The sequence below is a fragment of the Nitrosomonadales bacterium genome, from assembly GCA_016716325.1.
Taxonomy (GTDB): Bacteria; Pseudomonadota; Gammaproteobacteria; order Burkholderiales; family Gallionellaceae; genus Gallionella.
Genome location: JADJWO010000001.1, coordinates 1,661,896 through 1,719,566, shown reverse-complemented (window position 1 = coordinate 1,719,566; position 57,671 = coordinate 1,661,896). Strand labels below are relative to the sequence as shown.

General features: G+C 58.5%; 53 protein-coding genes, 1 pseudogene and 1 riboswitch (2 of these 55 only partly in view). Of the genes and pseudogenes, 11 read left to right on the top strand and 43 right to left on the bottom strand.

Annotated features, from left to right (window positions below):
- The 32 genes from rfbD to IPM27_08070 form a co-directional block, all read right to left on the bottom strand.
- Positions 1-480 carry the 5' portion of a dTDP-4-dehydrorhamnose reductase gene (gene rfbD, locus IPM27_08225; protein MBK9161537.1) on the bottom strand. 423 nt of this gene lie to the left of the window's left edge, so the window shows 480 of its 903 coding nt (coding positions 1-480); the start codon lies at positions 478-480; its stop codon lies off the left edge, out of view.
- Positions 480-1,604, bottom strand: coding sequence for a dTDP-glucose 4,6-dehydratase (rfbB, locus tag IPM27_08220; protein ID MBK9161536.1), 1,125 nt, complete (start codon positions 1,602-1,604; stop codon positions 480-482). The genes rfbD and rfbB overlap by 1 nt, the downstream gene beginning before the upstream one ends.
- A gap of 196 nt (positions 1,605-1,800) precedes the next feature.
- On the bottom strand, positions 1,801-2,778 hold the full coding sequence (locus IPM27_08215; GenBank protein ID MBK9161535.1) for an SDR family oxidoreductase: 978 nt from the start codon (positions 2,776-2,778) through the stop codon (positions 1,801-1,803).
- A 48-nt stretch (positions 2,779-2,826) separates the two neighbouring features.
- Positions 2,827-5,733, bottom strand: coding sequence for a hypothetical protein (locus IPM27_08210; GenBank protein MBK9161534.1), 2,907 nt, complete (start codon positions 5,731-5,733; stop codon positions 2,827-2,829).
- Between the two features lie 105 nt (positions 5,734-5,838).
- Positions 5,839-7,032, bottom strand: coding sequence for a glycosyltransferase (locus IPM27_08205; GenBank protein ID MBK9161533.1), 1,194 nt, complete (start codon positions 7,030-7,032; stop codon positions 5,839-5,841).
- A gap of 65 nt (positions 7,033-7,097) precedes the next feature.
- Positions 7,098-8,039 carry an NAD-dependent epimerase/dehydratase family protein gene (locus IPM27_08200; protein MBK9161532.1) on the bottom strand — a complete coding sequence of 314 codons (942 nt, stop codon included), beginning with the start codon at positions 8,037-8,039 and terminating at the stop codon, positions 7,098-7,100.
- A 91-nt stretch (positions 8,040-8,130) separates the two neighbouring features.
- Positions 8,131-8,913, bottom strand: a complete 783-nt coding sequence (locus tag IPM27_08195) for a glycosyltransferase (protein ID MBK9161531.1) — start codon at positions 8,911-8,913, stop codon at positions 8,131-8,133.
- Between the two features lie 30 nt (positions 8,914-8,943).
- Positions 8,944-9,879, bottom strand: coding sequence for an SDR family oxidoreductase (locus tag IPM27_08190; GenBank protein ID MBK9161530.1), 936 nt, complete (start codon positions 9,877-9,879; stop codon positions 8,944-8,946).
- Positions 9,880-9,929: 50 nt separating this feature from the next.
- A complete protein-coding gene (locus tag IPM27_08185; GenBank protein ID MBK9161529.1) occupies positions 9,930-10,730 on the bottom strand; it encodes a class I SAM-dependent methyltransferase in 801 nt (266 codons plus the stop codon).
- 32 nt (positions 10,731-10,762) lie between these two features.
- Positions 10,763-11,533 carry an SDR family oxidoreductase gene (locus IPM27_08180; protein ID MBK9161528.1) on the bottom strand — a complete coding sequence of 257 codons (771 nt, stop codon included), beginning with the start codon at positions 11,531-11,533 and terminating at the stop codon, positions 10,763-10,765.
- 64 nt (positions 11,534-11,597) lie between these two features.
- Positions 11,598-12,587, bottom strand: a complete 990-nt coding sequence (locus IPM27_08175) for a glycosyltransferase (GenBank protein ID MBK9161527.1) — start codon at positions 12,585-12,587, stop codon at positions 11,598-11,600.
- On the bottom strand, positions 12,584-13,720 hold the full coding sequence (locus IPM27_08170; GenBank protein MBK9161526.1) for an NAD-dependent epimerase/dehydratase family protein: 1,137 nt from the start codon (positions 13,718-13,720) through the stop codon (positions 12,584-12,586). Before IPM27_08170 ends, IPM27_08175 begins: the two co-directional genes overlap by 4 nt.
- 43 nt (positions 13,721-13,763) lie before the next feature.
- A complete protein-coding gene (locus IPM27_08165; GenBank protein ID MBK9161525.1) occupies positions 13,764-15,752 on the bottom strand; it encodes a radical SAM protein in 1,989 nt (662 codons plus the stop codon).
- 156 nt (positions 15,753-15,908) lie between these two features.
- A complete protein-coding gene (locus IPM27_08160) occupies positions 15,909-16,871 on the bottom strand; it encodes a sulfotransferase (GenBank protein ID MBK9161524.1) in 963 nt (320 codons plus the stop codon).
- Positions 16,872-16,983: 112 nt separating this feature from the next.
- Positions 16,984-17,571, bottom strand: a complete 588-nt coding sequence (locus IPM27_08155; protein MBK9161523.1) for an acyltransferase — start codon at positions 17,569-17,571, stop codon at positions 16,984-16,986.
- A complete protein-coding gene (locus IPM27_08150) occupies positions 17,568-18,158 on the bottom strand; it encodes a CatB-related O-acetyltransferase (GenBank protein ID MBK9161522.1) in 591 nt (196 codons plus the stop codon). Before IPM27_08150 ends, IPM27_08155 begins: the two co-directional genes overlap by 4 nt.
- Before the next feature lie 68 nt (positions 18,159-18,226).
- Complete coding sequence (locus IPM27_08145) at positions 18,227-20,053, bottom strand: hypothetical protein (protein ID MBK9161521.1); 1,827 nt, start codon at positions 20,051-20,053, stop codon at positions 18,227-18,229.
- The gene (locus IPM27_08140; GenBank protein MBK9161520.1) at positions 20,040-21,587 is read right to left on the bottom strand and encodes a lipopolysaccharide biosynthesis protein; all 1,548 of its coding nucleotides are present in this window, start codon (positions 21,585-21,587) and stop codon (positions 20,040-20,042) included. The genes IPM27_08145 and IPM27_08140 overlap by 14 nt, the downstream gene beginning before the upstream one ends.
- Before the next feature lie 46 nt (positions 21,588-21,633).
- Complete coding sequence (locus IPM27_08135; GenBank protein MBK9161519.1) at positions 21,634-22,191, bottom strand: acyltransferase; 558 nt, start codon at positions 22,189-22,191, stop codon at positions 21,634-21,636.
- On the bottom strand, positions 22,191-22,916 hold the full coding sequence (locus IPM27_08130) for an acylneuraminate cytidylyltransferase family protein (GenBank protein MBK9161518.1): 726 nt from the start codon (positions 22,914-22,916) through the stop codon (positions 22,191-22,193). Before IPM27_08130 ends, IPM27_08135 begins: the two co-directional genes overlap by 1 nt.
- Complete coding sequence (locus tag IPM27_08125; protein MBK9161517.1) at positions 22,901-23,812, bottom strand: Gfo/Idh/MocA family oxidoreductase; 912 nt, start codon at positions 23,810-23,812, stop codon at positions 22,901-22,903. The genes IPM27_08130 and IPM27_08125 overlap by 16 nt, the downstream gene beginning before the upstream one ends.
- Entirely contained in the window at positions 23,809-24,858 is a 1,050-nt protein-coding gene (locus IPM27_08120) for a nucleotidyltransferase family protein (protein MBK9161516.1), read from the bottom strand. Before IPM27_08120 ends, IPM27_08125 begins: the two co-directional genes overlap by 4 nt.
- A complete protein-coding gene (locus tag IPM27_08115) occupies positions 24,855-25,499 on the bottom strand; it encodes an acetyltransferase (GenBank protein ID MBK9161515.1) in 645 nt (214 codons plus the stop codon). The genes IPM27_08120 and IPM27_08115 overlap by 4 nt, the downstream gene beginning before the upstream one ends.
- A gap of 2 nt (positions 25,500-25,501) precedes the next feature.
- Positions 25,502-26,593 (bottom strand): N-acetylneuraminate synthase, encoded by a 1,092-nt coding sequence (gene neuB / locus IPM27_08110; GenBank protein MBK9161514.1) that lies wholly within the window; start codon positions 26,591-26,593, stop codon positions 25,502-25,504.
- Between the two features lie 8 nt (positions 26,594-26,601).
- Positions 26,602-27,255 carry a PIG-L family deacetylase gene (locus IPM27_08105; protein ID MBK9161513.1) on the bottom strand — a complete coding sequence of 218 codons (654 nt, stop codon included), beginning with the start codon at positions 27,253-27,255 and terminating at the stop codon, positions 26,602-26,604.
- Positions 27,256-27,273: 18 nt separating this feature from the next.
- The gene (neuC, locus tag IPM27_08100) at positions 27,274-28,434 is read right to left on the bottom strand and encodes a UDP-N-acetylglucosamine 2-epimerase (hydrolyzing) (GenBank protein MBK9161512.1); all 1,161 of its coding nucleotides are present in this window, start codon (positions 28,432-28,434) and stop codon (positions 27,274-27,276) included.
- A gap of 5 nt (positions 28,435-28,439) precedes the next feature.
- On the bottom strand, positions 28,440-29,084 hold the full coding sequence (locus IPM27_08095; protein MBK9161511.1) for a class I SAM-dependent methyltransferase: 645 nt from the start codon (positions 29,082-29,084) through the stop codon (positions 28,440-28,442).
- Positions 29,081-30,157: a DegT/DnrJ/EryC1/StrS aminotransferase family protein gene (locus IPM27_08090; GenBank protein ID MBK9161510.1), complete on the bottom strand. Its 1,077-nt coding sequence runs from the start codon at positions 30,155-30,157 to the stop codon at positions 29,081-29,083. Before IPM27_08090 ends, IPM27_08095 begins: the two co-directional genes overlap by 4 nt.
- Positions 30,154-30,843, bottom strand: a complete 690-nt coding sequence (locus tag IPM27_08085) for a WbqC family protein (GenBank protein MBK9161509.1) — start codon at positions 30,841-30,843, stop codon at positions 30,154-30,156. The genes IPM27_08090 and IPM27_08085 overlap by 4 nt, the downstream gene beginning before the upstream one ends.
- Positions 30,840-32,036 carry a LegC family aminotransferase gene (locus IPM27_08080; protein MBK9161508.1) on the bottom strand — a complete coding sequence of 399 codons (1,197 nt, stop codon included), beginning with the start codon at positions 32,034-32,036 and terminating at the stop codon, positions 30,840-30,842. Before IPM27_08080 ends, IPM27_08085 begins: the two co-directional genes overlap by 4 nt.
- Positions 32,037-32,060: 24 nt before the next feature.
- A complete protein-coding gene (locus tag IPM27_08075) occupies positions 32,061-33,074 on the bottom strand; it encodes an SDR family oxidoreductase (protein MBK9161507.1) in 1,014 nt (337 codons plus the stop codon).
- 12 nt (positions 33,075-33,086) lie between these two features.
- Positions 33,087-33,443, bottom strand: coding sequence for a MarR family EPS-associated transcriptional regulator (locus tag IPM27_08070; GenBank protein MBK9161506.1), 357 nt, complete (start codon positions 33,441-33,443; stop codon positions 33,087-33,089).
- Between the two features lie 12 nt (positions 33,444-33,455).
- Here IPM27_08070 and IPM27_08065 point away from each other — a divergent pair, with 12 nt between their 5' ends.
- Complete coding sequence (locus IPM27_08065; GenBank protein MBK9161505.1) at positions 33,456-33,608, top strand: hypothetical protein; 153 nt, start codon at positions 33,456-33,458, stop codon at positions 33,606-33,608.
- On the opposite strand, the gene IPM27_08060 is transcribed toward IPM27_08065, so the two are convergent.
- From IPM27_08060 to IPM27_08045, 4 genes are all read right to left on the bottom strand, one after another.
- Positions 33,592-34,008 (bottom strand): DUF86 domain-containing protein, encoded by a 417-nt coding sequence (locus IPM27_08060; GenBank protein MBK9161504.1) that lies wholly within the window; start codon positions 34,006-34,008, stop codon positions 33,592-33,594. The two genes, IPM27_08065 and IPM27_08060, sit on opposite strands and share 17 nt — an antisense overlap.
- Positions 33,993-34,388 (bottom strand): nucleotidyltransferase domain-containing protein, encoded by a 396-nt coding sequence (locus tag IPM27_08055; protein ID MBK9161503.1) that lies wholly within the window; start codon positions 34,386-34,388, stop codon positions 33,993-33,995. The genes IPM27_08060 and IPM27_08055 overlap by 16 nt, the downstream gene beginning before the upstream one ends.
- Positions 34,389-34,390: 2 nt before the next feature.
- Positions 34,391-35,713, bottom strand: coding sequence for a TolC family outer membrane protein (locus IPM27_08050; GenBank protein MBK9161502.1), 1,323 nt, complete (start codon positions 35,711-35,713; stop codon positions 34,391-34,393).
- Between the two features lie 77 nt (positions 35,714-35,790).
- Entirely contained in the window at positions 35,791-36,447 is a 657-nt protein-coding gene (locus IPM27_08045) for a protein-L-isoaspartate O-methyltransferase (GenBank protein ID MBK9161501.1), read from the bottom strand.
- Positions 36,448-36,611: 164 nt separating this feature from the next.
- On the opposite strand from IPM27_08045, the gene IPM27_08040 reads away from it, so the two are divergent.
- From IPM27_08040 to IPM27_08020, 5 genes are all read left to right on the top strand, one after another.
- On the top strand, positions 36,612-37,580 hold the full coding sequence (locus IPM27_08040; GenBank protein MBK9161500.1) for an efflux RND transporter periplasmic adaptor subunit: 969 nt from the start codon (positions 36,612-36,614) through the stop codon (positions 37,578-37,580).
- 14 nt (positions 37,581-37,594) lie between these two features.
- Positions 37,595-40,663 (top strand): efflux RND transporter permease subunit, encoded by a 3,069-nt coding sequence (locus IPM27_08035; protein MBK9161499.1) that lies wholly within the window; start codon positions 37,595-37,597, stop codon positions 40,661-40,663.
- A gap of 135 nt (positions 40,664-40,798) precedes the next feature.
- Positions 40,799-42,031, top strand: coding sequence for a 1-acyl-sn-glycerol-3-phosphate acyltransferase (locus IPM27_08030; protein MBK9161498.1), 1,233 nt, complete (start codon positions 40,799-40,801; stop codon positions 42,029-42,031).
- The gene (locus IPM27_08025; GenBank protein MBK9161497.1) at positions 42,024-42,890 is read left to right on the top strand and encodes a phosphatase PAP2 family protein; all 867 of its coding nucleotides are present in this window, start codon (positions 42,024-42,026) and stop codon (positions 42,888-42,890) included. Before IPM27_08030 ends, IPM27_08025 begins: the two co-directional genes overlap by 8 nt.
- Entirely contained in the window at positions 42,887-45,406 is a 2,520-nt protein-coding gene (locus IPM27_08020) for a phosphoenolpyruvate synthase (GenBank protein ID MBK9161496.1), read from the top strand. The genes IPM27_08025 and IPM27_08020 overlap by 4 nt, the downstream gene beginning before the upstream one ends.
- An 82-nt stretch (positions 45,407-45,488) precedes the next feature.
- Here the strand turns inward: IPM27_08020 and IPM27_08015 are convergent, their stop codons facing one another.
- From IPM27_08015 to aas, 5 genes and pseudogenes are all read right to left on the bottom strand, one after another.
- Entirely contained in the window at positions 45,489-46,127 is a 639-nt protein-coding gene (locus tag IPM27_08015) for a hypothetical protein (GenBank protein ID MBK9161495.1), read from the bottom strand.
- A 24-nt stretch (positions 46,128-46,151) separates the two neighbouring features.
- On the bottom strand, positions 46,152-47,633 hold the full coding sequence (locus IPM27_08010; GenBank protein MBK9161494.1) for a phospholipase D family protein: 1,482 nt from the start codon (positions 47,631-47,633) through the stop codon (positions 46,152-46,154).
- Between the two features lie 63 nt (positions 47,634-47,696).
- Positions 47,697-49,578 (bottom strand): annotated as a pseudogene (locus IPM27_08005) (MFS transporter).
- Positions 49,575-50,816 carry an amidohydrolase family protein gene (locus IPM27_08000; GenBank protein MBK9161493.1) on the bottom strand — a complete coding sequence of 414 codons (1,242 nt, stop codon included), beginning with the start codon at positions 50,814-50,816 and terminating at the stop codon, positions 49,575-49,577. Before IPM27_08000 ends, IPM27_08005 begins: the two are co-directional and overlap by 4 nt.
- Positions 50,817-50,829: 13 nt before the next feature.
- Positions 50,830-52,971, bottom strand: coding sequence for a bifunctional acyl-ACP--phospholipid O-acyltransferase/long-chain-fatty-acid--ACP ligase (aas, locus tag IPM27_07995; protein MBK9161492.1), 2,142 nt, complete (start codon positions 52,969-52,971; stop codon positions 50,830-50,832).
- A gap of 114 nt (positions 52,972-53,085) precedes the next feature.
- Positions 53,086-53,179, top strand: a riboswitch (TPP riboswitch).
- 22 nt (positions 53,180-53,201) lie between these two features.
- Between aas and thiC the strand changes: the two genes are divergently transcribed.
- The 5 genes from thiC (at position 53,202) to IPM27_07970 (ending at position 56,933) form a co-directional block, all read left to right on the top strand.
- A complete protein-coding gene (gene thiC / locus IPM27_07990; GenBank protein ID MBK9161491.1) occupies positions 53,202-55,070 on the top strand; it encodes a phosphomethylpyrimidine synthase ThiC in 1,869 nt (622 codons plus the stop codon).
- A gap of 83 nt (positions 55,071-55,153) precedes the next feature.
- Entirely contained in the window at positions 55,154-55,453 is a 300-nt protein-coding gene (locus IPM27_07985; GenBank protein MBK9161490.1) for a nucleotidyltransferase domain-containing protein, read from the top strand.
- Positions 55,450-55,944 carry a hypothetical protein gene (locus tag IPM27_07980; GenBank protein MBK9161489.1) on the top strand — a complete coding sequence of 165 codons (495 nt, stop codon included), beginning with the start codon at positions 55,450-55,452 and terminating at the stop codon, positions 55,942-55,944. The genes IPM27_07985 and IPM27_07980 overlap by 4 nt, the downstream gene beginning before the upstream one ends.
- 339 nt (positions 55,945-56,283) lie before the next feature.
- A complete protein-coding gene (locus tag IPM27_07975; protein ID MBK9161488.1) occupies positions 56,284-56,574 on the top strand; it encodes a nucleotidyltransferase family protein in 291 nt (96 codons plus the stop codon).
- Positions 56,571-56,933 (top strand): DUF86 domain-containing protein, encoded by a 363-nt coding sequence (locus IPM27_07970; protein ID MBK9161487.1) that lies wholly within the window; start codon positions 56,571-56,573, stop codon positions 56,931-56,933. The genes IPM27_07975 and IPM27_07970 overlap by 4 nt, the downstream gene beginning before the upstream one ends.
- Positions 56,934-57,097: 164 nt before the next feature.
- Here the strand turns inward: IPM27_07970 and IPM27_07965 are convergent, their stop codons facing one another.
- Both IPM27_07965 and IPM27_07960 read right to left on the bottom strand, forming a co-directional pair.
- Positions 57,098-57,280 carry a hypothetical protein gene (locus tag IPM27_07965; GenBank protein ID MBK9161486.1) on the bottom strand — a complete coding sequence of 61 codons (183 nt, stop codon included), beginning with the start codon at positions 57,278-57,280 and terminating at the stop codon, positions 57,098-57,100.
- A gap of 14 nt (positions 57,281-57,294) precedes the next feature.
- On the bottom strand, positions 57,295-57,671 hold the final stretch of the coding sequence (locus IPM27_07960) for a DUF2075 domain-containing protein (GenBank protein MBK9161485.1). Its footprint extends 1,600 nt past the window's final position; only the last 377 of its 1,977 coding nucleotides appear in the window; its start codon lies off the right edge, out of view — the gene reads right to left on this strand; it ends in the stop codon at positions 57,295-57,297.

The following is a 57,671-nucleotide window of genomic DNA, read 5'->3' as shown; positions in this document are numbered from 1 at the left end:
GCCACCGCGCGCGCCATATACCCAACTGGCGCGGAAGATGAGATGTTTGCAGCCGGATTGCCGGATCATCTGCTCGCCTTCCAGCTTGGTCGCACCATATACATTGAGCGGGCCGGTGGCATCGCTTTCCTTCCAGGGCTTGTCCCCGCCACCATCGAACACATAGTCGGTTGAATAATGGACCAGCCATGCATCGCTGCGCCCGGCTTCCTCCGCCAGCACACCGGGGGCGCGCGCATTGATGGCGCGCGCCAAATCCGCTTCGCTCTCGGCCTTGTCCACCGCGGTATAGGCAGCAGCATTGACGATCACGTCCGGCGCAACAGCGCGTATCGTATCTGCAAGTCCCCCAAGGTCTGCCAGATCGCCGCAGTATTCCCTGCTGTTGCGATCCAGCGCGACCAGCTCGCCCAGCGGCGCAAGGCTGCGTTGCAGCTCCCATCCAACCTGGCCGTTCTTGCCGAGCAGCAGGATCTTCATCAGGTGCGTTCCGCGTAATTCTTTTCTACCCAGTTACGATAGGCGCCCGACTGTACATGGCCCACCCATTCCGGATTGTCCAGATACCATTGCACGGTCTTGCGGATGCCGGTCTCGAAGGTCTCGGCCGGCTTCCAGCCGAGTTCGCGCTCGATCTTGCGCGCATCGATTGCGTAGCGGCGGTCATGACCCGGACGGTCGGCAACGAAGGCGATTAAAGAGCGGTAAGTGGGGGGGAGGGAGGGGGGAGTGGGGGGGGAGTCTTTCCCACTTCCCACTTCCGACTTCCGACTCCCCAGTTTCAAGGGGCGCAGCTCGTCGAGCAGATCACACACCGTGTGCACGATATCGAGGTTGGCTTTCTCGTTCCAGCCGCCGACGTTGTAAACCTCCCCGACCTTGCCCGCTTCCAGCACGCGGCGGATCGCGCTGCAATGATCCTTTACAAACAGCCAGTCCCGGATTTGCTGCCCGTCGCCATATATCGGCAAGGGTTTTCCCGCGAGTGCATTGACGATCATCAGCGGGATGAGTTTCTCCGGGAAATGGTACGGCCCGTAGTTGTTGGAACAGTTGGTGGTCAGTACCGGCAGGCCATAGGTATGGTGGTAGGCGCGCACCAGATGGTCGCTGGCCGCCTTGCTGGCGGAATAAGGGCTGTTCGGTTCGTAGCGGCGCGTCTCGCTGAAAGCCGGCTCGTCCTTGGCGAGCGAACCATACACTTCATCGGTGGACACATGCAGGAATCGGAAGTCGTCTTTTTCCTTATCTATCAGGCCGCTCCAGTAGGCGCGAACCGCTTCGAGCAGGTGGAAGGTGCCGACGACGTTGGTTTGTATGAAATCTTCCGGGCCGTGGATGGATCGATCCACATGGCTTTCCGCAGCAAAGTTGATGATGGCGCGAGGTCGATATCGGGACAACAGTCCTCCGATCAGTCCTGCGTCACCGATATCGCCCTGCACAAAGACATGACGCGCATCGTCCTTAAGGGAAGCGAGATTCTCCAGATTCCCGGCGTAAGTCAGCTTATCCAGATTGACGATGCCCTCGTCGTTCTGCGCGAACCAGTCCAGCACAAAATTCGAGCCGATGAAACCTGCTCCGCCTGTAACCAGAATCATAAGGCCGCTTCCCGTATGACAAAACCCTTCGCTCGAATTTCAGTGCAGGCTAATGCGCGAATGCGCGTTATGCCGGAACTAAAATTCGAGCCAATAAACCCTGCGCTGTCGGTCGCTAAAATCATGTGGTTATAACTCACCTGCCGAGATGCCCGATGTTCAAAAGAGCAGTAATTATATTCAATGGGGAAACCATTCATCCATCTTTCCCCTGGCCGGATGTATGACCGAGATACCAGTCCGCCGTCGCTTGCAAGCCCTGCTCCATCGTAAATGGAGAAACCCACGCCAGGTCGCCGCGTATCTTTTCATCATTCACTCGCAACGAGCCGAGCAGTCTGGCAATTTGTTCGGGGCGCCCCAACAAGGCTGCCAAAATGCGCAACAGTACCGGCGGCAAGTAAAACAAACGACTGTTGCGCCCCAAAGCATGCGCCATCTTCTCGATCAGGGCTGTTGTAGAGACATCCTCGCCATCGCTCACCAGATAGGTCTGGCCCGCTGCTGCAGGATGTGTCGAGCAGGCAATGAGCGCATCCACTAGATTACCCAGACAAATCAGGCTGCGCCGATTCTGCAAGGACGCAAACGGCAATGGAATACCTTTTGCAACCACATTCAACATCTGCGCAAAGTTGCCCTTCACGCCCGGCCCGTACACCAGCGGGGGGCGCACAATGACATCTTCCAGACCAGTCTCACTGGCCACACGGCGCAATGCCTGTTCGGCTTCCCATTTTGAAACACCGTAGGGATCTTGTGCCGCGGGCATGTCTGTCTCGGAGAATTGCTGCCCACTGGAGGTCTGCTCGCCATTGACCTTGATGGAGCTGACATAAACCATGCGCTTCACGCCGCTGGCCGCAGCGCATCGGGCCAGATGTTCCGTTCCCGCGACATTGATGCGACGAAATTCAGCCAATGGGTCCATAGCGTTTTCGCGCATCACATGCACGCGCGCAGCAAGATGAATCACCACTTCCACGCCATCCAGTGCAACCGTCCAATCCGTGTCTGCACCGATCTCCCCGACCACAGCAACTGGCACTGCGGACGAAATCGAAGACATCCGGCTACGTACCGCACCACACACCGAATGCCCCCTGAACAACAATTCGGCACACAACGCCTGCCCCACAAACCCGCTGGCACCAGTCACAAGAAATGTGGTCATAGACTTCCGAGTATCAGAACAATCATTTCACCGTCCGCTTTTATTAAATCAACCCTCCCGGGGTCGGTACCGGAGGGGTATTTTGCTGTCGTATATGTGAGCGATCATCGCATTCCAGCTGCCCGCCACCAGCAGAACATATGCGCATCCAGCAATTGCCGCGCCTATATACACGTGATAGTGCAAGCAGATGAAGAGCGTAAAGAAACTGACCCAGTTGAATACAATAAAGATACTGTCAGAAACCGGTATGTGTTTAAGGTAATTTGCGTAAAAAACCAGAATTGCCGCTGAAGCAGCCATCGAAAGTGTCATGGCAAGTGAAATGCCCCCGACACCCAATAGCCTCGCAAGAAGAATCCCCAGCACAATGGTCAGTACCAACCCCACCAGCGATGACAGCAACACGATCCATGTACGCTGATAGGCAGTAATGAATTTAATGGCGACCAACCCGCACGTATAGAACGGGAGCTGGATCACGCCGTATTGGATTACCCTGACCATTTTTTGTATCTCCGCTTCGTTTAACGCACTATTTGCAAACACTGAAACGGTCAGGGATTCTGCCATCATTGACATGGCAAGCGCCGCCGGAACACTGATCAAAGTTACAAGCAACAGAAAAAAAGACAGGTCTGATTTCGCCTGATGATGATGGAGTTTTGCCACCAGGCCGGAAAAATACGGCAATAGCACCGTAGTCATTCCAATCCCGATCACTCCCGTGATCAACAAAACGACCTTCGACCCCAGGCCAATGATTGCGACGCTGCCCGATGGCAAGCTAGCCGCGATCACATTTGCCACCGGCACAAACAGTGCGGCTGACAGTGATGACGCCACAAGGATGGCATACTGGTGGAAAGGCAATTTCTGGAACGCAGTTGGAATATCCAATCGAAGCGAGGGTAATACCCCCCTTTGCTTGAGCGCATATATCACCAATGCAAGATTCATGACCTGCCCGACCAGCATGCCGTATGCTGCAGCGTAAATACCATGCGCCGAGCCGAATGTTAATAGCGCCACAAATACCACGAACGGCACCACAAGCTGTGCCGCTGCCGGGAATACCAGCCTGCCTGCGGTATTAAGAACGGCATTACCTATAATCACGAGCCCGCTGAAAAGCAAAATTATCAGGTAAATATTCATGATTTTGATGATGGCCGCCATTTTTTCGGCGGTGTAATGCCATTTCAATGCCGAAAACAGATACGGCGCAAAGAAATACAAAAGAGCGGATATCAATGCGAGCATCATCACCAACAGAAACATCGTGGAACCAATGATCCGTGCCTGTACCAACCGATCGGAAGCGTTCTGTAGCGCAGAGAACACTGGGGTCATTGCCGCTCCCGCCGGAATGGAAAGCAACGCCACACAAAACATGGGAATCATTGCGCCAAGAAAGAAGCTGTCCATTTCGTTGCCCGCGCCCAGCCAGCTAATCATATAAAGATCGCGCGCAAAAAAACCCAGTGACCCGATCAACGTCAGCAATGAAACCATTGCCGTAGCGCCGATAAGAGATTTTTTCGTGCCTTTGTGCTGAACCGGACTGCCATCTTCCGCCGGACTGTAAACCTCATGGGCAGTTTCAGGCGCCCGCCTTCCCTTCCTGCCCGGACGATTCAGAAAAAAACGAACCCATCCGCCAATGGCGATAACCATCAGCATAAATTCGTAGACATACCGAAAACGATATAAGGTACCGACGTTGGGCATCACAAGGCTGAACACCATCATGAAAAACACGGCGAACAACATCGTTATCGTCAATGCAAGTGTGCGCCGGTAGTACAACGCAAACAGCAGACCGGGCACGAGGCAATACCAAAGAGCCGTTTCACATACGCCGATGAGCCGGGTCAGACTGGGCCTCTGCATCCACGTATCCGGGAACGGAGCAAACAAAGCAATCTGCAGAGCGCGAGGCATGTAAATGATCACCTCTGAAACTGATTGCGGCGCGATTTCCGTATCAATCGCAGAGCCGGCGTTAACGTACTGATTTTTCTCTATCATGCCAACGCGCGTTCTGGCTGTCGTCTCCAAATAACTTTCCAGAATATCGGGGAACCAGCGTGAGTCGCGCCATTGCCATGACCTCGTGGTATCCGTAATCCCGGAGGGAACCCACTCCGCGTAACTTTCACTCTGCCCACCCGCGAAGGGGCGGGCGATCTGGAATGTTGCGGCGATAAAAAGAATCGCAGAAAGATAGAAAAGCATGATCCGGTAACGGCGGGGATGTTTCACCCGCAGGAGATGAAACGCAACAACGCAGGCAATCACCCCAGCCGCCACAAACAACAGTTTGAGGTAATACAGTTTGACAAAAGCAACCAGCAGTATCCCCAGCCACATCCATGCAAGAAGTTTCGCCGTCCCGCCCTTCACTGATACTGGATGAAGCGCCTTGAGCCAGGTATAGAGAATCAGCAGCATGCCAGTGATGACATAGCAATCCTTGAGCGGCTGGCTGTACCAGCTAAGCGATGAGGGGAAGACGATGAACAGTATCGCGGTAGCCAGCCCGGCGAGGTTTCCGGCACGGCCGGGCCATAACTCACGCCCGATAAGGAGGAGCAAATAAGCACTGCTTGCCTGGAAGAACGCGTTAACCGGGATGATCAGTGCCGGGTCAGCCGAGAAAAGGGCATATAGTGCGGCAAGAACAGCCACGTTACCCCCTGTGCTGGTTTGCGCTGACCAGATCGACCATGCAGACCATCCATGCGCGCGAATATTGTCCGCGATGAGTATCGCAGACCTGTGGTAATACTCCGCATCATTCATAAGCAAGCCCGAGCCGGCGTGCATGGCGGGTAGCATCGGCAACAGGAATTTCTGGAACAGCAGGGAGGAGACCGTCGCAAAACAGAATGCGAATATCCAGAGATATCGCGCCTGCAGGGATTCCTTGATTAGCAATGGAGCGTTCTTCACTTTACCTTCAATTCATCGGGAATGTCCCGTGCAAATCCACTGCCGCTTCCATAAATCGCGCAGCCTGAATTTCCCGGAGAATCCCATGAAAATAATCGTTCAATCCTATAGCTGACGCGGCTTCCGAGCCTTTTCTGCACGTAACAGGAGACGATGATACTCCTCAATCAGCCCCCCGTTTACCATATTCGCATCGAAAAGCATCTCTATCCTGTTTCGGGCCGCGCACCCCATTTGCACACGCCGTTCACCGTCAGTCAGCAGCATGGACAGCGCCCTTGCCAGTGCTGACGAATCACGCGGCGGCACCAGAATTCCCGTTTCGTTATCTACCACCGCGTCGGATAGGCCGTAAATATTCGATCCAACGGTCGGCACGCCCATTGCCGCAGCCTCGATGACAACCGTACCGAACCCTTCCCGATAACTCGGCAGACACAGGATATCGGCAATAGACATATATGCCTCCGGGCATGCTGTATAACTTACAACATGCGTATCCTGGATACCCTCAATATCTCGCCGCGAGATTCCTCCAGTCACGCCGCTGTCCGAATCAAATGGCCCGACAAATACCAGATGCACGCGATTCAGCTCATTTTTTGTCTCGCGGAACGCCTCGAGCAATTCATGCACACCCTTGTCGACCGTAATGCGCCCCACAAACAATATCACTTGCGCATCTTCCGGAATATTCAGAGCCCGCCTAGTGGCAATTTTCTCCTCGCTCGAAAAGCGCGCCGGACTGAACCGTCCGGTATCCACACCGGCCAGCGAGCCCGCCCCTATTACGAACAGTTGTTCGGGGGCAATCAGTCCCTGTTCAATGAGAAATTGACGCTGGCTTTCGCTATCCGCATAACAGCGCGTACTCAGTTTGCCTATCAGCTTGTCACTCCCGCGCGCCAGACCGCGCTTGATCCCCCTCATGCGCACCCAGGGTTGACCGGTAAAAGTGTGTAAACGTATCGGCACACCTGCCAGAAGCGCGGCAATGGCAGTAAGCAATCCGGCTTTGGGAGTGGTCGAATGCGCGATGTCGATATGCTCACGCCTGAAAAACCGGTACAGACATATCAACGCCCGCAGATCACGCCACGGCGAGATTGATCGCGGGATATCGATTGCGACACAATCCACATCCGGAATCCTTTCCAAGGATGCCATCTCGGGTCCGCTACTGGCCACTACCGTTACGTGCGCACCGCTTTCACTCAGCGACTCGATTTGGCGCTTCAACTGAGACACAACAAAAAATGCAACCGTGGAAATGCGGGCAATGCGGACATTTGGCAACATTTCAGGCCGGACAGCAGGGACGTGCACGGATGATTGCGACTCGGATTTAAATGTCATGGCACTCGTCATTGGCTCTTCTTCCATAGGGCCACCAACTCCATCACCCCCTCTTCCATCGTCACCAGATGGCGATAGCCCAACTCCCGCTCAATTCTCGTATCCGGATAAGTCGCCCGGTTCGTCAGCGCATCAACCCTGGCCTCGGTAAGCGGAAAACCCGGGAGCATTTCACTCCATCTGGCAAGCAGCCTGACCGGCGCCTTGGGCAATCGCATGCGCGGCGCATGTTTTCCCAGCGCACTGGCAATGATGGCAACAAACTCTTCCAGAGTACGGCAATCCGAAAGATTGAATATCCCGCCCTCTGCGCGCGGCAGGGTGCCGCATTGCAGCAACGCTTCGGCCACATTATCGACATGGATGTAGTTGGCCGACGCGCCGGGCTTGCCGATGTAAAAGAACAATCCCCGGTCGATGATGCGGATCATGTCGAACAGCGATCGATTTTGCATCCCCGCGCCGAACACGTTCGAGGGGCGCAGCATGGAATAGCCAAAACAGCCACGATCTGCCGCCTCGATGATGATCTGGTCCGACTCGGCTTTGGTAACCTCGTATTCACCGACCGGGCTTATCGCCGAGTCCTCGGTAACCTCGCCTTCGCTTACCGGCCCGTACACGCCGACACTGCTCAATTGCACCCAGCGGCCGATGCGATGCGAAGCTGCCCCGACCAGTTTGTGCGTTGCATCGACATGCAGGGCGCGCATGGCAGACAGGTCATTGATCTGCCCGGCACAGTGATAGAGCACTTCCACACCCTCCAGAATTGATGAAAGCTCGCTCACTTCCGCTGTCAGCAGGTCGCATTGATGCACCTCGATCGAAGAATGTTCGCCCGGGTCTGGAGTGCGCGTCAACAAGCGCACCGTATCGCCCCGTTCGATCAGACGTGCAACCAGCTTCCTGCCAATAAAACCGGTCCCGCCGGTAACCGCGACTATCATTTTTGGCTATCCATCAGGTTCAAGATCCTGCAAGCGTTAAGTACGGTGCCGGCCTGCGGCTGCAACGGCCGCCGGTGCTGCGACATCCCGATCATTTCAACAACAGTTTGTACGTCCAGTATTTTGCGTATTGAATTACAAGGGTGGGCAATAATCCGTAGGAGATGCCGAAAAGTCGGCCGACATGCCGCACGACCCCGATCGCACGTCTGGTTTCCAATGAACGGCTGAACGTGATGTTGTTCGAATGGACGCGATACTGGATCAAGGGCTGGTCGATGTAGAGTAACGGAAACTCGTGCGCGACCCGCAACCAGAATTCATAATCTTCTATACCGCGCCACACCGGATCCGTATTGATGAACCCAACGCGATCGAATACGCTCCGCCGGATCAGTACGCTGGAATTCGGGATGACATTGCCCTTCAGAAGCTCGTAAAAGTGGTTATTGAAAATTTTTCGCCTATTGAGCGGGCGTTCCCCCAACACACCGTTACGCAGAACCTGTCCATTGGTATAGCACAGCCCGACCTCCCCGTTATGCTCCATGGCATCCACTTGAATGGCAAGCTTGTCCTGAACCCAGATATCGTCATCATCGCAAAGTGCAACATATTTCCCGCGCGCCTCCCTGATTCCCGTATTGCGCGGCTTTGCAGGCTGCCCGCTCTTTTCCTGCCGGATCAGGCGGACCCGTGTATCGGCGATCGAGGACACCATCTCATCGGTGCCATCCGTGGAGCCATCCGACACGACAATCAGTTCAAAATCGCGAAATGTCTGATGCAGGATCGACCGAAGCGTTTCGGACAACAATTCTTTGCGGTTATGCGTCGGAACTACAACGCTTACCATGATTGAAAATGGCTGCATGCTCCCGGGTTCCTTCGCTGTATCCATCATCTATGGAAGGGTGCGCCGGAAATAGGCGATCGTTTCTTTCAGCCCATCTTCAAGGCCGACCTTGGGCTCCCAGCCCAGTTCTTTCCTGGCCAATGTGATATCCGGCTGGCGTTGCTTCGGATCATCGGACGGCAACGGTTTGAATACCAGCCGGCTTTTCGAACCGGTGAGCTGCAGGATTTTTTCCGACAGTTCCAGCATGGTGAATTCCCCCGGGTTCCCAACATTGACCGGGCCGGTAACATTCTTTTCAGTATCCATCATGCGGATGAGCGCTTCGACAAGATCATCGACATAGCAAAAACTCCGGGTCTGCTGGCCATCGCCATAGATAGTGATATCACTGCCCCGGAGCGCCTGGACGATAAAGTTGCTTACCACCCGCCCGTCATTGGGATGCATGCGCGGTCCATAGGTATTGAAAATGCGCACCACCTTGATCGGCAGATCATATTGGCGCCAGTAATCGAAGAATAGCGTTTCCGCGCATCGTTTGCCTTCATCGTAGCAGCTGCGTATGCCTATCGGGTTCACGCGCCCCCAGTAGCTTTCATCCTGTGGATGCACTTCGGGGTCGCCATACACCTCGGAGGTCGAAGCCTGCAGGATTTTGGCCTTGACCCGCTTGGCCAGCCCGAGCATGTTGATTGCGCCGTGGACACTCGTTTTGGTCGTCTGTACCGGATCGAACTGATAATGGATCGGCGAAGCGGGGCATGCCAGGTTATAGATCTGGTCGACCTCGACATAGAGCGGGAAAGTAACGTCGTGCCGCGATAATTCAAAATTGGGGTTACCCATGAGATGCACGATGTTCTGCTTGCTGCCGGTGAAAAAATTGTCCACGCACAGCACATCGTGCCCATCATTGATCAACCTTTCGCAAAGATGCGACCCCAGAAAGCCCGCGCCGCCGGTTACCAGAATTTTTTCCATTTTTTAATTCTCGTGATTGTAAAGTTACGCCCTCGATGACCTGTCCGGTATCAGGCAGCCCTGCAAATAAAATGTGTCAAACCTGCGCCACGATCGCCTTTAACCGTAGGCAATCCCGTATTAACGACTTCCACCAGAGAGAATCCCGAGCGCCTGATGGCTTCCTGCCAGTACCATGACGGATAGCTTTTATCCCCGAGCAACGGGTCGTACAAAAAGCCGCTCGACGAAATGGACGGCGAAGTTCTCTCATACTCACGCGCGATCGCTTTGCCGATCATCCTGGCGAAAGCAACCGCAAGCGACAATACATAGCGCAACCACGGGCGCGGCGTTTCGTTCAGGATAAGCAGCAGGCCATCTTTCTTCAGCACGCGCCGTATCTCCCTCAGGACACCTTCCAGGCTGTCGGCATGATGAAGCGCGGATGAGGCAACGACCATGTCCAGTGACGCATCCTGAAACAGCAAAGGCGTGAACATGCCCTCGATGGTTTCGATCTTTTCGGCATTGCCGTTCATTATCCTTGTAACCTGCGGCAGCAGGTCAGACAGGAAACGCCTGCTTGAATCCAGAGCGTATATCGTACTTACGGCTTCGAACCCGGACAGGTATCCCGCCAGCCATCCGCCCCCGCAGCCCACGTCCAGAATCCGAGAATCATTCTTCAAGTATGCGTTCCAGTCGATCAGCTTGACCGCGTCCAGATAATTGCAGTCCCCGCACAACCGATTGAAGTAGGCGTCCGGATCACGAAGCCAACTGCCCGATTCCGGATAATGGGTCTCCATCGCGCCATCCCATTGCAATACATTGCGCTCGGTCTGTTCGTAAATCCATGTCTTGTTCATTCGCTCAACCCGTCCAATTCCAGTAACCGGCATTACAGCGAGAATCCGTCATCGACTATCAGATTCTGCCCTGTCACATGCCGTGACGCATCCGACAGCAGGAATAGCAGGCTGCCGTTTATATCCTGCGGATCAAGCATCCCCTTGCCATTGCAGTGGGCGTTGTACTTTTCCAGGAAAGCTTCGGGTTGCTGATCCAGTATCCCGCCCGGACTGAGGCAATTCACCCTTATGCCATCGCCCTTGAAATACTGGGCGAAGTAGCGCGTCAGGTGGACGACCGCCGACTTGATGGCAGCATACTCGACCGGCATGGTCATGGGTGTCTCCGCATAAACCTCGAAACGCGGCGCCATGACCCCGTAAATGGAGGCCATGTTAACGATGTTGCCCCCGCCGTGTTCCCGGAAGAACAGGCCGAATTGCCGGGCCATGAGGAAGTATCCGCCCAGATGGGAATTGACGTTCTCGCAAAAATCCTCATAGGTCACGTCTTCCAGCTTGCGCCCGTAATTGCGGTTGCGCGGGTAAGCATTGTTCACCAGCGCATCAATATGCCCGTATCTTTCCATGAGTCCGGCGATCAGCGCGCTTATGGATGCATGGCTGGTAATATCCAGCGAAACGGCTTCCGCCCGCCCCGGATGCATCCCTGCGATCCCGGCTGCCGCCAGCTTCGCAGCCTCCATATCAATATCAGCGACCACTGCCACACCGCCCTGCTCGGCCACGGCAGCACAGAACTGCCTTCCGAGAAAACCGGCTCCGCCTGTGACAACAACAACTTTATCTGTCAGCAACATGGTTGCTCCTGTTGGGATCTGCCGCACGGACAGCCATTCCCCGAATTATCGATAACACAGTCAATCAGGCACTCCCGACGGGGGCCGTTCTATTGCAGGCCTTTTCGACAATCCTGAAGATGCACAATATCAGAGCGGGCGTCAGAAATATCAACGCATAGGGATCCAATTGCAAGACCCTGCCCAGATGATAAGGGAAATTACGCAATGCGCTCCAGGGTTGGGAAAAAAGGTGCACTCCCCACAGATACATGACGCGCGTTCGGAAACGACAGCGTTCGGCAAACGTCAATTCCAGCGACCTGATCTGGTTCAGCAACAGGCGGAAATATTCCTCATAGACCACGCGCGCTTTGGTTGAACTGCGTATCGTGGTCTGGTGCTGTCGAAACCGGTTCAACGGTTCGGCCACATACGCAAAACCATAATGTGCCGCGATTCTGAAGAACCAGTCCCAGTCACCGCTCACCCGGTAGGATGAAGTGAAATTCCCGACCGTGTTAAAACATTCCCGCCTGATCAACACCGCGCTCAGGTTGGGGATCACGCAGGAATGCAACAGGAAACGGCCCATTTCCGCCCCCGTTATCAGGGTATCGTTCCCGCACTTGTCGCGGAACGCCCGTTCCCTGACCGCAAAATCATCCCCCATTACTCGCTCCTGCTCATCCACCAGCAGGCTGCGGCAGAAAGCGATCCCGGCCCCGGGATTGGCGTCCATCGCGCCGACCAGGCGTTCTACCATGCGCGGATCGCAATCATCATCGCACTGCGCGAAAAGAATGTACTCGCCGGAGGTCATCTCCACGCCCTGATTGTTGACGACCACCCAGCCGCCATTCTTTTCGCGAACGACCAGTTTGAACTGCGGACGGGACTCATATTTGCGCAGCACCTCGACGCTATCATCGGTGGAGCAATCATCTATGGCCAGAATCTCCAGATTCCGATAGGTCTGGTTCAGCAGGCTGGCCATGCGCTGGTCCAGATATCGGGCATAGTTGTAACTCGGCACCACCACGCTGACCAGCCCGGACGTTCCGGTTGCGTTCACTTGAAAAGCCCTTTTGCCTTGAGTTCACGCATGCTTTCCTCATAGCGGTCGGCCTGAACCTGCTCGCCCTTTACCCATGCAACGAACCGCCGCAAACCTTCCTCGATATCCACTGAAGGCTCGAAGCCCAGGATAGCCCGCGTTTTATCGAGACAGGCCACATTATGCCGAATGTCTCCCGCGCGGAACTGGCCTGAAACTTCAATGGGCACGTTTCCGTCCAGCAGTTTCTGGAGGGTATTGGCGATTGTCAGCACATCGGTCGCCACACCGGAGCCAACATTGAACGCGTCCACCAGCGCCGGCTGGTATTCCACGCCTTTCGCGGTAACCGCCACCACATCGTCAACAAATACGAAATCGCGACTTTCCTTGCCATCCTCGAAGATGTTGATGCCGCTCCCGTTGCGGATACGCGTCGAGAAGATCGACAAGATACCGGTGTAGGGATTGGATAGCGACTGGCCCGGCCCGTAGACATTCTGGTAGCGGAAAGCCAGCGCCGAGATGCCGAGCGCTTTACCGACCGTCAGGACCATCTGTTCTTGGGCCAGCTTGGTGATCCCGTACACGGAACTCGGACGGACCGGGGTTTCTTCATCGGAAGAAGCAAGATGCGCCTCGGCACCGCACAACGGGCAATGCACCGCAAAATCCCCCCGTTCCATATTTTCCGCGAGACGCGGCAACGGAAAGACCGTGCCATGTTCCGGACAGCGGTATTTTCCCTCTCCATAGACCGCGCGCGACGAAGCCACCACGATCTTCTTCACCGGGAACGGCTCGTTGGCGATCAGGTCGAGCAGCAATGCGGTCCCGCCGACATTGACATCCGTGTAGTGGCTGATCGCATACATGGATTGCCCGGTTCCGGTCTCGGCGGCCAGATGCACCACCGTATCCATCCCCTGCAATGCCTTCATCAAGTCATCGCGACTGGTGACGCTGCCCCTCAGGAAATCGACCTTGCCCTGGATCGAGCGAAACAGCGGGGAAGATGCGGGATCGGCGCCATGGATCTGCGTGGCCAGATTGTCCAGCACCCGAACGGCATGCCCCCTGGACACAAGAGACAGGGCCAGCCTGGAACCGATGAAGCCGGCGCCGCCGGTGATCAATATGTTTTGTGCCATGAAATTAGAATAGGTCTGTTAAAGGTGTCTGACTGCCATGCTTTCAGCCGGCGGCATTTTCGTTCAGGTGCTCAAGGTGGCATTTGTAATTTCCCTGGTTACGTCCGACCCATATGGCCTTGTAGCACCATTGCGCCCTGTCGCTCTCGGTCACCTTGTTTTCCCAGGAATATTCCCGGGGCGAACGATTCAACTCGGCAATTTTTGCATTGCCATTCAGCAGGAAATCCTTCCACGCATATTTTGCAACATGATTTTTTACGGGCTCTTTTCTGTCCATGACGGACAACAGGAACACCTGGAAATCCACCAGATCCTCGATCATCTCCATGTCGTCCCCGTATTCCAGCCTCCCCTCCAGATAGCGCAAAAAGTCCAGAATCTCGCGGCGCAGCCATTGGCTGTCCCTTACGCACCTCAGCCAGGTAGCCTCCTCGATGGGCCAGAAGATCGGCGCCAGATCGGGATCGTAATGATCCCATCCGCCGCCGGCATATCCGGTGTCGATATAATTCCTGACGATGGTAAATTCCGTTTTGAAGCCGGACGCATCATCCCTTTGGCAATACTCGATGAAGGTCTCGTAAAACTTTATGAACTTCAATCCGTGCACCTGGTTGTAGAACTTGGCGATATATTCGAGGATGCCCATGCTGTGCAACGCCTGCGTTGTCCAGCCGTACAGATACATCGCTTTCAGATCGTCCAGCGAGAAGGAGTTGGCGCTGATCGTGATGTATTCATACTCGGGGATGTCGCCGCGATTGTGGATGGATGAATGCCACAGGTAGATCGGCGACTTGGTCACCTTGATGCCGTACGCCTCCAGATATGCCGGCTCGTTCATCGGCGCGTTCACGAACACCCCGCAGTTATAGACGAACACCACGGGGCGCGGGAAGAGCTCCATCAACTGTTCCAGCCCGTTCTTGTAACTTGTCAGCGTCTCCCCCGGCATCCCCATGATGAATTCGGTATACGTTTCGATCTTGTGATCCCTGAATTGCTGGGTCAGATTGGCGAAAGTATCGAATTTGATATTGCTTCTCTTGACCGTTTTCAGAGTGGTCGGATCCAGCGACTGCACCGCAAGCGTGACCGCCCGCAACAGATCCGCCTCCAGCAACTCCTTGGCGATGGGGATCAGTCGTTCCGATGAGGCTTTCACCCACGCGGGGCGCACCCTGCCCGGATACCCTTTGGCTAATTTCACCTCCTTGAATTTCCGCGCCAGCGCCAGATCCCTGTCCGCGAAGATGCCGAAGTTGGCATCGCAACAATCCACATACGGGATCTTGTTGTCCGCGAACCAGTCGATCTCCTTGAGCAATATCTCCATGTCGCGTTTCCGGACCTTCGTCTTAGTCGCGCTCCCCCAGTCGCAATAGGTGCACTGGAACGGACAGCCGCGATTGGTTTCCCAGGAAGCGATGTAGGTCACGCCCTCCACTGCCTCGACCAGATCCCATACCAGATTTGTAAGGTAAGGCGACGGCAACATATCCAGATCTGCGATCCGGTTCGCACGGGGAGTTTTGTAATTCCGCGTCTCCAATCCGCTGATCTTCGAGTAATCCTTGTCCCCGAGGTATTCGGCAAAGATGTCTTTCAGCGTACATTCGCCTTCCTCATGCACCAGCATGTCCACATAGGGATAATCCGCAAAGAACGTACCCTTCGATTGTTCGACCCATGTCAGCGGAACATCGCCCTGATAATTCAGCGGCACCTGCGGCCCGCCGAAGATCACCAGACAGCCCGGATTCAGTTCCTTGACCGCTTTGGCAAGCCGCGTGGTGATTTCCCAGTTCCATGTGTAGCAGGAACAGAGAAGGATATCGACATCGGCGCATCTGGAAACATATTCGTCGAACTTGTTCCTGAAGACGAAGGTCTTTTCGAACTGGAAACGTGCATCCAGATCCGGGAAGGATTTGATGTAAGCCACCAGCGAGGCGATGCTGTAGGGAAAGTGGATCACCCCGCCGTACTGGTAATTGAATTGCGTGCTGAAGACTTTTATTTTTTTCATGATCTGGGTTGCTGGCAACGGCTCCCGTATGGAATCAATGACTGGTTGCTGATAACGCTTGCGGTATCGCCTGAATGTTCATGCCCGAATTGTAATCGCGTTTTCATGATTCAGCCCCACCCGGGGCAAGACGGGTTGTGCCGGGATCGTCCCATCCTACAGACCCGGGTATTTATAACGCTCCAGGTCCAGGCCGTATTCTTTGGCGAGAATCCGGTTCGATTCACGATACAGCGCATCGATTTCGTTTTTCCAGTAATCCGACAGGACGATTTTTCTTCCGAACGGGATACTCCTGCCGATCTTTCCGGTCAGCAGATTGGTGGCATGTTTGTAGTACAGCAGAAAAGATCGCTTCTGCTTTTCCCCCATGTTACGAATCGGTGGCCGCAACAAATGCGCCCCCAGATCATATGGGCAAACCCGATTGGCCACCCTCTGCAACTGGACTCCCAAACCTGTCAGGCCGGCATTTTCGTGGGGACACGAAATGGCCATATTCTTGACGCCGCAAAATTCCGACAATCTGGAGAAAAAATCTTCCGGGTGGCTCACGAACTCCTCGAAACATTGCACATGCACATTGCCCTTGCCGAACAATCTTTCATAACACTGAATGACCGGCACGTATTTCAGGACCGGCAGGATGGATGCATAGTACTGGTCGCGGTAGAACCCGAGGTAGGAATCCAGTGAAACGAACGCGCCTCCCTGGACGGCCTGCTGATACAGGGAGCACAGCATGGTGTCCTGGCTGCGTATGGTAATTACGATCCTGGCTTCCCCGAAAATGTCCTTTACCCTGCGCGCCATCTCGGCCATATCCACCCTGAATGCTTCGGTGTAATACGTAAGTGCCTCGTGTGAGAATACGAACGTCTTGCCCGGGTCGGCCTGCATCAATTGGTCGCGCTTTTCCCGAAACGCCCTGATCACAGGCTCACGCTCGTATTCCATCTCCGACTTGCACAGGACGTCCAGTTCGAACCACTTCCTCAGATCAGCGGGTATGTTTGTCTGCCCGAGATAGGCAAACTCCGGATGGGTGGAGAAATACCATTTTTGCAGGGTGGTAGTACCCGTTTTCGGAAATCCTATATGTATAACGTTTCTCGTCATGAGACCCTGTTTCCCCTTTGTCGCCTTCCGGCATGCATGCTCATCTTCTGCAATTCCGGCGCGCCTGATGTTGTTTTATGGATGCGACCTTTGCAGGCCTGATCATCCATGCCTATGAATCCGGCCTGACCCACTTATCCAGCCGCGGATCAAATTGCCGTATCACGACTGCCGGAACGCCGGCTGCCACCGAATAGTCGGGGATGTCCCGCGTCACCACGGCATTCGCGCCGATCACGCAATTCCGTCCGATTCGCGCGCCGATGATGCAGGCATTCTCGCCGATCCAACTGCCCTCCCCGATCGAGACCGCGCCCTTGAACCTGACCGGCTGATGCATGACAGGCCTGGAAATATCCTCGTAGGCATGCAGGTTATCGGAGATGTAAACATTGTTGGCTGTCAGCACGTTGTTGCCTATTGCGACATCACGCACAGCCGCAATATGGTTGTTGTATCCGAAGACACAACCCTTCCCGATTTTCAGGGACGCGGGGATATCGTCAACCCCGCAACAATACAGCCATGCCCCCCGCTGCATGACGGTCTTTTCACCGACCTCGATCCCCTCTGCGCCATCCACGCGGAACGGGCGGAACAGAAAAGAGCCGCGCCCGAGCGACCTGAACGATGGCCCGTGGATCAATGTGAACCAGTACCGCCAGACCCGGGCCATCACGCGTGTATACAGACCGCTCAATTGTCGCGCTCCATTTCGGCCAGAAGGAACGCGGGGTCGGGAAAGAAGGGCGCCAGCTTTTCCAGCCTGGCCTCGTCGAACTCCCACCACCGCGACTCAAGCAACCTCTGGCATACCTGCTCCGGAAAGCGCAGGCGGATCGTTCGGCAGGGATTCCCGGCCACGATGGTATAGGGCGGGACATCCTTCGTTACGATCGAGCCCGCCCCGATCACGGCACCCACCCCGACATTGACCCCGGCCTTGATCATTGCGCGCTGCCCGATCCAGACATCCGCACCGATCACGGTTCGCGGCAGGACATCGGTAAATTGCCGACCCTTTGCGAAAAAATGCGGCAAAGGCTGCCCGTCGTCATAGAACACGGGGCTGGTACTCGTCATCGAGGTCGGATGCGCGCCAAGGCCGACGATGACCTCGCCCGCAATGGAACAGAACGGCCCGATCTCGGCGTTGTATACAACCGTTCCCGCCTGCGCATAGCTATACGCCCCCAATACCGAATCCATCATGGCCACATCGCGGAACAGGACGGCATGTTTTCCCAGAATACTGCCCTGATCTGCGACCGCGCCGTAGTGGATCACACAGTCCGGGAACCTCCTGCGCAAAAGGAACCATCGAAGGGCGCTTTTAAACGACTGCACACATGAACTCACTGTTCCATCTCCGTCTGGCGCTTCTCCAGCATCCCGTAAACAAAATCCAGGTTCCTTTCCAGATTACCCCCGTCAAGAGGCCCGATATACTTCTCCATCACCTCCCGCGCAAGGAAGGCATTATAACGTTCGTGACCGGCACGGAAATCCGCAAATGCCTCAACCAGCCCCTCAACCGTCCCGACCGTCACAAGCTCCGATCGCCCGTCGAAGGGCGGATCGATGATCTCGTTGTCCTTTTTATAGTAAAGGCATGGTATCCCGAGACAGGACGCTTCGAAGAGTGTCTGCGAATAGATGGAGATGAAGAAGTCGGTCTTTTCCAGAACGCTGCTCATGGGAACGTTATCCACTATCTCGTCCACCAACCCCGGGAAATACTCCTTCGCAAAAGCCTCGTATTGCCATCGGTAACCGTTCGCCCTGACCTTGATCACGATGCGCAAACGGGCATCCCGCTCCTTGGCGATGCGCAAACCCTGCAGCACATCGTGCAGGAACTCGAATTCCACCGCCAGGTAGGAGTTCAGGTCCATGTTGTTATGTCCCGATGCGCCTATCGTCACCGTCGGCTCGTCCCGGTTGACCGAGCGTCCATCGACCCGCATCCGGACATAATCATCCATGCGCGGGTCGCCGAGACAGACGATATTGTCCATGCCGCGGAAGTAATGCTCCCTGATGCTGACGGAATAACTGTTGATCACCGTGGCGTATTTGCCTTCATCCAGAAAATCGTTCCCCAGCATGCCGTTGATGATGAGGTAACTGGGGATGTTGCGACTCTTGCAAACGCAATCCATCAGCGGCGCAACGTGGCCGATGTTGGCGATCAACACCTCCAGCCTGACCGGGTTCCGGTCCAGATAACGCATCACGCAATCCAGGGTGCGCAGGGATTCCGCTATCCGGTTCGAAATGCGCCTCTCAAAAATCCGGTAAAGCCCGTCGGCGATGTCCGTGCCGCTGGTCAGGACCAGCCTGGCACTTCGTCTCGAGTGGAATTCACGCATCATGGCAAGGCCGATGCCCTGATACTTCCTCAGGCTGCCCCACACCGGGACATACCTGAACCACCCCTTGCTTCTTGAAAAGGAAGCCAGCACCAGACGCACCCTGGAATCCTGCTGCAACCGCTGCACCAATTTCCGGGTCGGGTGATATTCCTGGACGAAGATCGCCGGCTTGCCGTTCACCTGCCCGGTCAACAGATCGATCCATGACATCAGGATGCCCTGCAGTGTGCCGGCCATGTCCCTGAGCAGATATTTGACGCCCCCGATCCCCTGATAACGGACTTTTTCATCCATCCAGCGATGGATAGGGAAGTAATAGGCATTCCGATCCTTCGCGCCTGATTCCGGAACGCGCGTGAAAGGCAGCCCCATTTCATCCAGCACCGACTCGATCAATCCGAGTTCCGTACCGACAAGCAGCTTTTCAAAACGGAGGCTGCGCAAAGTCTCCAGGCAAATCCTGGTACGCGCATAGAACACAAGGTCGTTCCATATCTCCAGACGGAATGAAAAGCCAAAAGGAACGCCGCGGTATTCGAAGATATCCGCGCCACCCGCATCCCGATGCCATTCGCGGAAGAACTGGTAGACCAGGAAATTGTTCTCCTGCATGACAAGGTTATCGACAAGGTGGTCGACATAAAAGGCCCGCCCTCCGATTGCCTCGACTTCCCGCTTCAGCCCCAGATCATAGGTCAAGACCACATCACTCGCCGGATCGAACGACGCCTTGCCGTTCTCCCACCAGCTCCCGGACTCCAGGATCAGGATATGCCGGTACATTTTCCCCGGGTCAGGCCTTTGCATGCCGCGCCCCTTCCATCATCCTGTTCCACAGACCACGCAACTCGTCTTTTTCCATGCCCATCAGCCACGGATATCGCCGCACCACCGACAGCACCGAAATCCCGTAGACGACACATGCGAAGAAGCCTGGGATGACCAACCCCACCCAGCCTGCATCGTCAATATTCCATATCAGCCCGACAACCATTTTGGCCGCATACCCCAATCCAAGCATCAACGGGATGCCGACTGCCTGATATCGCCAGTCGAATTCCCATCCGCCGCTACGCGCAATGACCCATGCCTGGATGTTGACCGCGATGACGCTGGAAAGCACCATGTAACAGGCCATGCCGATCGCCCCCAGACCCAGGCCCGGAATCAGCATGCCGGAAGTCGGAGCCATTGCGAAATAGGAAAGCGGCAGGGAACCCAGCATGATGGCGGTGCTCAAGGCGACATACCTGCGCGTGTCGCTGCTGGCCATCAGCATGGTGCCGCCGATCTGCCCCATGGACTGATGTATCGGATACAGGAACATGATCGCCAGTACCGGCCACGCCTCGACATAGGCGGGGCCCAGCAAGAGCGCCACGATCTGTTTCGACCATGGCAGCAATAACCCGGCGATGACCGCGCTCAGCATGACCAACCCGCGATTCACCTTTTTATACAGGGCGCCGACACGCTCGCGCTCCCCTCTGGATTTGGCCTCGGCGATTTCTTTCCAGAAGATATTCAGAATGGAAACCGTCGCCAGCAGGCTGACCTGGGCAAATTGCGATGCGATCTGGAAATACCCCTGCTGCGTTGCCCCGCCGAATTTCTGCAACATCCATTTGTCTGCGAAGGCATACAGGAAGCTCACTACCGCAAAACCTATCAGGGGCTTGCAATAATGCCAATACTCATCAAACATCTGCCCATAGGTTGCGCTCCCTTCGGCTTGCCCAGCATTCTGCTCCCTCAGGAACCGGTAACTCAGGGCCGTTGCAACCGCATACAGGCAGATGATCGCCCACAACACCCTTTCCACACTCAAGCCGCCGGACAGCCACAGCGAACCGATCGTCATAAGGTATGCAACTGCCACCGCCGTATTGAGCAATTGCACCCTGACCGTCTTTCTGGCCGACTCACCTATTTGGCCCACCATCTGCCAGACCTGCTGTTGCATGAACACCGCGACAAATGCCAGCAGGACGATCCCGCGAGAGTGGCCCAGCCAGATCTTCTCGAACAGGCCATGAGGGATGATCAAGGCAACAAGCGACAGCGTGATGACGAACTGCAATGCCAGCCAGGAAAAATAGAACAGGTAGAACCTGCGTTCGCGGGCGCGCTGCGAAAGGAAAGTGTAGAACGCGCTTGAACTGCCCATGTTCAACAATGCGCGAACCGCGACGAAGCTGCCCAGCAGGAATGCCAGATCGCCGTACCCGGACGGGTCGAGTCCCCGCGCAAGCAGGATCCCGGTCAGCAATGTCAGCGATGCACGGAGGGCATTGGCGACAACGGAAACCAGAAATCGCGATTTGATGGTAGTCGGGTTCAAGGTCTTTTAGTCATGCATGGTTCGTGGGCAGATTTGGCAAGCCGGCTTAAACCTTGCCAATCTTTCGCACAACCCTTGCCGGATTGCCGACGGCCACCGTCCTGTCGGGCACATCTTTCGTCACCACGCTGCCCGCGCCGACAACAGCATTTTCTCCTATCGTCACCCCCGGCAACACGGTCGTATTGGCGCCCACCCAGCAACCTTTTTTCAGCACGACCGGTTTCGATGCGTGGAATCCCTGGTCAATGATCGGCTTGTCGGGATCGTCGAACCGGTGGTTGTGAACATAGATGTGTACCCCCGAGCCAAGCATGACATCGTCCCCGATAACGATGGACGCATCGTTTGCACGCGAATCGGCGAACAGCATGCTCCCGGGGCGGATGATCACGCGCCTTCCCAGACTGATCTTCGAGCAACATATCGCATACGCGCCCGGCCGGAATTCCGCGCCCTCGCCAAAATGGCTGAATTTATCCCTGCACAAGGCAAGCATGGTCGACTTGAAATGCAATCGCCAGTGCGTATAGGGAATGTCCGGCCCGAGCCTGTCGGCGTCCTTCCAGAATTCGATCCTGTCTTTTATCTCTGACAACTTCATCATTCGCTTCGACCGGAGCTTTGATTGTGTGTCATGAGGAACTCCACGAACCTGAAATCCAGCTCGGAATCTATATCGATGGAACGCTCCTCCGGCATGACATACAGCCGGGTGTCGCTGTTGAAAACCGAGCCTTCCGAAAAGAAGGCCGCGCGCCTCCATATGTAGATCGAGGCATTCATGTCATAACACTTGGGCGCGTCCTGCCTTCTGAGAACCGGGGTCTTCAGCGGCTTCGATAGCACGACCCCCCCGTCGGTACCCTGTTCCACAAGGTTGAAATAGGGCGAGCGCCGCGCCGGCATCGCGGTGATCAGGTTCCCCGCGCCGCTTTCCTCAAGCATGGCGACCGCGTTCTTTATGTCTTCGATTGAGCGTAGCGGCGAGGTGGCGTCCAGATCGACCATGATCTCGAACGTCTTGCCCGTCAGTCTCTCCACTTCTTGCACGCAGTGGCGGATGGCCGGCATCTTGCCCGCCTGGTCGGTGGCCATCTCATCCGGCCTTTTTACCAGGAAATCGACACCGCATTCCCCGGCAGCGCCGAGGATCAGGTCGGAATCGCTGCTGACCGCAATCACGTCGAACAGTCCCGATGCCTTGGCCTGCTCGATGCTATAGGCAATAAGCGGTCTGCCGTGAAGCGCGCGGATATTCTTGCCCTTGACCCCTTTGGAACCGCCGCGCGCGCATATTGTGCAAATTCGTTTCATCGCCTTACCCATGTTCCCTTCTCCGCCGAATGTTCGATCGCCTCGACCAGCCGCATGATCTCGTTGCCATCCTCCAGCGAGCAAAGATGCCGCTCGTCACCCGAGATCACGGCCTGGTGCATCGCGCGGTAAGTGGAATCCCGCTCGATCACGAATGAATCGCTTTCCCGGTCGACCGTAATCATTCCCTTGACGATATCCACCTCGATGGTGTGATCGTCCGTATTCACCAGAATGAAGCGGCGCCCGGCACGGTCCAGATAATTCATCTGCAAATTGATGGCCGGGCATGAATCGGTCGCCATTGAAAGGGCGCATATGTCATCGCTGCTGATCTCGAGATGGCTGAAGTGCCCGCCGACCGCGGCCACCTTTTCCCATTTCCCCAGCATCCACAGCAGGTAATCCAGCTCGTGGCTCAGATCCCTGAGGACGCCGCCGCCCTGTTCGGCACTTGCCGAATAGCAGGTTCGATAATCCGTCGCGGGACGCCACTCGGGAAGGTATTGCCCGACATACGCCAGCGCGGACAAAACGCGCTGGCCTTCCAGCAGGGATTTCAGCCGCTGAATGGCCGGATGGAATCTCAGATTGTAGGCAACGAAGATGCGGCTGAAATGGTGTTGGGGCAACTTCACGCAATGATTGAAGAGCGGCTTCTCGACCAGCACCACTCCCCGGTGATCATGTTCAACCAGGGCCTCCAGAGTGTCCTGATGCCGGCTCGTTTCGTTGGCAACGACCACATACCCCGGGGCATGCACCTTAAGCGCGGTAGCGAGGTCGTGGAACACGGCCGGGAACGCCACGTCGCGTTTGCTGACCACTGCCGTTTCACAGCCGAGCTCGGTCAGCAACCGCGCATGCCGCGCACCGATGGAACCGTATCCGATAACCAGCGCTTTCATGAAAAGATGTCCCGGTATTCGCCGTTGGCGCGGTCAAAATCGGCCAATTGCCCGATATCGAGCCAGTATTCGCGGATCGGGAACACGGCCGTCTCTTTTTTCAACCCGATCAACCTCTCGAACATCGTCGGCATATCGAAGTAAGTGTTTGCCGCGATCAGGGCCAGCGCTTCCGGCTCCAGCACGTAGATCCCGGCATTGACGAAGAACCGCTGGACCGGTTTTTCATCAATGGCCGTGATGCGGTGCGCATCGATCTTGACCACGCCGTACGGCACCTGAAAATCGTATTCGCGTACGCACATGGTTGCCTGCGCATGGTGTGCCGAATGGAAATCGAGCAACTGCTTGAAATTCACCTTGGTCAGCAGATCGCCGTTCATCACCAGCAGGGCTTCCGCCGGCTTTTCCGGGAGCAGGCTCAAGGCGCCTGCCGTCCCCAGTCGCTGGTCTTCGTGCAGATAGGCGATATCCACGCCCCAGCGCGAGCCGTCCCCAAAGTGCGCCTTGACGACATCGGCCATGTAATTGACCGAGATGTAGAACCGGTGGAAACCATATTCGATGAAGTTTTCCAGGATGGTCTCCAGCAACGGCTTGCCGCCTATCTTGAGCATCGGTTTGGGACAAGCATCCGTCAAGGGGCTCAAGCGGCTGCCCAATCCGCCCGCCATCAGCACCACACGGTTCTCCCTGATGGGCGGATGGATCAGATCTTCCAGCGTTTCCAGCCCCGTCACACAATTGTTCTCATCCACGACCGGCAAATGATGCAGCCCCTTGCGCTGCATCGCGGCCAGCATCGCCTCCCTGCCTTCATCGGCCCTGGCAACGGTCGGGTGGGCATTCATGATGTTCAGCGTGGGTTCGTCCAGCGACACCCCCTTCAGGATGCCCCGGCGGATATCGCCATCCGTGACCGTCCCTGCCAGATGATTGTTCTCCCCGACGACCAGAACGATCTGCTTCGCGCTTCTATCTAGCACCTCTATGGCTTCCCGTATGGGCGCCCCCGGCGAAACCAGTATCTCTTTCCATGCGATCATTTTCGATCCAATCCTTCTTTCGCCGGCACGCCGGCCACTGTCGAACCATCGGGCACATCACGAACCACCACCGCGCCGGCCGCGACAAGGCAATCACTGCCGATCCTGATTCCCTGGATCACGGTTGCACCCGTGCCGATGTGGGTATTCTCCCCGACCCGGACACCGCCAGAAAGCGTCGCACCGGGAGCAATATGTACGTGATCGCCGATGCGGCAATCATGGTCCACGATGGCGCCGGTATTGATCACCGCATTCAGGCCGATATGGCATCCCGTCTGGATGATGGCGCCCGCCATGATCTGGCTGCCTTCGCCCTGTTCGACGTCCACTGCCACGGTCGCGGTCGCGTGCACAAGGCCGGGGAACCGGTACCCGGCCGTTCTATATCTCTCGAATATGGCGCGGCGCAATCCCGCGCTCCCGACCGATCCGATGCCATTCACCAGGTCATGCGCAGCCGGAGGATAATCGGCCAGTTTCTCGTCTCCTCCCAGCACCGCTATCCCGTGCCAATCCCCGCCCCAGAGCGAGGCATCCGGGTCGAGGAATCCGGTGATGCGCAGGTTCCGGCCCATCAGCAGATTCGCAACCACGCGGGCATGACCGCCTGCACCAAGGATCAGAATTGGCCGTCCCATGATCAGATCGGCTCGTCCGGCTGATAGTCACGCGCCGCGCGCAGTCCCAGCAAATCCCAGTAATCAATCGGCGGGCGGCCTCCGCCTGGACGTTTTACGGCAATGTTTTCCGGGGTGAATTTTTCGCCCGAGGCGATGGCCGTCCGTGCCACCAGGCTACGGCGTCCGATATGCAAATTCTTCCGTTCGCAGGGAGCGGGAAGTTTGCGCGACGATCCGAGGCAGGCGGCCGCCTCGCGCATCGCGTCCACCATGCTCCGGAAGTCTTTCGGCTCGAGCGATGCCGCATGATCCGGCCCATGCGCCGCACGATCCAGGGTCAGATGTTTTTCGATCACGCAACCGCCCAATGCGACCGCCGCCACAGACACCCCGATCCCCATGGTGTGGTCCGAAAACCCGACCGGCAGGCCGAATGCCTCTGCAAGCGTGATCATCGCCCGCATATTGACCTCTTCGAGCGGCGTCGGATATTCGGTCACGCAATGCAGGAGGCACACTCTGTCCGCCAGAACGGAGTGGTCCGCATCCCGCCAATAAGCGGAATTGAACGCCTCCCTTCCGGGCTTCGAATCCGGGGTGGTGCCATAGCCGAATGCAAGCACGCCAAGTGCCTCCTCCACCTCGGCCAGTGTCGACATCCCGGTGGACAGGATGATGGGCTTGCCCGAGCGCGCGCCCTGCAACAGGAACGGCGCGTTGGTGATGTCACCCGAGGAGAATTTCAGGAGCGGGACCTTCAGTTCATCCACCAGAAAATCCAGGCTTGCCGGGTCGAACGGCGTGGACAGGAACATGATGCCGATATCGCGGCAATAGCGGTCCAGCGCGATGAAATCCGCATGCGAGAGTTCCAGCCGGCGCAGCATCTCGAACTGGCTATCCGCGGCGCCGGTGGTGCGCTGCTGATATTCCGCCTTGGGCGAAGCGGCGGTTGCCAGCGTTTCAGCCCGGAAAGTCTGGAACTTGACCGCATCGGCGCCGGCTGCCCTGGCTGCATCGGCAAGCGCACAGGCGGTTTCAAACGACCCGTTGTGGTTCACCCCGGCCTCGGCGATGACAAACAGGCCGGATGAAAGATCGAGTTTCTCCATATTCGTCCTCACCTGATCTCCTTGAGCAGCATGAATGCCTCGGCATATTTGCAACCCGCCGCAGCGCCGCGCACCGTGGCGAGTGCGCGCATCCCTTCAAGACTGCGCGGGAACGGATGCGCTCCCATCTCGTCTCCATAAATACCGGCGATGGCCATTTTTTTGTCGAAGTGATCGGCAATATCCACGAAGACATTGGGCGTGAACCCTTGTCCGGGCAGGGCCGGGGAAAAATCGGTTTCGGATGGCGTTTCCATCATCAGCACGCGCCGCACCGATGGGTAACGGAACACCTTGGTGCAACTGTATGCCGCCTCGAAAACGAGACGATGGTCGGAATGGATGTCGTAAGCGAAGGGCAGATAGATGATTTCCGGTGCCACCGCCTCCACAATCTTGGCAATGCCCCCCACCAGCACGCCGGTCTCCAACTGGTCCAGACGCGTGGTGGGAAAGCCGAGGGTATGGATGCCCGCGAAACCATATGCCTGCCCGACCTGCCCGATCTGTCCGGTGCGGCGCTGCCTTAACGCATCGTTTCCCGCTTCCGTGACGATCAGCCAATGGATCTCGTCACCGGCGGCACGATGGCGCAGCAATGTCCCGCCGCATCCCAGCGTCTCGTCATCCGGATGAACGGCGACTACCAATATCTTTTTCACTGTCTCCCCCGATCGCTCTCAATATGCATTGGTTTTCCTCAGGATCTCCCCGGTCAGCGGGACCGTGCCCAGGATGCGGGCCACCCGTTCGCCCGCATGGCCGTCGCCGTACAGGGAGCCGGAACGGGCGACCGATTCCAGGAAGTCCGCGTCTCCCAGCGCGCGCCGGCATGCTGCCGTGATCGCCGGGACATCATCGCTATCCACGCGTATCACATTGCCTCCCCGTTCCCTCAGGTCCTGCCGTGGCCCGCAGAGAATCCCTGGCTTCTTGAGGAAACCCGCCTCGATGATGATCGACGACGAATTGCCGACAATGCCCGCAGCCCGGCGGTAAAGCGCCGCAAACACCTCGCGCGGCAGGTTATGGTAACGCACCAGTTGGCTGGGGTTCGCTTCAGCCATGGCGTCGATGGCCCGGCGCATGCCCATGTTGCCCGGATCGAAGTTCGGGTAGCTGCAGAACACCCTGGCGCCTGTTCCAAGCACGCCCTGCAAGACTGAAAGCATTTCGCGCTCGGTGCCTTCAACCCCGAACGTCGGCGTAGGGTGATGGATCACAAGGAAGAATGGCTGGGTGATGTCCGCACCGAAATGGCTGTTCAGTTCCTCGTCCGTCATATTGCCCAGACCGGCCAGGCCGTCGAGGCCGGTTCCGCCGACGGTCCAGATGTTTTCCGGATGTTCGCCCATGCGGATCAACCGCTCGCGATGTCCTTCGGTCGCCGTAAAATGAAAATGCGCCAGCTTGGAGATCGCCGGACGGAAGACTTCGTCGATATCCGAGGCGATGCAGCGGTCGCCGCCAAAGAGATGCGCCACATGGATGCCGAGGAAGTTGCCCGCCAGAGCGGCGGCGAGCGCTTCTTCACGATCACCGGCAACGCAGATCATGTCGGGGCGGTTCTGCGAAAGAAACCGCACAAGGCCCTCGATGACATTGGCAAAGGACAGCGCACGACCGCTGTCCGATTCGCTGGCCAGCAGGGATTCGATGGCGCCCTCAACCCGATACCCCTGGGCGCGGATCTGCTCGATGCCCAGCCCATGGAAAGGCGATAGTTGGGCGGCGCAAAGAACCACCCGCGCATCCAGGCCGAAGTCCGCACAACGCCGGATGACCGGCGAAAGAATGTCGAACTCCGAACGCGCCCCCGAAACGAAATGGATTTTTTTCAACTGGTTCACCCTTCCGGATTGGACGATTGTTTGCCCAGCCAGCAATCTATCGTCGGCGCCCTGAACAGCGTCAGGCTGAAATCGTGCGGCAGATAGTCGTGCCGGAAAACCACATAGGGCGTGATCGACTGGGCCAATTCAAGTATCTCCATCGGATCCCATGCCTGAATATGGCTGTCGAACCCCTCGTACCGGTTCGAGAGGATGCTCATGTGCGCCGCTTTGTCGGACAATTCGAACTGCCTGCGCAGTGTTGCCTCCAGAATATCCCTCGCACCCTCTGCCTTGATGTTATGGATCGCAATGGCGACAGTGTAATCAAAAGTCCGGTTCGGCATCCACGCAAGGAAGTCGCCTGAAACGAACCTGGCATCGGGGAATCGCTCCTGGCATCGCTCCACCATGGCAGGGGAAATGTCGAACCCGGTGTAATCGGCATGGATCTCCTGGTGTTTCAGGAATTCGAAGAAATCTCCGGTACCGCATCCAATATCCAGTATCGACGATCCTTCCAGCCGTGCCAGTTGCGCAAAAGCAAGAAAACGCATCAATTGCGTCCGGCGGCTGCTGTCCACCCTGTAGCAATCGTTGCTGCCCGACCGGGCGCGCTCGTCCCAGAATCGCTGGACGTCTTTGAGTGAAGTTTTCATACGGATGCACCCCCTGATCCATGTTGTGCGAGACACGTTGCCAGCGTGCCGCTGATTTGCCGCGCCATTTCGCCGGACACCTGCATGTGGATCGGCAAAGACAGCAGGCTCTCCCGCCAGGCGTCTGCGGCAGGAAAGCGGCCCGCATTCCCGCTGGCGTCCTTTTCGCCACCATCCAGCCAGTCATTGACTGAAACGCGCGCGTCGATACCGGCAGCACGCAGACAAGCCGCAGCAAATGACGCGCGGAAGGGCAGTCTGACCACATAACGATAATAGCTGTGCGATTTGCCACGGGAAGGCAGATGAAGGCCATGATCCGGACCGGAGGACAGGCAATCATCATAGATGGCGGCAAGGCTGCGACGATACGCGAGAAAATCATTCATGCGTTCGGATTGGGCCAGCGCCAAGGCAGCATTGAGTGCCGGCATGCGCCCGACTGCCGTCAGGCATTGATGGTTATCGCCGCCCTCTCCCGACAGCAGGTTCTCAATCCTTTCAGCGCAGTCTTCCCGGTCGGTGAGCACCATGCCACCGCACCCGCCCGTGACGTATTTTGTGCCATTGAAGGAAAAGATACTCAACGTGCCGCAACGACCCACAGGCAAATCCTTCCATGTGGTTGCCGGCGATGTGGCGCAATCCTCGATCCAGGGGATCCCCAATGCGGCAGCCCTGTCCAGATCGCACGGAGCACCATAAGCATGCGGCACCACCATGGATGCCCAGTCTGCCGCCGTTCCCGGTATGGCAATGGTCAGGTCGTCAATATCGACATCCGCCAGTGCGGGCGTCAGGCCGTTTGCCAGTATCGCCGACCGGACTGATCTGCATGTCAGTACGGGCAATCCGACACGGCTGCCGGCAGGCAATGAGAGTGACGATAACGCCAGGGTCAACGCTTGCGTTCCGGACTGCACCGCAAAGGCATATTTACGTCCTGTACGTTCTTTGTACCATTCTTCGAGGGCATGGCTCGCCCGCCCGTAACCGACGAAATTGCTCCGCATCACCGCCTCGACAGCATGCAAGTCCGCGTCCTCTATATGGCTGCAGGAATGCGGGATCACGTCGCTCTCCCTTTCAGGAAAGCCCCGGTCTCCGGCCCTGTATTCAGCAACACGTCGATGGCCGACAGCCCCGGAACAAAGCCAAGGCCGGGATGTTGTTGCGGATATTCAGGCATCTCAAAATGGAAATACTGCAGTTCCACCCCTTGCGCCTTGAAATCCGCTTCATTCTGATATGCGCTTGCCCCATTGCCCGAAAGATACCGGCAGGCTCCCAATTCCTTGCAGATATTGATCACCAGGTCCTGCTTGTTGCCCGTCGCCTGCAATTCCGAAGCGCGGATGCGCCGCGCTTGCACGCCCATATAGTCGAACATCCATTCCGTCAGCGCGATATTGAGGTCCGCCAGGTTCGGCCATTCTTTTGCCAGAATGGGAAATATCTCGTCCTTCAACAAATGCGCAAAAGGGGCCTTGGCGTAATTCATCGATAGCGATTTCTGGTGTTTGGCCACCCAGTGATTGCCGTCAATCGGCACCGAGCGGATCTCCATGTCCGTGCTCGCCCTGACCGGTACGGTCAGCCATATCGGCCCGCTGGCGGATTTGATCTGGTTGCGATTCTGCACCCCGTTCTTCTGGTACTGGACATTGTCGAGATATACGAAGATGTCGCTCGCAGCCGCCTTGGCGAACCAGGGGAGCCATGGCAGGTACTGCGGTTGATGAATGGCGACCGTGGTCATGTTCTCATCCCGTCCGGTCCGCCAGTCGCCAGGCCCGGGCTGCTGGGAATGTTGATCAAGCGCCGTTCGAGGTCCCCGGCAACCTTCAGGTCGTCCATCGCCGGGCAGGTTTTGTACATTTCCAGCTTGTGCATCAGCGTCCACACGGGGCGCGTCATGATCCCCTGGCTATTGGTCGCTTCCAGCAACAGGTCACGCTGATCCGCAGCATCCTTGTCCAGAAGCAGTGCATTCAGCCAGTAATTGCTTTGCGCGAAACCGGGTTCCGTGAAGAACCGGACACCCGCGATACCCAGGAATGCCTGGCGGTATTTTTCCGCCAGCGCCCGTTTGCTGCGGATGAAGCCCGGCAATTCCTCCAGCTGCGCACAACCGAGGGCGGCGTTGATGTTCGGCAGGCGATAGTTGTAGCCGATCCGGTCATGGATGAACGACCACTTGTGCGGCACTCTGGCCGTTGTCGTCAGGTGCTTTGCCAGTTTGCCGAGTTCCGGGTCGTTGGTCAGTATCGCGCCGCCGCCGCCTGTCGTGATGACCTTGTTGCCATTGAAGCTCAATGCGGAAACCCTGCCCAAGTTCCCCGTATGCCTGCCCCTGTAGTACGAGCCCAATGATTCTGCGGCATCCTCGACCAGTTCCAGCCGGTAACGGTTGCAAACTTCCACCAGCCGGTCAAGATCGACCGGATGCCCGAAGGTGTGCATCGGCAGGGCAGCCCTGATGCGCCGTCCGGTTCTTTTATTGAAACACCCTCCGTCCCGCATCTCGGTGGTTTCCTTCAGGTACAGATCGAGTTTTTCCGGATCCATCCCCAGGGTGGCTTCGTCGCTGTCCACAAAGTGCGGGATCGCCCCGCAATAACTGACCGCATTGGCCGTGGCAATGAAGGTCAGGGTCGGAACCAGCACCTCGTCGCCCGGCTCCACGCCGACCAGCCTGAGGCAGACATGCAAGGCCGCCGTCCCGTTGACCACCGCAACGGCTTGTTTCACCCCGGTATAAGTTGCCAGTTCCTGTTCGAAACGGTCGACGAATTTTCCCACCGAGGACACCCACCCGGTATCGAGGCACTCCTTCACGTATGACCATTCGTTGCCCTTGAAGCTGGGCTCGTGCAACGGAACGTGTCCACCCCCTGCAGGCAACACAGTTGCGAGAGCCCGAATGATCGCGGCTTGATCTAGACTGGGCATGATGTTCGGGGCCGGATTGCGGGTTTATACATTGTAGATATCGGCCTTGTAATTCCTCAGGTTCTCCGGCTGCGTGAACCATGCGATGGTTTCCGCGAGGCCGCGCCTGAACCCTTCCCTGCCGCCATAGGCAGGTTCCCAACCGGTCAATTCCCTGGCTTTGCTGTTGTCTGCCCAGAGCCGGTCGACTTCGCTTTTCTCGGGACGCAGGCGTGCTTGTTCGGTTTCGATCTCGATCCCGCCCCCCATGATCTCGGCGATCAATTGCACCGTGTCGCCTATGGATATCTCGAAATTGCTGCCGATGTTGATCACTTCGCCAACGGACCGGTCGGATTCCGCGACCGCTATGAATCCCCGCACCGTGTCCATCACAAAGTTGAAATCGCGCGTTGGATGCAACGCGCCCAGCTTGATCTTGCGCTTGCCGTTGGCGATCTGCGCGATCACGGTGGGGATGATGGCACGGGCAGATTGCCGGGGGCCGTAGGTATTGAACGGGCGTATGGTCGCAACCGGCGTATCGAACGCGTTGTAGAACGACATCGCGATCTGGTCCGCGCCGATCTTGGTTGCCGAGTAAGGGGATTGCCCCTGCAACGGATGTTCTTCGGTAATGGGTACAAACATGGCGGTCCCGTAAACCTCGCTGGTCGAGGTGTGCACGACCTTGCCCACACCCAGCTCGCGTGCAGCCTGAACGACATTCAGCGTCCCCTTCACATTCGTGTCCACATACGTATCGGGCGAGTGGTACGAGTACGGGATCGCGATCAGCGCAGCCAGATGCATCACCGTATCGCACCCCTGCATGGCCGTCCTGACCCCGTGCGGATCGCGGATGTCCCCGGCGAACACCTCGAACTGCCCGGCCACATCCTGTGCACAGTTGTCCAGCCAACCCCATGAATTGAAAGAGTTGTAGAGCACGAATGCGCGCACGTCATGTCCCTGGCGTACAAGTGTCTCTGTCAGGTGCGAACCGATGAAACCATCGGCTCCGGTTACCAGTATCTTTTTTTTGCCCGTTGCGCTCATGTGTGCCTCTGCTTACTTGGTTTCATTGCCGTGATAAACGGCCGGGTCGATCAGTCCGGCCTCGTGTTGCAGGTGTTCGATCTCCGCTTTCAGGGCCTCGTATTCCACCATTTTGTATTGCAGGAACTGCACCGTCATGCGCGCGCGCGCTTCGACACCTTTCGGCGTGAGCAAGTAGGCGTAGGCCAGCTTGTTGTCGCTGTTGCGGAAGTTGTTGACCTTGAGGCAGCCCTTCTCGATCAGGGCGTTGAGGCAATAATTGACTTTGCCGAGGCTGACGCCCAGTTGCTTCGCCAGATCTCTCTGGGAAAGACCGGGGTTGTCTTGCAGTGTTTTGAGCAGGCCGTAGCTGGTGCGATCGTCTGGCATGGGGTGCGTTCATTGATTGAACAGCCCGCATTACAACAGCCCCGCCCGGTTATTGTCAAGCAGGATGGGGGATCAATGGAGCGCCTGATTGACCCGATTCAGGTCTTCCTCGCCGAGCGAGCCGGCAGCGGCTTTCAGGCGGAGGGGCTCAGCCTGCCAATTTGATTGCTACTATCCTGGCGAATTCGGAAAAATCCGCAAGGTGATGCTTCACGATGCCATGCACAATAATCCAGTCAATCTTTTCATAATTGTGTACGGCAATATTGCGAAATCCCACCGCCTTCTTAAGGTTGATTGCCAACGTATCGCTTAAGAAGCCCGCTTGTGCCAACACGTCGAACGTTTGCCCCATCGTATCCGGTGGCGGCACTTCCATACCCGCTATCAAGTGTGCGCCAATATCCACAGAAATTTGCACGGCACGGCTGAGATTGAGCGCGACAATGTCCTGAAGATCCATGTCCGCCACCAGCGTGGATGCCTCTGAAGGGCACTTTGTTTCTATTCGCTGTAAACAGCGGCGCAAAGATTCCAGTTTTTGTTCGACTACTTCCCGATCCATGCTAACCGCCTTTCCGCAAGCAATCTGGCACGATACGGCATGAAGTCCGCCTGCTCAAACAGGTGCCGGCTAATCAACTCCCCATAAAGGGTGTCGCTCCCCAGTATCTTTCTGCCATGCCGCACCACTTGCCCAAGCAATGGCTCGGCCACGCCGTTCAAGTCAATCAGATCAATCGGCCGTCCGGTACGTTCGGCCAACGCGCCGATAATGGCTATTTTTTCGTCGGCAGTCAGCGGCCGGTTTGCAGCAACAGCAATGTCCAGATCGCTTTCAGGCTGTTGATGGCCCCGTGCCGCAGAGCCAAACAGCACTGCGAGGGAAACCTGTGGAAATTGTTCCAATGTTTCCTTGAGCAGAAAATCTATTGAGTCGCCCATTATTAATGGAGCGCCTGATTGACCCGATTCAGGTCTTCCTCGCCGAGCGAGCCGGCAGCGGCTTTCAGGCGGAGGTGACTGATGAGATAGGCGTATTCGGCCTGATACAGGTCGCGCCGTGTCGCATACAACTGCTGTTGCGCATTCAACACATCGAGGTTGGTGCGCACGCCGACTTCCTGTCCCAGCCGGCTGGCTTCCAGCACGCTTTCACTGGAGACCAGCGCCTGTTGCAGCGCCTTGACCTGGGCGATGCCGCTGACCACGCCGAGATAGGCCTGCCGGGTCTGTGCCGCGATCATGCGGCGCGCGTTTTCCAGCTCTTCCTTCGCGCGGTCACGATTGGCCTCCGCCTCGCGCCAGCGCGAATTCACCGCGCCGCCCTGGAACAACGGCATGTTCAGTTGCACGCCTATGCTTTTGTTGTTGCTGTCGCTGCCCACGCCGAAACTGCCGCCATTGGCGTAACTCTTCGAATAATTGGCCACCAGATCCACCGTCGGCAGATGCCCGCCGAGATTGCGCGTGACTTCTTTTTCGGCCAGCTCCGCGCCTGCCTGGGCGATGGCGAGTTGCGGGTTGTTCAACAGCGCGTCGCCCACCCATTTTTCCATGTCGGCGGGTTGCGGCGTTTCCAGCTTGAATTCCTTGCCGAGCGGATTGAGCTCTTTCGGCATCGCGTTGATCAGTTGCTGCAACGCGTTGCGCCTGACTTCCAGATTGTTGCGTGCGGCGATCTCCTGCGCGCTGACCAGATCATGGCGTGCCTGCGCTTCGTGCGTGTCGGTGATGGTGGCGCTGCCCACGTCGAAATTGCGCTTGGCCTGTTCCAGCTGTTCGGAGATGGCGGCCTTTTGCGCCTCGGCCAGCTGCACGCCGTCCTGCGCGCTCAGCACGTCGAAATAGGCCTGTGCGACACGCAGGATCAGATCCTGCCCAGCGATCCTGAATTGCGCTTCGCTTTGCACGACCTGCAATTCGGATTCGGAATAGGCCATCCAACTCTGCTGCCGGAACAGCGGCTGCACGATGCTCACCCCGTAACCGTGGCTGTTGTAACGGTTGTTGCCGCCGGGAAACGGGAATGCGCCCTTGTACTGGACGGTCTGGTCATTGAAGGTACTGTTCGCATTGAGATTGACGCTGGGCAGCAACAGGGAACGGCCCTGCGGAAGCTTCTCCTGCCCGGCCTGCTGCGTGGCACGCGCAGCGGCGAACACCGGATCGTTCGCCTGCGCCGCACGGAAAGTCTCCAGCAAGTCGGCGGCTTGTGCCGAACCGCACAAGCCAAAGAATGCTGCCAGAAAGATCGGTATGAATTTCATCGGGTTTGCGTAACGTTAATATTAGAGTTTTCTAATACTACATTTTTGTGGCGCGCTACGCAAATGCGCGACCACGGTCAAAACACGAAACGTTCGGGTTGCTCGGCATTCTGCAACGGCGCCACGCTGGTTTCCATGATATTGACGGTTTCGAACGTGTCGGCGGCAACGCGCGTGATCAGTTTCGCCTCCATCACGGGTGCGTCCCCCACGATGGCGAACAGGCGTCCGCCCACATTCAGACTGTTCTGGAATCCCTCCGGCAAGACCGGCACCGAACCGGTCAGCACGATGACATCGAAGCTCGCGTCGTTGCCCCAACCGCGGGATGCGTCGCCCACTTCGAAGGTGACGTTGTCGCGCTTGCAAGCCTCCAGATTCTTCCGGGCTGCAGCGCTCAGCTCCGGCACGATCTCGACCGTGGTGACATGCCCGGCCAGCGCGGACATCAACGCGGTCAGGTAGCCGCTACCCGTGCCGATCTCCAGCACCTTGTCATTGCGGGTGAGATGCAATTCCTGGACGACGCGCGCTTCCAGTTTGGGTTGCCACATGTGCGCGCCGTGCCCCAGCGGGATCTCCATATCGGCAAAGGCCAGCCTTTTGGCGGCATCCGGCACGAAATTTTCGCGGCGGATGTGCTTGAGCAATTCCAGGATCCGTCCCTCCAGCACTTCGCACGGACGAATCTGCTGCTCGATCATGTTGAAGCGTGCCTGTTCCATGTTCTGCATCTCCCTCTCCATCTTCTTTATAGATTGTCTGGTTGCATCCGTTCGCCGGGCAGTATAACAACACGCCCCGCCCACCTCAACATTGGCGGGTACCGGCAGGATACTCCGTTTGGCCGTCAACGGCTGTGCTAGGATAATCGCCGCCGTACGGAGACAGATAACGAATGAACCGAACGATACTTTTTGTCCTGCTGACCGGCCTGGCGATCCCGGCCCATGGCGCACCTGCCTTGCAGACCCGACCGCTCAACGAGGTGGCCGTCCATCCCGAACGCAGCGCCTCGGCGCAAGCCGTCAGCCTGAACGAAAGCCGCCTGTCCGCGGAGATCGCCGCGCGGGTCGAGCGCATCCCGGTCGAATCCGGGCAAACGGTGGCGAAAGGCGCAGCGCTGGTTCGGCTGGAATGCAGCGACTACCTGCTCGCCAGCGAACGCGCGGCGGCCAACCTCAAGGCCGGCGAGGCGCGCGCCAGGGTGGCCGAATCGCAACTGGAACGCAGCCGCAAACTGGCCGAACAGAAATTCATCTCGCCGGCGGGACTGGACATGCAGTTCGCGCAGACCGAAAGCGCCCGCGCGGAAGCTGCGGTTGCCCGCAGCGCGCTCAACACCGCGCACAATGCGGCGCGCAAATGCGACATCCGCGCGCCCTTCCCCGCCGTGGTGCTGGAACGCATCGCGCAAGTGGGCGAGATGGCCGCGCCCGGCACGCCCCTGATCACGGTGCGCGACCTGTCACGCATCGAAGTGCGCGCCGACATCCAGGAAAAGGACCGCTCGCTGACCGAGGCCGGCAGGATCACTTTCGTCGCCCCGCAAGGCAGCTACCCGGTACAAATGATCCGTCTGTCGCCCGCGCTCAGCCGATCCACCCGCCTGCTGGAGGCACGCCTGAAATTCACCGGGCAAACGGCGACCAGCGGCAGCAGCGGGCGCATCGTATGGCAAAGCCCCCTCCCCCACCTGCCGACGGAACTTGTCACGCGGCGCAACGGTCGCCTCGGGACGTTCGTGCTCGAACAGGGCAAACCGCGCTTCCTTGAACTGCCGCAAGCCGAAGAAGGCCGCCCGGTCGCGGTCCCCGACCTGCCCGCCGGCACGCAGATCGTGACTCGCGGTCAAGAGGCGCTGTGAAGATTTTTGCCGCGCTGATCCGCAACCACCCGTTCGCCAACATCACGTTCGCGGTAGTGCTCTTGATGGGCATGCTGTCCTATAACATGATGCCGCGCGAGCGCGACCCGGAGATCAACTTCAACTGGCTGGTGGTGACCGTCGCATTACCCGGCGCTTCGGCGCAGGACGTGGAGAAGAAGATCACCGACCCGCTGGAAGACGCCATCGCGCGCATCCCGGACATCCGCTTCGTCTCCAGCACCAGCCGCGAGGGCATCGCCAGCATACTGGTGCGCTTCCGCGACATCCCGGAACGCGTCTACGACAAGCGCATCAACGACATGCGCCGCGAGGTACAGACCGCCGCCGACCGTGAACTGCCACGCGACGCGACGCGTCCCGAAGTGTTCGAGATCACCACCTCCAACGGCTTCCCCACGGCGATGATCCTGGTGGAAGGCAACGATTTCGACGAGACCCTGCGCAGCCATGCCTACCGTATCAAATCGGACCTCGAACGCATGCCCGGGGTGGACAAGGTGCTCACCACCGGCCTGTCCGATCCCGAGCTGCAGATCGAATTCCGCCCCGATGCACTGGCCGCACGCGGGCTGAGCGCCGCCGACCTCGCCGATTCGGTGGCCGGCTGGTTCCGCGACACGCCGGCGGGCCGCGTCCGGGTGGGCGACGACGAATGGCTGTTGCGCGTGGTCGGGCAGGACAGCGACCCCGACTATCTGGCCGGACTGACCGTGTTCCAACCCCCGCACAGCGCCCAGGCGATCCCGATAGAGGCGGTCGCGGAAGTGGCGCGCGGGCGCGAGAAGGCCGGCAGTCTGGTGTCCCGCAAGGGCCGCCCCGGCGTGCTGCTGGCCGTCAACAAGAAGAACTACACCAATACGCTGGAACTGGTGCAGCACATCAATGGTTATCTCGCGCAGCAGGGCACGCGCATCGCTTCTTCCGGTGTGCAACTCACCCTGCTCGACGACCAGACCGTCCCCACCCGACAAGCCATCAGCCTGATGGAGCGCAACGCCCTGCAAGGCCTGATCCTTGTGCTGTTCATCACCTGGCTGTTCCTCGGCAGCCGCATCGCCACCCTGATCGCCCTCGGCATCCCGTTCTCCCTGCTCGGCACCTTCTGGATATTGAACGGGCTCGGTTACACGCTCAATCTCACCGTCCTGCTCGGCGTCATCATCTCGCTCGGCATGCTGGTGGATGATGCCGTGGTGATCGTGGAGGACATGTATTTCCGCATCGCGCGCGGCGAATCCGCGCTGGAATCCGCGCTCAATGCGATACGCAGCGTGGGCCTGCCCGTGCTCGCCTCGGTGCTCACCACCATTGCCGCATTCCTGCCGCTGATGCTGCTGCCCGGCATCATCGGCGACTTCATGAAAGTGGTCCCCTTCGTGGTCACGCTGGCATTGCTGATCAGCCTGCTCGAGGCCTTCTGGATGCTGCCCACGCATGTGGTCGCACTGCGCATGGATTTCAGCCGCCCCTCGCGCCTGCACGTCTGGCGCACCAATTTCACCCACCTCCTGCGGTTGCGCTATTCGCGCTGGCTGCTGTGGTCCTTGCGCCATGCACGCAAAACGCTTGCCATCATCGTCATGCTGTTCGTGCTGGCGGTGGGCTCCGTCGTCGGGGGGTTGGTCAAGACCAATTTCTTCGCCTTCGATCCGATGCGCCTGTTCTACGTCAGCCTGGACATGCCGCCGGGCACCGCGATTGAGACCACGCTGCATGAGGCCGAGCGACTGGAGGTCGCCGTCAGGAAACACCTGCGCCCCGAAGAGACGCGCGCCGTCGCCTCCTACGCCGGGGTGAAGTTCACCGACACGGAGCCGCTCTACGGTGACGCCTACGGACAGACGGTTGTATCGCTATTGCCCCGGGTTGGCGACATGCGCGATGCCGACGTCATCGTCGAGGCGATGCGCAAGGAGATCGAATCCTTGCCGCTGAAGGGCAAGGTGTCCTTCTTCGTCATGTCCGGCGGGCCGCCTTCCTCCAAGCCGGTCAAGCTGCGTCTGCGCGGCGACGATTATGCCGAACTGCGCCGCGCCGCCGATGCACTGCGCGCAAAGGTGGCCGCTGTCCCGGGCATCCGCGACCTTGGCGACGACGACCTGCCGGGCCGCCATGAACTGGTGCTGCAAGTGGACGGTGAAGCGGTCAAGGCCACCGGCCTGTCGCCCATGACCGTAGCCCGTCTGGTTCGCCTGCACAGCGAGGGCGAGATCGTCGCTGCGGCGCGCAGCCAGGGCGAGAAGATCGAGGTGCGCGTGCGCGCCCTGGGCCGTCCGCTGGACGATGTCGAAGACGCGCTGGCAGTGCCGGTCGCACTGCCGAACGGCGGTACCACGACGCTCGCCAGTCTGGTCACGACTGAATCACGCATCGCCAAGGGGGTGATCAAGCATTACGACCTGCGCCGCGCCATCACCATAGAGGCCGATCTCGACAAGACCGTCACCGACACGCTCGCCGCCAATGCCCTGGCGCGCGAGGCATGGAACAACCTCTCGCCCGGGTTTCCCGGCGTATCGGTCGATTATTCCGGCGAAATGGACGACATCCAGGAGAGTCTGGACTCCATGCTGCTGCTGTTCCTGCTCGGCGTCGGCCTGATCTACCTCATCCTCGCCACGCAGTTCCGCAGCTACTGGCAACCCCTGATGATCATCAGCACCGTGCCGATGGCGTTCACCGGCGTGGCCTTCGGCCTGCTGCTCTCGGGCAACCCGCTCAGTCTGTACACGTTGTACGGGGTCATCGCGCTGGTCGGCATCGCGGTCAACTCCGCCATCGTGCTGATCGACGCCGCCAACCAGCGGCGCGCCGACGGCATGAGCATCATCCACGCGGCGGTCTATGCGGCGCGGCGGCGCGTGGTGCCCATCCTCATCACCACCACGACCACCATAGGCGGCCTGCTCTCTCTGGCGCTGGGGCTGGGCGGGAAATCCCTGATCTGGGGCCCGGTTGCTTCCGCCATCGTGTTCGGGCTGAGCATCTCCACCGTGCTCACCCTGTTCGTCATGCCGCTGCTCTATGTGGTGGTCATGAAACCGCATCGGCATTCGTAAACAACCCACCGGGTTCCATGGCTGCACAATCTTGCGCAATCATGTCATCAGATCGTGCAAAGTGGCCGCGTTGTTTCCGTTTGGGCGGGCACTTATACTTGCCGGCATAATTTTTACCACCTCGAACGGGCGGACATGCTGAAAAACTGCTGGTATCGGCTGTTAAGCCAACTGCTTGTATTCCTCTACTACCATCGCGTCCGTTTGCTGAATGGGGAAATGTTGCCCCGGCAAGGCCCGCTGTTTTTTGTGGCATTGCATCGTAACGGCGCGGTTGACGGTTACGTTTACAAATCACAATTCCCTCGAGCCAATTTCCTGATTTCAGTACAACTGCGCCGCAGCCTGATCGGCCGGGTTTTTTTTGACGGGATCGAAGTTGCGCGGAAGAAGGACCATGCGACCGGCCGTGTTACCGAATCCGCCAACAGCAACACGGCAATAGACGCCTGTGCGGACTACCTTGCACAGGGCGGCGAACTGTTGATCCTGCCGGAGGGAACCAGCGACCTGGGATGCCGCCACTTGCCCTTCCACAAAGGCGCGGCACGCACACTGGCACGATTGCTGGAAAATATCGGTACCGCACCTGTGGTCATACCGCTGGGCATCCACTACGAGCAGGCATGGGTGTGGCAGAGCGACGCCGAGGTGGTGGCGGGGAACCCCGTCGATACGCGGCTACCCGCCGGGACCTCCGATGCGGAGCGGGTACGAGTCCTGCACGAGCGCATCACCGCCGCGCTCGAGGAATTGGCGGTGCAGGCGGAAGATGCCGAAGCTTTTGCGCGGCGCGAGCGCATCGCCTATGCCGCGACACTGGGCAGCCGGCGCAGCTATTTTGCGGCGCTGAAAACCCTGGAACGCGGCCTGCCGGAAGCGGAGGCGTTGGCAGCGAAACTGGAAACCGAAGTTCTCGGGACGCCGGCAGGGCGGCGTCTGTGGCTGCATCAGGGCGTACCCTTGATGCCGATGCGTCACGCCTGGGCTTACCCGCTGCTGTTCTTGCTGTTGCTGCCGTTTACCGCGCTGGCCTGCGCGCTCAATGCGCCGCCGTTACTGATCGCACGCTGGGCCGGACAGCGCTTCAGCGACGGCATCAATACCATCGCGTTGTGGCGTCTGCTGGCGGGCTTTCCCGCCTTGCTGCTGTGGGCGGCATTGTTGCTCTGCGCAGCGCTGTGGGCGCATCTGCCATGGCTGTGGCCGGCCTATCTTTCAGTCAGCATCATCGGGATCAAATCGCTGCGCCGCGTGCAGAAACTGGCGATCACACTGCACAACTGGGCGCTGGCGCCGCAATTGCGCCAGCCGCTGTTAAACTGGCGCGCGTCGCTGGAGGATTGCATGAGGTCACGGAATGCCTAGCACCACACGGACACTGCCCGCACTGTATGAACACGAGATGTTTTTTGGGGCGTTCCTGCTCGTCACCTTCGTGCGCCTGCTCTCCGTGCAGGGTATGTTCTGGGGCGACACGCTGATGTTCGGCGCGGGGCTGCTCGCTGCGCTGATGCTGGTGGCCTACGACCGGCATCGCAACACCGATGCCTCGTTGCGATGGCGTTTGCTGTTCTACCCGGTCGCGATGAACGTGTATTTCCAGCAGATGCGCTCCGCCGTGCCGGCAATCTCCAGCAGCAAGGAAGACACCATATTGCGCGGCATCGACAGCGCGCTGCTCGGCGACACACCCTCCATGTTGTGGCAGCACCTGGTCACGCCGGGGCTCACTGAACTGATGAGTCTGTGTTACCTGTTCTTCTTCCCCTATCTGATCATGGGGGTAGTGGTGAATTTTCTCGGCCCGATGTGGCGCTGCAAGTCCTTCATCGCCGGCCTGTTTTCGCTCTATGGTGTCGGTTTCCTCGGCTACACGCTGGTGCCGGCTGCCGGGCCGTACCTCGCCTTCGGCGACGCATTCGCCACGCAGCTGACGGGCGGGCCGCTGACGGTGTTCAATGCCTCGCTGGTAAAGATGGGATCAACCGGCGTGGACGTGTTCCCCAGCCTGCATGTGGCGGTGTCTCTGTTCATCCTCGGCTTCGATTTCCGGCACAACCGCCGCCGCTTCTGGATCTGCCTGTTACCGTGCCTGGGACTATGGTGCTCAACCCTGTACCTGCGCTACCACTACCTGATCGACGTACTCTGCGGTGCACTGCTGGCCGCCTGGGCACTGTGGATCGCGAACCGATACACCCCAACCACGGAGAATCCCGCATGAACCTGACGCTCGCGTTTACCGAACCCGATGCCTGCCGCCATGAGCTTTCCGGCGGCAAGGGTGCCAACCTCTCGCTGCTCACGCAACGCGGCTTTCCGGTCCCCTCCGGGTTCGTGGTGACAGCAAGCGCTTACCGCGAATACATTGCGACGGCCGCGACCTTGCACAGCCGGGTCGCGGCATTTGATTATGCCAACGCCGCAAAGCTGCAGGGACAGGCCGCACAATTGCGTGCCGAGCTCGAGCAGATGCCGTTACCTGTCTCGCTGGAGGCTTCCGTGCGCCAGCAACTTGCCGCATTTCCGCCCGATGCGGCATTCTCCGTGCGCTCTTCCTCCACCTTCGAAGACCTGGCCAGTGCGGCGTTTGCCGGGCAGCATGACACTTACCTCAACATCCACGGCGCAGACGCCATCCTCGAACGCATCCGCGCCTGCTATGCCTCGTTATGGCAGGATCGTGCCATCGCCTACCGTCAGCGGCTCGGCTTCGACCAGTTGCAGGCGACCATGGCGGTGGTGGTACAGACGATGATCCCGTCAGAAATTTCCGGGGTCGGCTTCACCCTCAACCCGATCAGCGGCAACATCGACGAGATGCTGGTCAATGCCAACTTCGGTTTGGGTGAATCGGTGGTCAGCGGCGAAGGCGCGATCGACCAGTTCGTGCTGGCGCGCGACGGCAGCCTGCTCGGTAGCGCCATCGGCGAGAAAACCCAGCGCATCGTCAACACTGCACAGGGCACGGTCGAGGTCGAAGTGGAAGGCGAGGATGCGAACCGGGCCAGCATGGACGAAACACAACTCGCCGGACTGGCCGACCTGATGCGCCGTGTCGAGGCCTCGTACCAGTTCCCGCAGGACATCGAATGGGCGATCAGTTCCGGCAAGCTGTGGCTGCTGCAATCGCGCCCGATCACCAGCATCCCGCCGCGCTGGACGCGCGACGAATCCGCCGAGCGCTTCCCCAACGTGATCACGCCGCTGGCTTGGGAAATGGTCGAGGACGGTTTCCACCGCTCGCTCAACCACTCGTTCAGGCTGATGGGCTACCCGGCGTTTTCCGGCAAGTGGTTCGCGATGTTCGATCACTACATCTACGGCAACCAGAACGCGGTGGAAATCTACGGCCGCCGCATGCCGTTCGCGATCCGCAACCTGGAGGAACTGGAAGCCGCCATCCCGCACCTGCGCAGTGACTATGCATGGGTGCAGGACCTGCCGCTGGAATGGTCGCGCGACCTCGACTACTACCTGCTGACGCTGGGCGAACTCAACGCCGAAAACCTGCAAGGCGAGAGCCTGGCCGAAGTGTGGCAGTACGTGCTGCGCGTGAACCGGCTCGGCGCCGATTATTTCCTGCCCAACATCGCCATCTCCATCACCCAGCGCACGCTTTATCGTCTGTTGCACGGTCTGCTGCAGATGCTGACCGGCAATCCGCAGGAAGCGGCGGCGCTGTTCGATACACTGATCGCCCACACCGAAACCAAGACCGGCATCATCAACAAGGAACTGGCCGCGCTGGCCAATGAGATCCGCAGCGATACCAATCTCGGGGCAATGATCGCGTCGGCGCCTTCACGCACGCTGATCGAGACGGGCCAATTGGAGGCGCATACCGGTTTCGCCGCGCAATTCGAGAAATTCCTGCGCGACCACGGCCACCGCGAAGTGGACTTTGACCCCTACCAGCCGACCTGGCTGGAAGCGCCCTGGCTGGTGCTCGACAACCTGCGCCTGATGGCCGCGATGCCACAGGAAGACGCTCCGCGCGAGCGCGAACGCCAACTCAAACTGGCGATGCATGAAGCCGAACTTGCACTGTATGCACGCATCCCGCAACGGCTGCATTTCTTCTTCCACGAAGTCTTGCGACTGGTGCGCGCCTACACCACACTGGACGACGTCGAGCATTACCACACCACCCGCCTCACGCTGCCGCTGCGCAAGGGATTACGCCGTCTCGGCGAACATTTGCAGACGCGCAAGGTGCTGGACGATCCAATGGACATATTTTTCGCCCATTACCGGGCGTTGCAGGAAGCCATCGAAAGCGACACCCCGGCGTTATGGTCAGCGCTGGCATCGGCCATCCGCGAAGAAAAGGCGGAATATCTGAAACACCGCGACAGCACGCCTGCATGGAACCTCAGCGAAGACACGCCAGACGATGTCGCGGCAAGCGCCTCCGGCGACGTGCTGAGTGGCCTCGCCGGCAGCGCCGGCGTCGCCGAAGGCAGCGTATTCGTGGTGCGCTCCCCCGACGACTTCGCCGGCTTCCCCAAAGGCGCGGTGCTGGTCGCGCGCACCACCAACCCCGCCTGGACGCCGCTGTTCTATAGCGCCTGCGCCGTCATCACCGAAAGCGGCGGCCCGCTCTCGCACGGCGCGGTCACCGCACGCGAAATGCAGATACCCGCCGTGATGAGCGTGCGCGGCGTGCTGGCTCGCCTGAGCAATGGTCAGCGGGTGAAGGTGGATGGCAGGAACGGGCGGGTGGAGATATTGGGCTGACGAGAAGCATCCGGGTGACCGTCTGAGAAGGGAGGTATCTGTTGTTTGCCGGGTACTGATGCTCCATGTTGATCGGATTGGATCACGACAAGCGGCACACCAGCATCACCTCCGGGTCGGCGGCAATGTCAACCGGCAGGATATATCCCTTCTGATTCCATCTGATGCGCACTCCCAATCTGGACAGGGCGCGATGGACGTATTCCGAACATACCGCCGCCTTTTTGATGCGCAGCCTGCGGAAGCGCAGGCCGATCAGTGCGGCCAGTTCGCGCAGTCCCATGCGCAGCACACGGCGGAAGCTGTATGGCTGCCCCAGCACATCGATCAGTTCCGACAGGAATATCTTCAGCATCTCTTCGCTTTTCAAATCCAGGCCGCCATGGCGGCCGACGATCAAGTGCCCCAGATACGGTTTGCCGCTGCCATTCCAGTCGGTCAGATAACTGCTCAACGAAACCACGCGCACGCCATATGGCCATTCCGCCCCCAGCAACAGGATACGGTCAACCGATAGCATGCGCACAACCAATGCGACGTGACTGTACGGACTGTTCGTTACCGCCTGCACGGCACGCGAGACGGGTTTGTTGCCGCTGCAAAACAGCAGATCGCCGGTACGTAACTCGTCGCGAATATCGTGATAATCCACCACAGGCAACCGGCTGATCCCGGCATGTTTTTGCGGGATGGGAATCGAACAGTTGTTCCGGTTGCTCATTTTCTGATGCGCCTCATGTATGCCTTACAGCAGCGGTTTGATCGGCATCAGCTGCCAGAACCTGACTTGGCTGCGCCTGGAAAGCGGCACGTATTGATCCGGGTCGTCCGTGGCCGCGTTCCAGCTGTTGCCCGGCCGCATGTCGGTTTCTATCGCCGCCTCGACTTTGCGTGCAAGCGCCTCGTCGCGAATGATCACGCCGACTTCGGTATTGAGATTCTCCGAGCGCGGATCGAAATTGAAGGTGCCGATGAAGACTGTCTTCGAATCCACCACCATGGTCTTGGCATGGAGCGCGAACACCGGCGGTTTCTGTTTGGCATCGAGTGCGCGCCGGATCAACGGCTGCCGTTCTTCCGGGTCGGGTTTGTATTCATGAATCTCCAGACCCATTTTGAGCAATGAACGGCGCTGGTTGCGGTATCCGCTGGAAGCCTGGATGTTGTCGCTGGAGGCAAGCGAATTGGTGTTGATGCGCACGCGCACGCCGCGCGCCAGGGTTTGCCTGAACAACTCCTTCGCATCGCCGGACAGCACCAGGTAGGGCGACTGGATCACGATATGGTCGGTGGCCGACCCGACCAGTCTGGCCAGCGCTTCCGTAGTCAGGCCGCCGCCGCCCAAGCCCATGTGCTTATCGTTCTTGCCGGGCCGGTCGCTGATGAACTCGATCTCTCCCCAGCTTATCTGGCCGGCCAATTGTTCAAACGAGCCGGGCATATTATTGATCGCGGCATGCACTTCCGGCGCAAAGTTGTCCGGCGAGCCGGCGTAGTCGTGCAGGTCGCGATAAATCTTCGCAATTTCCCCGTCGGTCACTTTCACGTTCTTCTGTATCAGGCCAAGCCCGTCGTAAAGTTCTTCCACCGGCACGGCCAGCTCGCTGCCCCAGAAATTTTCAAAGCTGGCCCGCATGGCCGTGACCACTTTGCCCAGCAGAAGCACATCGCGGTCGCGGAAATTGTATTCGTGGTTGTAGTCGTAATATTCGGCGGCCATGTTCCGCCCACCGGTGATCGCCACCTGGCCGTCGACCATGAAGGTCTTGTCGTGCATGCGCTGGTTGACGCCGCGAAAGTCGACGGCCACATTCAATATGCGCTTGAGCAATGGCACCCCGACCGAATTCTTCGGGTTGTAGATGCGGATTTCGACATTGGGATGGTACGCGAGGGCAAGCAGGGATTTGTCCGGCGCATCGATCAGCAGGTCATCCACGATGACGCGCACCTTCACGCCGCGATCGGCGGCGCGCAGCAGCGCCTCGGCAGCGAGGATGCCGATGTTGTCGGCGCTCCAGATGAAGTATTGCACCTCTATCGTGTGCCGGGCATGATCCGCCAGCCACGCACGCGCCTGTAAAGCGTCCGGACCGGTATCCAGTACATATGCACCGCTCCGGCCGTCATGCGCTGCGATCTGCCGGCCGATGAATTCCATGGCGGCATCTTCCTGTACCGCCAGCGAAGGAGTGGGCAGACCCAGCAGACCCAGCAACAAAAGCATCCATGATCGATCAAGCCGCATATCGGGATTCTCCGTCAGTACGCATGCATGCCGTCCCGCATGTCAACGCACCTCCCCGCGCAATGTTGCCACTATGCCTTGCAATTCCTTCAGCGACACACTCCCGGGAACTACGGGCTCGCCCACATTCAGTACCACCCTGCGGAACGGTCGCGCTTTCCAGGGTTTACTCAGCACCCTGCCATCGGCGAGCGAGAAAATGCTGCCCCACAGACCCGACAGCGCCATCGGGATAACCGGCACCGGATCGCGCGCGACGATTTGCGTGACGCCGGGGCGGAAGGGAGAAATCTCGCCATTGGCTGTGACATTGCCTTCCGGAAAGATGCACACCAGTTCACCCGCCGCGAGCGCCTGAGAGATCTCGTCGAAGGCCTGCGCCTTGAGTGCGGCATCTTCCTTTTCCGGCGCGATGGGGATGGCGCGGCCGGCCTTGAACACGAAGGAGAGGATCGGCCAGCGGAACACGCGGTGGTCGATGACGAAGCGCACCGGCCGGCGGCTGGCTGCCGCGATGATCAGCGCATCGACGAAGCTTGCATGGTTGCAGGCCAGGACTGCCGCGCCTTCATCGGGGATGTGTTCGACGCCGCGTTTGTCCAGACGATATACCGTATGCACGAGTATCCAGACGATGAAGCGCAGCAGGAATTCCGGCACCAGTTTGTAAATGTAAACCGCCACTGCGGCATTGCACACGGCGGCCACGCCGAACAGCGCCGGTATCGACAGGCCGGCGCCGAGCAGTGCCGCTGCGGCCAGCGAACCCACCACCATGAACAGGGCATTGATGATGTTGTTGCTGGCGATGATCCGCGCCCTGAATTCTGCTTTGCTGCGCGTCTGCACCAGGGCATACAGCGGCACGATGAAAAAGCCGCCGAACAGACCCAGCGCACCCAGATCGAACAGCACGCGCCACATGCCCGGTTCGGCCAGCAGCGCCGCCACGCTCAGCGGTTCAGCCGGCAGGCGGCATGGCGGGCGAGGCCCATGCCAGGTCGAGGCCGAACAGCGTCAGCCCGATCGAGCCGAACGGCACCAGGCCAATCTCCACCATTTTTCCGGACATTCTTTCGCACAGCATCGAGCCGACGCCGATGCCGATCGTGAAAACCGCCAGCAATAGCGTGACGGCCGTTTCCGATCCGCCCAGCACGTTTTTGGCAAAGGCCGGGAATTGCGCGAGGAACATGGCGCCATACAGCCAGAACCACGAGATGCCGAGTATCGACAGGAACACGGTGCGGTTCTCGCGTGCGAAACCGATGTTGCGCCAGGTTTCGGTGACGGGGTTGGGATTGATGCGCAACTCGGCGGCAGGCGGCGGTGCCGACGGAATCTGGCGGCTGGCAAGGTATCCTGCGGCAGCCACAAGCAACCCGCCGATGCTGATCCATACGGCACCCTGCGGCAGCCCGGCCATCAGTCCGCCGGCGAGCGTGCCGATCAGGATCGCGACAAAGGTCCCCGCTTCCACCAGCGCGTTGCCGCCGATCAATTCTTCTTCCTTGAGATGCTGCGGCAGGATGGCGTATTTCACCGGGCCGAACAGCGTCGAATGCATCCCGAACAGAAACAGCGCCCCCATCAGCAGGTTCAGGCTGTGCAGGGCGAAGCCCACGCTCGCCACCAGCATGATGAATATCTCCAGCAGTTTGACCAGGCGCGCGAGCTGCGCCTTGTCGTATTTGTCGGCAAGCTGTCCGGCAGTGGCGGAGAACAGGAAGAACGGCAGGATGAAAATCCCTGCCGCCAGGTTGGCCAGCAACTCGGGCCGCATCGTGGTCCAGCTCGCCGCCTGGAAGGTGAGCAGGACGATCAGCGAATTCTTGAACAGGTTGTCGTTGAATGCGCCAAGGAATTGCGTGCCGAAAAAAGGCAGGAAACGGCGTGTTTGCAGCAAGTGGAATTGCCCGCTCATATGGCGCTCCGCAGGAAAAAGTCACGGGTATGGAAAATGCCGGCCGGCAATTGCTGCGTGCCGACTCGCAATTGCCGCTTCAGCACGAAGTCGAACAGCAGCGGATTGTAATTCTGTATCTTGTTCAGCACCGGCACTGCCGCGCTGTCGAGCAGCCCGGCCTTGGCCCACCGATGCGGAGAAGTCAGCGGCAGCACGCCGGGCAGCGGGTAATCGGTGCCGTTGAGCAGGCGGGCATGCCAGTCGCGATGTTCGATGATCGCGCGCAGGATCCGGGACGGGCGGTTGCGCAACACGACCGCCGAGATATCCCCGAACAGGTGTTGCCGGTAATCGTCATTCCCCATCATCCGCGCGAACAGATCGAAGCTCGGCACGTAAGGTCCGTGTTTACCGCGATCCAGATCGATATCTTCGCCGATGGATGCGCAATGCGCGACCGCTACCCGCACGCCGGCATCGAGCGCGCGGCGCAGGTGCAACGGATTGTTCCCGCCCTCAAAACCCGCGCCCTCGACGGCTTTCTCCTCGCCGCAATGGCAGACCAATGGCACATCCAGCCGCGCCAGTGCGGCATAAAATGCATCGCACTTCGGCGACGCGGGATCGATGCCCATCGCGGACGGCAGCCACTTGACCGCGCGTGCGCCGTCCGACACGGCGGCCGCCAGTGCGTCAACGGCTTCGGGCCGGTAGGGATGAATCGAACACGCCCACTCGAAATGTTGCGGATAGTGGCGCGCAAGTTCGCGGGCATAGGCATTCGGAACGTGGAATGCGGTGCGTTCCGGCAGCGCCCTGCCCGATTCGTCGTATGCCTGTTCGAAGGCGAACAACAGCAGTTTGCAGCCGGGTTTCAGTTCCTCGACCAGATGCGCCAGACGCTCGACATAGCTCAGGTCAACCCGCGTTTTTTCGGCGCAGGCCGCATCCAGATAAAACTCGTGCTGAGCAAATTCCACCGGGTGCCATACGCTATCCATGTCTGGCGAGGTGTAAATCCCGCTGCCCGAATCACCCGTGCCCGCAATATGGGCATGCGCGTCCCAGACCCGCTCGGGCACGATTCCCGACCACGCTGCGGTGACAATCGGATGTTCGGCAAGGTATTTCGGGAGGATGGTTCCACAGGCGTTGAGCAGCCTGCCTTTCAGCAGACCGGCACTGGCGGGCGTAGCGGCCAGCGCAAAGCCGGCAGCCAGCAGTTGCTGCAGGAAACGGCGGCGATTCGCGTTCATGCTCTGCATCGGACTATGCCGTCTCCGCCCAGGTCTTCAGCGTCATGTAATCCAGTTTTCCGGTGCCGAGCAGCGGCAGCGCATCGACGCGCTGGATCTTGCGCGGCACGGCGATCTCCGGCCAGCCGTTGTCGCGCGCGACGGTTTGCAACACGTCACGGGTAAGTCCGGCATCGGTGGTGAACAGCACGATGGTTTCACCGCGCTGCGGGTCGGCTTGGGTGGAAGCGGCATGCGTGCCACCCGGTGAGGCAAGCACGGCCATCTTCTCCACCACCTCCAGCGAGACCATTTCACCGGCCACTTTGGCGAAACGTTTCACGCGCCCGACGATTTTCAGGAAACCGTCCCCGTCGATGTTGACGATGTCGCCGGTGCTGTACCAGCCCGCCCCCATGCTGGAGGACGGCGGTTCCAGTTCGCCGGGTCTTTCGAATCGCAGGTACCCGGACATGAGATTGGGGCCGCGCACATGCAACAAGCCGCCATCCTCGATACCGGGCACCGGCTCGATACGGTGTTCAATGCCCGGGAGCAGGTGCCCCACTGTCCCGGTTCGGTAGGTCATCGGTGTGTTGACCGAAAGCACCGGCGCCGTCTCGGTCGCGCCATACCCTTCAAAAATACGGATGCCAAACTTTTCAAACCATATCCCGCGTACCGCGTCGGAGAGTTTTTCGGCCCCCGCGATCACATAACGCAGACGGAAGAAGTCGTATGGATGGGCAAATTTAGCGTAGTTTCCCAAGAACGTGCTGGTGCCGAACAGGACTGTGCAGTTGCGGTCGTAAGCCAGTTCCGGAATGACGCGGTAGTGCAGCGGCGTCGGGTAGAGGAACAGGTTGGCGCCGGTCAGCACCGGCAGCAACGCGCCGGCGGTGAGCCCGAAGGAATGGAAGATGGGCAGGGCGTTGAGCACCTTGTCGTCCACCGAGAAGTCGATCACCGCGCGTACCTGCGCGATGTTTGACAGTAGCGCGCGATGCGACAACACCACGCCCTTGGGCTTGCCTTCCGATCCGGAGGTGAACAGCACCACGGCAGGTTCATCAGGGGCTGTGGGCAGCTCGATCGCGCGCGGGCGGCGCAAGGCATAGAGCACCAGCCACAGCTTGTCCGCCAGGCCGACCTGTTCGCGCAGGTCTTCCAGGTAGATAAGGCGTACCGCTTGCAATCCGGAAAGCTTGTCCGTGAGCTTGGCCTGCTCCACGAAGGCGCGCGATGCGACGATGGTCTGAATCTGCGCCGCCACGCAGGCCGCCTGCAGCCCGTCCGTGCCCGCCGTGTAATTGAGCATGGCAGGCACGCGCCGCAATGCAGTCAGGCCGAAAATCAGGCTCAGCGTCGGTGCGACATTAGGCAGCAGCAGGCCGACGCGCTCGGTTTCCGAAGTTTCCCTGGCAACCAGACGGCCCAGCACCAGCACCATCTTCAGCAGATCGTTGTAGGAATATTCGATCTGTTTCATGTCCTCCAGCAAGCGGCGCTTGCGGCCGAATATTTCGGTTGCATCGATAAACGCGGAGTACAGGGTCTGCTTGGGGTGCGAAGCAAAGATCATTTCCTGCATCAGGCGGCGCAGCGCTTCACCCGCCATGCGACGGCGCAGTTTTGCCGACGGTGCGTCCGGCATGGCGATACGCGTCGCAGGCAAAATGGAAATGGATATTTTCGGGAACAGTTGCTTGGGCATCTTGCCGGACACCCGTGAAAAATAGCTGCGTGCCCCGCCGTCCAGCCGGACCGGCACCAGCGTTGCGCCGGTCTTGGCGGCAACGAACGCAGGCCCCTCGTAGACCTTCATCAGGTTGCCGGTAACGGTGATGCGCCCTTCCGGAAAAATCATCACCGGCCGGCCGGTGTCGATCAGTTTGATGACTTTCTTCATTGCCATCGGGCTGGTCGGATCAACGGCCAGATAATCGACCAACGACAGGATGATCCGGAAAAACCAGAGCCGGGAGATGCCGGTATGGACTACAAACACCGGGTTGACCGGAAGGAACAGGCCGAGCAGCAAACCGTCCAGGAAGGACTCGTGATTGGCAATGATGAGCAACCGTTCCGTCTTTAAGACTGAAGCGTCTCCGCGCACCTGTAATCGAAACAATAGTTGCGCAATGATGCGCAGGATTACCCTGATCAGTCCCTTCATTCGCGATCACCAAGAAAAAATTCCCGAGGCGGGGATTGTATGCAAATTCCTCACCGTGTGTCAGGTTATGGTTTACCGGAAACTTGCTTTTGGCGTACCAATCCAGTACCTTGCGTCCCTCGCTAGGGGTCTCCGCGATGGCGGAGTGAGACACACCCTTTGAACCTGTACGGGTCATGCCGTCGTAGGGAAGCATCCATCCGGTGCTCCCAGCATTTTGGAGCACCATCATGAACGCACCTGAGTTTCTATCCAAAACCGCCCACGTTGACGAGGCCGCGATCAAGCCGCTGCCGAACTCGCGCAAGATCTACGTGCAAGGTTCGCGCCCCGACATCCGCGTGCCGATGCGCGAGATCACGCTGAGCGACACCCACCTGAACAACGGCGTCGAGAAGAACCCGCCGATCTACGTCTACGACTGCTCCGGCCCCTATACCGACCCGGAAGTGAAGATCGACATCCGTTCCGGTCTGGAAGAACTGCGCGCACCATGGATCGCCGAGCGCGGCGACACTGAGGAATTGCCGCGCCTGAGTTCCGACTACGGCCAGCAACGTCTGGGCGACCCGGCGCTGGCCGACATGCGCTTCAACCTCAAGCACACGCCGCGAAAAGCCAAGCCCGGCAAGAACGTGACGCAGATGCACTATGCGCGCAAAGGCATCATCACGCCGGAGATGGAATACATCGCCATCCGCGAGAACCAGAAGCGCGACGGCCTTTCCGAGATGATGCTCAAACAGCATCCGGGCGAGAACTTCGGCAAAGCCATGCCCAAGGAGATCACCCCCGAGTTCGTGCGCGATGAAGTCGCCGCCGGCCGCGCGGTGATCACCACCAACATCAACCACCCCGAGTGCGAGCCGATGATCATCGGCCGCAACTTCCTGGTGAAGATCAACGCCAACATCGGCAACTCCGCGCTCGGTTCCAGCATCCAGGAAGAAGTCGAGAAGATGACCTGGGCCATCCGCTGGGGCGGCGACACGGTGATGGATCTGTCCACCGGCAAGAACATCCACGAGACGCGCGAATGGATCATCCGCAACTCGCCCGTGCCCATCGGCACCGTGCCGATCTATCAGGCGCTGGAAAAGGTGAACGGCAAGGCCGAAGACCTGACCTGGGAGATATTCAAAGACACGCTGATCGAGCAAGCCGAACAGGGTGTGGACTACTTCACCATCCACGCCGGCGTGCTGCTGCGCTACATCCCGATGACCGCGAAGCGCATGACCGGCATCGTCTCGCGCGGCGGCTCCATCATGGCCAAGTGGTGCCTGGCACACCACCAGGAAAACTTCCTCTACACGCACTTCGAAGAGATCTGCGAGATCATGAAAGCCTACGACGTGACCTTCTCGCTCGGCGACGGCCTGCGTCCCGGCTCAGTCTACGACGCCAACGATGAAGCGCAACTCGGCGAACTGAAGACGCTGGGCGAACTCACGCAGATCGCGTGGAAGCACGACGTGCAAGTGATGATCGAAGGCCCCGGCCATGTGCCCATGCACATGATCAAAGAGAACATGGACCTGCAATTGAAGTGGTGCCACGAAGCACCGTTCTACACACTCGGCCCACTGACCCAAGACATCGCCCCCGGCTACGACCACATCACCAGCGCCATCGGCGCGGCGCTGATCGGCTGGTTCGGCACCGCCATGCTCTGCTACGTCACACCCAAGGAGCACCTCGGCCTGCCCAACAAGGCCGACGTGAAGGAAGGCATCATCACCTACAAGATCGCCGCCCACGCCGCCGACCTAGCCAAGGGCCACCCCGGCGCGCAGATCCGCGACAACGCCATGAGCAAGGCACGCTTCGAATTCCGCTGGGAAGACCAGTTCAACATCGGCCTCGACCCCGACCGCGCACGCGAATTCCACGACGAGACCCTGCCCAAGGAATCCGCCAAAGTCGCCCACTTCTGCTCCATGTGCGGCCCGCAGTTCTGCTCGATGAAGATCAGTCAGGACGTGCGCGACTTCGCCGCCGCGCAGGGCATCGCTGAAGCAGAAGCACTGGCGAAAGGGATGGAAGTGAAGTCGGTGGAGTTTGTGAAGCAGGGGGCGGAGGTTTATCACAAGGCTTGACAACTGCGGAAGCCACTCAAACCCGGGGCATGATATGATTTTCCCGGTTAGAAACACCGAGTTGCCAGCAGAGAGGAAGCAGCATGCGTCTTACACCGGATCAGGCACAGATCACCAAAAGCACCGTGGCCCGAGTACTGGGTACGGAGAGTCGCGTCTGGCTGTTCGGTTCGCGCGTGGACGACAACCTGCGCGGCGGCGACATAGATTTACTGGTTGAGACCGAAGCAAAGTTTCCCAACCGTGCCAAGGTCCTCTGCAATCTCTATGGCGCACTGATCATGGCGTTGGGCGACCGCAAACTGGATGTCCTGCTCAAGGATGGGCGCACCGCCGAGGCGCCGATCTTCGGCATCGCCAAACGCACCGGTGTGCTGCTATGACCCTTGCTTACTTGCCAGAGCACGCCGAGAACGCCCTGCTCGCGCTTAACCTGGCCAGGAAGGAAGCGACCCACCTCGCCTACACCCATCGCACTTTGTATGCGCAGCACATGGATTTGGAGTGGGTGTGCAACCTCACCCAGCGCGACGACCTCGCGGAAAAGATTGACGCATTCGTCAGCCGCTTCGGTAGACTGCAAGACCACATCGGCGACAAACTCATTCCGCGATTTGTCTTTCTCCTTGGCGGCACCCCAACATCCTTGCTGGACAACCTTGCCTATGCCGAAAAGGCAGGTTGGGTGGAAAGCACCGAATCATTCATCAGCGCGAGGAAACTCCGCAATCTCCTCGTTCACGAATACATGGCCGAAGCGGAGCTGTTCCTCGAAGCACTGCAAACAGCTGACGAAGCCTCTCGCATGCTCATGGACATCGTCGCCCGCATCGAACATCAGGCTCAGTCGCTTGGCCTCGATAAATCGCAGTAGCGGAACGCAAATTCTTCTCAGGAATCCGTCAAGGCGGCCCACTTCTGCTCGATGAAGATCAGCCAGGACGTGCGCGACTTCGCCGCCGCGCAGGGGATTGCCGAAGCAGAGGCTTTAGCGAAAGGGATGGAAGTGAAGTCGGTGGAGTTTGTGAAGCAGGGGGCGGAGGTTTATCACAAGGCGTGACAGGCTTCACGTCCGCGCTGTCCCCGCAGGGCGCAGGCCGTGGCTGCAGGGTCATTCGTCCCGGTGGCGCATGCGCAGATTGTCCGAGAGTGAAACCACAATAATCCTCCCGGCTCGTTATAATCGCGCCATTGAATCAAGACAAACAACGCCATGCGCCCTTCCATAGCACTGCAAAACCACCGCGAGGCCATACGCGAAATCGCCCTGCGCCATCGCGTGCGCAACGTGCGTGTGTTTGGCTCCGTGCTGCATGGCGAAGACACCGAAGACAGCGACCTTGATTTGCTGGTTGAACCACTACCGGAAACAACCCTGATGGATATTGCCAGGATACAGGTGGAAGTGGCAAAACTGCTCAACGTCAGTGTGGACGTATTGACCCCCAATGCTTTGCCCGACAAATTCCGCGCACATGTGCTGACCGAGGCCGTCCCGGTATGAGCAAATCCGATATCCTGCGCATTCCCGATTATCTCGAGCATATCCTCGAAGCCATCGAGCGCATCGACCTGTACCTTGCGGACACCGATGAAGTCGCATTCCTGAATGACCAGAAAACACAGGATGCAGTAATCCGCAATTTTGAGATCATCGGCGAAGCAGCGCACAACATCGAGCGCTTCCACGCCGAATTTGCAGCTGCCCACCCGGAAATTCCATGGACAGTCGTATATGCGATGCGTAACCGCGTCGCACACGGCTACTTCAAGGTTGATCTGGAAATGGTCTGGGAAACCATCCGCACCGATTTGCCGGAACTGCACACACAAATCAAACAACTGCTCGACGAAATCAAATAAGCCTGCGCGACTTCGCCGCCGCGCAGGGCATCGCCGAGGCAAAGGCACTCGCGAAAGGGATGGAAGTGAAGTCGGTGGAGTTTGTGAAGCAGGGGGCTGAGGTTTATCACAAGGCGTAAGCACTGCGCGCTCCGGAATACAAATGGGCCGCATCTGCGGCCCGTTTAGTCTTCAACCATGAGTATTTCGCGCTTGCAGCCTAAGCATTCGTTAACAAAAACTCGCTCGCCTTGGATTTCCTTTATTTCAAGCAACTCAAGACGTGCGCCGCAATATCCGCAGGTGTCTGGCTGGTCGGAAATGATGAAATAGCTTGGGGATTCCAGCGGCGCATCTGAAAATTGCATTTTGCTTTTTCTCCTCAGATTTCAGTAAAGCCAATTTCCTTCAAATATCTGAAGGTCCCATCATAGTACTGTGGGCTGCGGGTATGGTCTTCGGTGTCGCCTGCGGGCACTACCAAAACCATTCCCTGCCGCGCTCTAGTCATCAACACTCGGTATGCATTTTTCAAATACTGTTTCCGCTCATCTTTATTAATTCTGTTCCACCCATTTCCACGAAACGAATGATGACTCCAGCCGTTTTTTGTGTAGCGAAAATCAGCATCCCACGTTACACAGGTCCAATCGAGTTCAAGCCCCTGTACATGAAATTCCGTTGCAACATCCTCAAGGTAGTAAGAAGAGCGAACATCATCTTTTTCATTTAAGAACCAATTCACCGGGTCCATCGGAG

Coding starts and splice junctions, on each gene's coding strand:
- rfbB (MBK9161536.1), bottom strand. CDS start 1,604: ATGATTCTGGTTACAGGCGGAGCAGGTTTCATCGGCTCGAATTTTGTG.
- IPM27_08195 (MBK9161531.1), bottom strand. CDS start 8,913: ATGCAGCCATTTTCAATCATGGTAAGCGTTGTAGTTCCGACGCATAAC.
- IPM27_08165 (MBK9161525.1), bottom strand. CDS start 15,752: ATGAAAAAAATAAAAGTCTTCAGCACGCAATTCAATTACCAGTACGGC.
- IPM27_08040 (MBK9161500.1), top strand. CDS start 36,612: ATGAACCGAACGATACTTTTTGTCCTGCTGACCGGCCTGGCGATCCCG.
- IPM27_08160 (MBK9161524.1), bottom strand. CDS start 16,871: ATGACGAGAAACGTTATACATATAGGATTTCCGAAAACGGGTACTACC.
- IPM27_08015 (MBK9161495.1), bottom strand. CDS start 46,127: ATGAGCAACCGGAACAACTGTTCGATTCCCATCCCGCAAAAACATGCC.
- IPM27_08215 (MBK9161535.1), bottom strand. CDS start 2,778: ATGACCACATTTCTTGTGACTGGTGCCAGCGGGTTTGTGGGGCAGGCG.
- IPM27_08095 (MBK9161511.1), bottom strand. CDS start 29,084: ATGAAAACTTCACTCAAAGACGTCCAGCGATTCTGGGACGAGCGCGCC.
- IPM27_08145 (MBK9161521.1), bottom strand. CDS start 20,053: ATGCAAAGGCCTGACCCGGGGAAAATGTACCGGCATATCCTGATCCTG.
- IPM27_08000 (MBK9161493.1), bottom strand. CDS start 50,816: ATGAACGCGAATCGCCGCCGTTTCCTGCAGCAACTGCTGGCTGCCGGC.
- IPM27_08185 (MBK9161529.1), bottom strand. CDS start 10,730: ATGAACAAGACATGGATTTACGAACAGACCGAGCGCAATGTATTGCAA.
- neuB (MBK9161514.1), bottom strand. CDS start 26,593: ATGGAGAAACTCGATCTTTCATCCGGCCTGTTTGTCATCGCCGAGGCC.
- IPM27_08020 (MBK9161496.1), top strand. CDS start 42,887: ATGAACCTGACGCTCGCGTTTACCGAACCCGATGCCTGCCGCCATGAG.
- IPM27_08050 (MBK9161502.1), bottom strand. CDS start 35,713: ATGAAATTCATACCGATCTTTCTGGCAGCATTCTTTGGCTTGTGCGGT.
- IPM27_07970 (MBK9161487.1), top strand. CDS start 56,571: ATGAGCAAATCCGATATCCTGCGCATTCCCGATTATCTCGAGCATATC.
- IPM27_07985 (MBK9161490.1), top strand. CDS start 55,154: ATGCGTCTTACACCGGATCAGGCACAGATCACCAAAAGCACCGTGGCC.
- thiC (MBK9161491.1), top strand. CDS start 53,202: ATGAACGCACCTGAGTTTCTATCCAAAACCGCCCACGTTGACGAGGCC.
- IPM27_08125 (MBK9161517.1), bottom strand. CDS start 23,812: ATGAAAGCGCTGGTTATCGGATACGGTTCCATCGGTGCGCGGCATGCG.
- aas (MBK9161492.1), bottom strand. CDS start 52,971: ATGAAGGGACTGATCAGGGTAATCCTGCGCATCATTGCGCAACTATTG.
- IPM27_08205 (MBK9161533.1), bottom strand. CDS start 7,032: ATGTTGCCAAATGTCCGCATTGCCCGCATTTCCACGGTTGCATTTTTT.
- IPM27_08130 (MBK9161518.1), bottom strand. CDS start 22,916: ATGGGTAAGGCGATGAAACGAATTTGCACAATATGCGCGCGCGGCGGT.
- IPM27_08170 (MBK9161526.1), bottom strand. CDS start 13,720: ATGGCACAAAACATATTGATCACCGGCGGCGCCGGCTTCATCGGTTCC.
- IPM27_08070 (MBK9161506.1), bottom strand. CDS start 33,443: ATGCCAGACGATCGCACCAGCTACGGCCTGCTCAAAACACTGCAAGAC.
- IPM27_08030 (MBK9161498.1), top strand. CDS start 40,799: ATGCTGAAAAACTGCTGGTATCGGCTGTTAAGCCAACTGCTTGTATTC.
- IPM27_08060 (MBK9161504.1), bottom strand. CDS start 34,008: ATGGATCGGGAAGTAGTCGAACAAAAACTGGAATCTTTGCGCCGCTGT.
- IPM27_08180 (MBK9161528.1), bottom strand. CDS start 11,533: ATGTTGCTGACAGATAAAGTTGTTGTTGTCACAGGCGGAGCCGGTTTT.
- IPM27_08045 (MBK9161501.1), bottom strand. CDS start 36,447: ATGCAGAACATGGAACAGGCACGCTTCAACATGATCGAGCAGCAGATT.
- IPM27_08085 (MBK9161509.1), bottom strand. CDS start 30,843: ATGACCACGGTCGCCATTCATCAACCGCAGTACCTGCCATGGCTCCCC.
- IPM27_07980 (MBK9161489.1), top strand. CDS start 55,450: ATGACCCTTGCTTACTTGCCAGAGCACGCCGAGAACGCCCTGCTCGCG.
- IPM27_08055 (MBK9161503.1), bottom strand. CDS start 34,388: ATGGGCGACTCAATAGATTTTCTGCTCAAGGAAACATTGGAACAATTT.
- IPM27_08200 (MBK9161532.1), bottom strand. CDS start 8,039: ATGATAGTCGCGGTTACCGGCGGGACCGGTTTTATTGGCAGGAAGCTG.
- IPM27_07965 (MBK9161486.1), bottom strand. CDS start 57,280: ATGCAATTTTCAGATGCGCCGCTGGAATCCCCAAGCTATTTCATCATT.
- IPM27_08010 (MBK9161494.1), bottom strand. CDS start 47,633: ATGCTTTTGTTGCTGGGTCTGCTGGGTCTGCCCACTCCTTCGCTGGCG.
- IPM27_08115 (MBK9161515.1), bottom strand. CDS start 25,499: ATGGGACGGCCAATTCTGATCCTTGGTGCAGGCGGTCATGCCCGCGTG.
- IPM27_08080 (MBK9161508.1), bottom strand. CDS start 32,036: ATGCCCAGTCTAGATCAAGCCGCGATCATTCGGGCTCTCGCAACTGTG.
- IPM27_07975 (MBK9161488.1), top strand. CDS start 56,284: ATGCGCCCTTCCATAGCACTGCAAAACCACCGCGAGGCCATACGCGAA.
- IPM27_08190 (MBK9161530.1), bottom strand. CDS start 9,879: ATGGAAAAAATTCTGGTAACCGGCGGCGCGGGCTTTCTGGGGTCGCAT.
- IPM27_08025 (MBK9161497.1), top strand. CDS start 42,024: ATGCCTAGCACCACACGGACACTGCCCGCACTGTATGAACACGAGATG.
- IPM27_08075 (MBK9161507.1), bottom strand. CDS start 33,074: ATGAGCGCAACGGGCAAAAAAAAGATACTGGTAACCGGAGCCGATGGT.
- IPM27_08135 (MBK9161519.1), bottom strand. CDS start 22,191: ATGAAGTTGTCAGAGATAAAAGACAGGATCGAATTCTGGAAGGACGCC.
- IPM27_08120 (MBK9161516.1), bottom strand. CDS start 24,858: ATGATCGCATGGAAAGAGATACTGGTTTCGCCGGGGGCGCCCATACGG.